This is a genomic window from Adlercreutzia sp. CNCM I-6216, from assembly GCF_977113345.1.
The window spans coordinates 1-57,671 of sequence record NZ_CDSBIE010000006.1 but is presented as its reverse complement, the minus strand read 5'-3'; the positions used below and the strand labels follow the sequence as shown (position 1 = coordinate 57,671).

The following is a 57,671-nucleotide window of genomic DNA, read 5'->3' as shown; positions in this document are numbered from 1 at the left end:
GGGGCGCGTCGACCGCGTCGATGCCGACGCAGAGCGGGGACGCTTCGTGGTGATCGACTACAAGGGATCGTCCAAGGACTACGCATCCGGCCTGAAGGAGGGCGACGAGCCGTCCGTGCCGCATCACGTGCAGGGGCTCATCTACGCCCAGGCGCTTTTGCGCACCGACCTCGGCCTCGCCTGCGCCGGGGCGCTGTACTTGGGCTACCGGGCGCAGAGCCCCAAGGAGCTGTTGGCGGGGGCCTACGACGGTGCGGCCTTCGACCCTGCGGGCCTGTCTTCCAGAAGCTCGGCGGTGGCCATGAACTTCTCCGCCTATCTGGATGCCATCGAGGCCTTGGTGGCCGATCGATTGGCGGCGCTTTCCGAGGGGGCCATCCCCGTGAGCCCGTCCGCGCCGAAAGCTTGTGAATTCTGTCCCGCCTACGATTGCCCCGGGAGGCTCGCGTGAATCTCGATACCTGCAAAGAGGGCCAGCGCCTTACCATCACCACCTTCGACCGCCCCCTCATGGTCGCCGCCGGCGCCGGCTCGGGAAAGACCTTCACCCTGACGAGGCGCATCGCCTACGGGCTGCTCGCCGGCGAGGAGGCGCCCGGCGGTCTGCAATCCATCGACGAGGTGCTCGCCATTACCTTCACCGTGAAGGCCGCCGCGGAGCTGCGCGACCGCATCCGCGCTCTTCTGCGCGAGGAGGGGCTTGCGGAGGAATCGCTGAAGGTGGATGATGCCTGGGTGTGCACCATCGGCTCTATGGCCGCGCGCATCCTGCGCGAGAACGCCTTCGAGGTAGGCATCGATCCGAAGTTCGAGGTGATCGACGAGGCGGAGGCGAGCTACCTTCGGGCCGAAGCCACCGAGCAGGTGCTCGCCCATCTCGAAACGGGGGCCGATCCGCTTCTTCGCGCGGTCATCGACGAGTTCGGGCTGAGGGGGCAGGGGCCCTTCGACAAGAGGCTCTTGGAGTATTCCCAGGAGGTGGTGGCCCGGGTGCGGGCGATGCCCGAGGGGTTCGAGGGCCTGCGCCTGTCCGTGCCGACCGCCACGCCTGCGCGCCTTGTGCGACAGGCTCTGGAGGCTGCCATGGAAATTCAGGAGGTGGTGAAGGTCTGGGGAAGGACGAATGCCACCGACGAGACGTTCGCCTCCGATCTAGAGACCGGCATCGACCGGGCCGAGCAGTGGCTCGCTGCCGATACGGGCGAAGGATTCTTGGATGCGCGGTTCGAGGCGGGGCCTTTTCTCGAGGCGCTTCTGGCGTTTCCCCCTTCTTCGGACAAGTACCGCGCCAAAAAGCCGGACGCCGATGCGTTCGCTGCCTGGCGAGGTGCCTACGCGAGCGTGTTCTCCGAGGCGCAAGCGGCCTTGGGGGCGCGGGTGAGCGTTGCCGCCGTGTCGCTCGCGCGTCTTCTGGAGGACGCCTACGCCCGAGCGAAGGGGAACGACCGACTCGATCAGGGCGATTTGCTGCGCCGGTGCTTGGACGCGTTTTCCGCCCACCCGGAACTGTCCGAGCGCTACCGCGAGCGGTTCAAGGTCATCATGGTCGACGAGTTCCAGGATACCGACAAGCTGCAGGTCGCCGTTATCGCCGCCCTGGCGCAGCCGGGCTTCGCCAACGTGTGCACGGTGGGCGACGCGCAGCAGAGCATCTACCGGTTCCGCGGCGCCGATGTGAACGTGTTCTTCGAGTACCGCGACCGGCTGCGATCCCTCTCGCCCGAGGCGGAGTTCCCCCAGTTGCCCCACAACTTCCGCAGCCACGGCGACGTCTTGTCGTTGGTGGATGCCGTCTTCGGCCAGCCCCAGGTCTTCGGCGACGAGTTCTTGCATCTGGAGGCCGCCGGCGCGGTGAACACGGCCGCCGATCCGGTGTTCGAGGGGGACGGCCCGGCACGTATCGCCGTGAGCGTCTTCCAGAACGACGGCAGTCGCGCCACCGTGTCTTCCGAGGAGCTGTCGGCCCGGTGCGCCCGCGAGGTGGCCGAGCGCTTCGCGCAGCTGAGGGAGGCCGGCGCGCGCCCCGGGGAGATGGCCCTGCTGCTGGGAACGATGACCCGCGCCTCCGTCTACCAGGAGGCGCTGCGCGATGCGGGCTTCGAGAGCATCGTGACGGGCGGATCGGGGTTCGGCCAGAGCGCAGAGGCCCAACTTGTGGCTACGCTGCTGCGCGTGGCAGTGAACCGCGACGACTCCGAGGCACTTTACCAGGCGCTCGCCTCCGATCTGTTCGCGCTTTCCGACGATGCTCTTCTCGCGCTCGCCACAACGGACGCCTGGGCGTCGGAAAGCGACGGCGAAGGCGAAGGTGACGATGGCCGTGCTCGCCCCCGTCAGCCTATCTCTCGCGGCTTCTTCGGACGAGAGGAAGATGATGAGTTTCCCCTCGGGGAAAACGATCGCGCCGCTTTGGCGCTGGCGCGCCGCTGCCTGCGCGATTTCGTGCGCCGCGCGGTTCGCGAAGAGCCGGCGTTGGCGCTGCGGCGCCTTTTCGTGGACAGCGGACTGGCGGATCGGCTTCAGCTTGAGGGGGCCGACGGCATGGCGCGCGCGGGCAACTTCAACAAAGCGTGCGTGGTCGTTGGGGAGCTCGCGCGGGAGAGCTGCGGTATCGCCGATGTGGCCCGCCAATTCGCCGACTACCTTTCCCTGGCTAAGGAGGCGCCGGGTGCGCTGGCGTGCCTCGATGCCGATTTCGTGCGCATCATGACGGTTCATACCTCCAAGGGGCTGGAGTTTCCCCATGTGGCCGTGGCCGAACTGAAGGACGGCTATCCCGGGGGACGCGCACCCTCTTTCTTCGTCGAGAACATCGGCGAGGGGACCTACGTGGCTGCAACGTGGATGCCCCATGGCCCCTGGGACAAGACCGCCTCCAAATTGAAAGGATGGGCGCGGGCTCAGGAGGCAGAGGATCTTGACGTTTCCCTGGACGGCCCCGCCGAGGCCGAGCGCGCCTTCGGAGCTCTTTCCGCAGCTCAGTTCGGCGCGGCGCTGGCCGCATATTCCGCCGCCCAGGAGCGCGAGGAGGCGCGCCGCCTCATGTACGTGGCCCTCACGCGCGCGAGCCGATCTCTTCTTCTGGCTATGAGGGTGAGCGCGAAGGTAGAGGACGGTTACGAGAGCACCTGGGTGACCGGCGACGTCTTCGACGCCCTTGGCTGGGCCATGGACGACGGCGCGAGCGTCGCAATGATGGATTTCGGCGGCCGCGCGCCTGCCCGGGTGGCGAGCGAGCGGGTTCTCGCCGAGGTCGGGGAAGAGACGGGCGAGGATCCTCTTGCGGCCTCGGCGCCCACAGGGGAGGAGCGGCTCGACGAGGAGCTTGGCGCGGCTGTGCCCCTTAGCGAGGATGCCCCTGCCGTCTTCGCGGTTGCCCGGCGAGCGCATGGCGAAGACCCGGCGCTCGCGCGGCACAATTTCGCGCGGGAGGGGCTGTACTCCTACACGTCGCTTTCGGGCGCGCATCCCCATAGCGACGAGCCGGCCGTTGAGGCTGACGAGGGCGTCGTTCTGTTGCATGAGGGCCGCAGCGCACTCGGTTCGGAGACTTCGAATGAGAGTAATGAGAGCGAATCTTCGTTCGCTGACGATGCTTCAGGGTCGCGTGAATCTGACGGTGCCCCTGCATGCGTCCTTGGGGCGCAGGAATCTGCCACGGCCCTGGGCACGGCGTTCCATCGTCTGGCGCAGCAGGCCATCGAGCGGAGCGAGCGGGGATCGCTCTTCGCCCCCAGCGAGGAAGCCATCCGGGCGCAGATTCAGAAGGAGGGCCTGTCGGAGGAGCAGCAGGCGCGCTTGCGTGCGGCGCTCGTTCGCTGGCTCGGCAGCGACGAGGCCGCCCGTTTTGCCGCTTTCGAGAACCGACGCGCCGAAGTGCCCTTCACCGTGGCGATAGGGAACTTCTTCCTTGAAGGCGAGATCGACGGCCTCGCCGACAACGGGGACGGAGCCGCCTTCCTCATCGACTACAAGACCGGCGGCCGCGCCGACGAGACGCCCGAGCAGCTCGATGAGAGGCACCGCCTTCAGGCGAGCTGCTACGCCTACGCGCTCATGCGCGCCGGCTACGAGTCGGTGGACGCCCACTTCCTGCGCATCGAGCACGCGGCTGCCGACAACTCGCGCGATCCGCAAATCGTTCCGTACCATTTCGAGAAAACCGACCTGTCCGCCCTGGAAGCGCTTATAATCGACAAGCAGAAGGAGGCGACGTTATGAGCCGTGAGCATACTGGAACCAACCGAGAGCGCAGCGAGTACTACGGGGCGCTGCAGGATATCGTGGATGCCCTGTTCGCGCAGTACGGCGACCTGGACCCTACCGTCGCCGAGGCCATCGGTGCCAAAGTGCGCCGGCTGGACGTGGTGGTGGCGGCCGAGGCGGCCGACTTGCCAGACGAGCTTCTGCGCATCGTCACGCTGCTCCCGCCCGGTGACTACACGCGCCAGCGCCTGTGCACCCAGCTGAACAGCGCCATCGCCGGCCACGCCTGGGGCCAGGTATACGGCACAGTGGAATAATAAGTCTAATGAGGCGTCTTCGCGGGGGTGAAGTGTTGCGTCGCGAGGGCTTGTATGCGAAGTCTCGTCGCAAGAGCCGATAGCTTTAATGCATCGAAAAGCATATATGATCAGCACTGATATAAAACTTCAATTGTCACGATAGAACAATCAAGCTTCCATTTCGGATCAATGCAGTGTCATGATGCTCGTGCCGAAGGATTAATCTTCGGTCAAGAAACGAGTATTGGAGAGACTATGCAAAACGTAGGATTTGAAATGGATGGAGCCTTTTCGCGGCGAAATTTTCTCAAAGGGGCGGCAGCGGGATTGGCTGTAGGGTCAGCAGCGGTTATTGCTGGCTGTGCTCCCCGAACGCTCTCGAGTGGCGAAGATGAACCGTTGGCTAATACCGCATCGTCAAATGATCTTTCGTCGCTCGGCGAGATGAAGCCCATTGATTCTTTTGACTTTGTGGATACGATCGACACCGAGGTGCTGGTGGTTGGTGCTGGAAACGCGGGCGCTAGTGCTTTTCTTGCGGCAGTCGAAAGTGGGGTGGATACACTTCTGATCGAGCAGGGAACTGACGAGACGCGAAACATGGCAAAGAATAACCTGATGGGTTTTCGAACCCGTGCATGTGAACGTGATGGCGTGAATGTTGACCAAGGTGCGGTGATCAAAGAGCTCGCCCGTTATGCCTCTGGGCGATGCGATCAAGAGCTCATGAAAGTTTGGGCCGATAACAGCGCAGAAGCTATTAATCGAATTGAAGAAGTGCTGGAAAAGAGAAACTGCAAATTCGTTATTGAGAAGGAAGAGACTGAGGGCCTGTTCATCAAGGAGTACTTGACAAGCCATATGGCCGTCAGTAACGACGAGAGCATGAATAAAATCGACCATACTGGTTTCACTATCGAGGATGCCGTAGAACTGGGCGGAACGTATCGCACCGAGACTAAGCTGGTGCAATTGATAAAGGAGGAAGACCGCATAGCGGGCGTGGTTGCCGAAACCCCCGATGGCTATGTGCGCATTAACGCTTCTAATGGAGTTATTTTGTGCACAGGCGGATATTCGACCAATATCGAGATGATGAAAATCAAGAATCCTCTTGCGCTTTCGACGACGGCGCGAATTGATCCCGTCAACACTAACGGTGCAGGAATCTTGTCCGCCTTGTGGGTTGGTGCGGCGATGGACGAGGTTCCTACAGTGATGGTATTCGATCGTGGGGCTCTTCTTCCTGATGAGTTGCCTGGAACCGAGCCTTTCGATCGCTCATGGTGGTGGCCGGGCAGTCAGCCGTTCTTGCGCGTGAATCACAACGGGGAACGATTTGCCCCTGAATCGAATCCTTATGATTTTGTCGTTCATGCCGCCAGTTTGCAGCCAAAGAAGTGCTGGATTCAGGTTTGGGATTCTAGCTTCTGGGACAACGTAGCTAAGTTTCAGACAGTGGGATGCTCGCGTCTCATCCAGAAAGAGGGCGCGAAGGCTCCGGTGATCTGGCCGCGTTCGGTTATTGAGGAAGATTGGGCAAACCTTGAAAAGGCCGGATACATTATAAAGGCTGAAACCCTTGAAGAGATCGCCGAGGCGTTCGATTTGCCTGTGGATACCTTCTTGGCCACGGTTGAACGCTATAACGAGCTTGCGGAAAAGGGGGTAGATGAGGACTTCTATTGCGAGTCGTTCCGTATGTCAACTTTGAAGAATCCGCCTTACTATGCGATCAACTTGGCTTCACGCCTGCTTTGCACGCTCGATGGATTGCGCATCAATGAAAAGATGGAGGTTTTGGATACGGAGTCCAGACCAATCCCAGGACTCTATGCGGCCGGCAATGATTCTGGAGGTTTTTTCGCCAACAATTATCCTGAATTGGTAGTAGCAGTTGCCGCAGGACGTACGGTCACATTCGGACGACTTGCAGGCAAGAACGCTGCATCGAATCATTCATAATTGCAATGCGGGTTTTAACTTGAGGAAAATGCACTGAGTCCTCCCCTGGGCGCTCGAGCTTGAGTTCGAGCGCCTGTTTCTTAGCCGTTGTCGACCGCCGATCTTTTGTCAAAATCTCGGTTAACCGAGGAGGTAGTCAAGAAAAGCCCGCAGGGGAGGAAACTGATTGTCTTGTTTCCACGCGACGCCATATTCCACAGTCGTTGGAGGGGAAAGTGGAATAACAGCGATGCCCGGAATTGGCTCTGTCATATCGCCCATGGCGAATAGGGTAAGTGCTTCCCCGCTTCGCACGGAGGTGAAACCCCGCGAGAAATCTTCGTTGACTACGAACTCGACGGGGATGTTCCGTTTCGCAATCATCCTGCGGAGTTCAACTATTTCTCGAGAATATGAGATTTGTACAGGAATGAATACGGTTCGATTCCGAAAATCATCAAGCGTGATTATTTCTTGCGCAGCAAGAGGATCGCTCTTACGCATGTTGACGCATAGGCGATTCATGTTGAGGAGGGCAAATTCAATCCCTTCCTCGACCCCCAGTTCTCCACGAAAAAGAAATTGAATGTCGATTTCTCCTCGTCGTAAAGCCTGTAGACTTGGTATGGAGTCGAGTGACCGTACACTGGTTTTGATTTCGGGCGTCATCTCGTTGAAGTGGGCGACGATGGCGCACGGGTAAGAGCAGAAAGCCGCATGAACTCCGATGTTAAGAGTCTGAGCCGAGTGAGAATCTAACTGTTGGACATCGCGTACAAGCTGGATGGTTTTCTCATAAAGGCCGGTTATAGAGCTATAGAACATCAGGCCAGCGGGGGTCAACTCCACCGAATGAGCGTCTCGAGCAAATAGCTGCACACCGAGTTCGTTTTCCAATATCTTTATCTGGTAAGAGACGGTAGGTTGACTCACAAATAGCGTTTCAGCTGCTTTAGCAAAGCTCTTGTTTTCTGCAGTTGCCATGAGGGCCCGTATTTGCGTCAATGTGATATTGATTTGGGTGTTTTTGCCTCTCATATTTGCTCCCGTGGATGTCAATTTTGCAATCGGCAAGAATCTTCCCATTCAGGCATTTCTCTTAACCTGCGGGTGGTCGTCTGCTGCTCTAAAAGAAGCGCGACGTACTTCATCGCAAAAGTACGTCGCAAATTGCAGGGGGACGTTCAGGATTTTAATTTTTCTTTTTGCCAATCTGCAACTTATTAGAAGCGCAGCGACAGGCAGGACAGGCCGCCGTCGACCTTGCGGTACTCGGAGGTGTCCACCACGAGCGTCTTGTAGCCGAGGTCCTGCACCGCTTTCAGCACGGTGGGGTAGCCCTCGGGCACGATGACCGTGCCGTTGACCCAGATGCAGTTGGCCCCGTAGGCCTCGTCCTCGGGCACGATTACCTTGTTGTACTGGGCGAAATCCGGCTTCTCGATAAACTCACCGGAAACGAGCATATTGCCGTCCTCCAGGTAGTTCACGCCGGTCTTCAGGTGCAGCACTTCCTCCAGCGGGACCTCGGAGCCCTCGAGCCCCCAGCCCTCGAGGATCTCGATAAACTGGCGGATGCCCTCCTCGTTGGTGCGAGCGGAACGACCCACGTAGAAGTGGTCGCCCACCATCATGACGTCGCCGCCGTCCAGCGTGCCCGGCGCGACGATGTGCTTTACGTGCTCATCGTCGAAGAACTGGCGGATGGTCGGCTCGATCTCGTCCTTCTCGCCGTTGCGGGAATCGGCGCCGGGGTTGGTGATGATGGCGCCGCAGCGCGTGATAACCGCGGGGTCCTCCACGAAGCACGAGTCTGGGTATTCCTCCAGCGCCGGCAGCTCGGTCACTTCCACGCCGCATTGCTTCAGGGCGGCGATGTAGTCGTCGTGCTCCTCCACGGCGCGCTCGTAGATGGGCTGGCCCAGCTCCGGGGCGCTCGTGATGCCGTTGCACAGAGACTTGCCCGGCTTGCGGACGATGACGTTGGTGAACTTGGTCATAGAGACTCCTTGTCCTCGCTTGCGCGTTTTCGCGTGAGAACAGTGTAGCGCTGACGAGGCGTCAATGGCGCACTATCTTTGAGGAAGTCTTCCATAAAACAGGACGCGCCGGGTCGGGCCCTGGCGCGTCCTGTGCTTCGTCTGTTGCAGCCGCCTAGCCCTCTTCGCGCTCCAAGATGAGGTCGCCGAGGAAGCGAATGATGTCGTCGGACTCGAACATCGGCACGCCGTCCACGATAAGGCACGGCACCTGGCCCTTGCCAGCGATGCGGATGAGGTCGTCTTTCACGCCCGGCTCCAGGGTGTCGCGCATGGGCATGGCGATATCCTCCTGCTCCATGAAGGCGAGTACCTTGTGGCAAAAGGGGCAGGTGGGCTTGTAGTAGAGAACCATGTTGTCGAAGTACATGAGGCTTCCTTTCCTCAGGACAAAAACTTCTCGTGTTTTGGTCACAAAATCGAGTTTTGAATTCGAGAATATGTTAAATGCTCTCCGACGCGCCCGAATTGGCGCTTGAAACTGGTTAATCGACTGTTGGAATTAACGAAAAACGAGCAATTCCAAGATAGGGAAAGAGCAAAACTCGATTTTGTGACCATTTTCGGCAAAATCTTTGCAAGGTCGTGAGGTCTTCGCCTCCGAACCGCTCGGCTCTTATGTTGAGGGCGCGACTCGCATATGGGGTTACAATGGCCGGGTAACTGACGGCTGCCCGGGGCGTATCGCCTGTGGGACGCGTGGGCGCACCACCGCAGACGCTTCGGGCGCGTGATGAAGGAGAATCGCCTCATGGCTAGGGTCTACAACTTTTCCGCCGGTCCTGCTGTGCTTCCCGAGGAGGTGCTGCGCCAGGCGGCCGCCGAGATGCTTGACTACGACGGCACCGGCATGTCCGTCATGGAGATGAGCCATCGCTCCAAGCCCTTCGCGAACATCATCGAGACGGCTGAGGCCGACCTGCGCGAGCTTCTGCAGATTCCCGACAACTACCAGGTGCTTTTCCTGCAGGGCGGCGCCACCCAGCAGTTCGCGGCCGTCCCGATGAACCTCATGCAGAACAAGAAGGCCGACTACATCGTGTCCGGCTCCTGGTCGAAGAAGGCCTGGAAAGAGGCGAAGCTCTACGGCGAGGCGCGCTGCGTGGCCTCTTCCGAGGACGAGAACTTCTCCTACGTGCCCGACGTGGCCGGCCTCGAGTTCGACCCTGAGGCCGACTACGTGTACATCTGCCAGAACGAGACCATCTACGGCACCACGTACCACACGCTGCCCGAGACCGGTGACATTCCGCTGGTCACTGATGTGAGCTCGATGTTCCTCTCCGAGCCCATGGACGTGTCGAAGTTCGGTCTCATCTACGGCGGCGTGCAGAAGAACATAGGCCCCGCCGGCGTGACCATCGTCATCGTGCGCGACGATCTGGTGCGCGAGGAAGTGCTGCCCTTCACGCCCACCATCATGCGCTACACCACCCAGGCGAAGGCGAAGTCGCTGTCGAACACCCCGCCGGCCTACGGCATCTACATCTGCGGCCTTGTGTTCAAGTGGCTGAAGGAGATGGGCGGCCTGTCCGCTATGGCCGAGCGCAACAAGGAGAAGGCCGCCATCCTCTACGATTACCTCGATCAGAGCAAGCTGTTCCGCGGCACCGCCCGCAAGGAGGATCGCTCGCTCATGAACGTGCCCTTCGTCACGGGCTCCGATGAGCTGGATGCGCTGTTCGTGGCCGAGGCGAAGTCCCATGGCATCGAGTCCATCAAGGGCCACCGCTCCGTGGGCGGCATGCGCGCGAGCATCTACAACGCCATGCCGAAGGCCGGTGTCGAGGCGCTCGTCGCCTTCATGGCCGAGTTCGAGAAGAACAACGGCTAGCGAGCAGGCAAAAAGGGGAGGCGGCGGCCTCCCTGCGACAAGACAGAGGCCCGGCGAGGGCGACGAATGCGGAAGGTGGCGCTCATGACGAAAAAGATCCTGGTCACGGAAGACTTGGTGCAGGAAGGCATCGATTCGCTCACCGAGCACGGCTACGAGGTGGACAAGCTCATCGATCCCACGCCCGAAGAGCTCGCCTCCGCCATCGCGCCCTACGACGCGCTCATCGTGCATCCGAACACGGTGGTCGACGCGGCTCTGCTGGACGCCGCCGAGAACCTGAAGATCATCGGGCGCGCGGGTGTGACCGTGGACAACATCGACATCGAGGCCGCCTCCGAGCGCGGCGTCATCGTGTGCAACGCGCCGAACTCGAACGTCATCTCGGCCGCCGAGCATACTATGGCGCTCCTGCTCGCCGCCGCTCGCCACATTCCCGAGGCGAGCGCCTCCATGCACGCGGGCCAGTGGCGCCGTCCCGACTTCATGGGCAGCGAGCTGTTTGGCAAGACGCTCGCCATCTTCGGCCTGGGCCGGGTGGGGGGTCTTGTGGCGGAGCGGGCCGCGGCCTTCGGCATGAACCTCATCGGGCACGACCCCTACTGCTCGCCGGAGCGCGCCCTGCATCTGGGCGTCACCCTCTACGACGACATGGCGCCGGTGCTCGCCCAGGCCGACTTCATCACGGTGCACCTGCCCCGCACGGTGGGTACCCTGGGCATGTTCGGCGCCGACGAGTTCGCTGCCATGAAGGACGGTGTCGTGCTCGTGAACGCTGCCCGCGGCGGCATCTTCAACATGGACGCCCTGGCCGATTTCGTGGCCGCCGGCAAGATCGCCGCGGTGGCCGTGGACTCCTTCGAGGCCGAGCCCTGCACCGACTCGCCCTTGCACGAGTTCGAAAACGCCATTCTGACGCCCCATCTGTCGCCTATGACCCACGAGGCCCAGCGGCGCGCCTCCACCCAGATCGCCGAGTACGTGGAAGCGGGCCTGGAGGGCGGTATGGTGGCCACGGCGGTGAACCTGTCGCCCTTGCCCCCGGAGGTCTTCGATGCCATCGGTCCCTACGTGCACGCCTGCAAGATGATGGGATCGATGGCCAGCCAGATCCTCGGGCATACGCCGAAGAGCCTGAAGGTGGAGCTGGCCGGCGGCTTGGCGGATGCCGACCCGGCGCCGCTGCTCGCGGCGGTGCTCGACGGCGGCCTGTCCTACCGGCGCCTCGGGGCCTTCTCGGCGGCCAACGCCGAGTCGGTGGCCTCCCAGCATGGCATTTCCGTTACCACCGCCTCGGCGCGCGATGCCGGCGAGTACGCCTCCTCGGTGCGCATCGTGGCCGATGAGGTGGAGGTGGCGGCGACCCTGTTCGGCACCGAGCACACGCCCCGCATCATCTCGCTCATGGGCTACAAGATCGACATCGCGCCGGCGACCACGTCGCTTGTGTTCGAGTACGTGGACGCCCCCGGCCGCATCGGCGTCATCGGCACCATTCTGGGCGATGCCGCGGCCAACATCACCACCATGCAGATCGGCACCAGGCCGGAGGAGTCCTGCGCGCTCGTGTACATGAATGTCGAGGGGGACGTGTCCGAAGCGGTGCTCGACCGCCTGCGCGGGGCCATCGATCTGCGCAACCTGTGGAAGATCACCCTGTAGCGGCCATCGACGGCTCCGATGTCGGGCTATAGAAAGATTTAACCGTGTCCAGCGGCGCCTTTTAACGGGGGTGCCGCTGGTTTTTGTTATGATGCTTTCGGTCAACTATGTCCGCGTCTCAGGCGCGAACTGTCGGAAGAAGAAAAGAAGAAAGAAGGATGGCATGACACGCAAGATCGACATCTTCGATACCACGCTGCGCGACGGCGAGCAATCGCCGGGCGCTTCCATGAACACGGAGGAGAAGCTCGTCATCGCCCGCCAGCTTCTTCGTCTGAACGTCGATGTCATCGAGGCCGGCTTTCCCATCTCCAGTCCCGGCGACTTCGAGTCGGTGCGCCGCATCTCCGAGCTGGCCGGCGACGCGGCCGTGGTGTGCGCGCTGACCCGCGCCGTGGACAAGGACATCGACTCGGCGGCCGATGCGCTGAAGTTCGCGAAGCGTCCCCGCATCCACACCGGCATCGGCGTGTCCCCCTCGCACATGCGCGACAAGCTGCGCATCACCGAGGACGAGTGCATCGAACGAGCGGTGCATGCCGTCAGCTACGCCAAGAAGTACGTGGAAGACGTGCAGTTCTACGCCGAGGACGCGGGCCGGTCGGATTTCGCGTTCCTCGCACGGGTCATCGAGGCGGTCATCAAGGCGGGGGCCACGGTGGTGAACATCCCGGACACCACGGGCTACTCGCTGCCGGAGGACTTCGGCGCGCGCATCAAGTACCTCATGGACAACGTGGCCGGCATCGACGATGTCACCGTGTCGGTGCACTGCCACAACGACTTGGGCATGGCCACGGCGCTGTCGCTGGCCGGCGTGCGCAACGGGGCCACGCAGATCGAGTGCACCATCAACGGCCTCGGCGAGCGCGCGGGCAACACGGCCATGGAGGAAGTGGTCATGGCCATGCGCATGCACGGCGAGGAGCTCGATGCGCACACCGACATCAACACCCGCGAGTTCATCAAGGCGAGCCGCTTGGTCAGCTCCATCACCGGCATGAACGTGCAGGCCAACAAGGCCATCGTGGGCGCCAACGCCTTCGCCCATTCCTCGGGCATCCACCAGGACGGCGTGCTGAAGAAGCGCGACACCTACGAGATCATCGATCCGGCCGAGGTGGGCGTGGGCCAGAGCCAGATCGTGCTGACGGCCCGCAGCGGACATGCGGCCTTGAAGCACCGCCTGGAGGAACTCGGCTACGAGTACGAGGGCGAGGAGCTCGACCGCCTCTACAACGCCTTCCTCGATGTGGCCGACAAGAAGAAGGAAGTCTACGACGAGGATCTGGAAGCGCTCGTGAACGAGCGCGATCGCGAGGAGTGCGCCATCTACACGCTGGAGGGCGTGCAGGTCAGCTGCGGCTTCCCCTTGAAGCCCACGGCCACGGTGACCCTGCGCGGGCCCGAGGGCGACGTGCGGACGGTGTGCGATTGGGGCGCCGGCCCGATCGATGCGGTGTACAAGGCCATCGATCAGATCGTGCAGGTCGACAACGACCTGTCCGAGTTCGCCGTGAACGCCGTGACCCGCGGCATCGACGCGCTCGGCGAGGTGACCGTGCGCGTGAAGGCCGCCGGTGGCGAGGTGTACGTGGGCCGCGGGGCCGATGGCGACATCATCGTCAGCTCGGCGAAGGCCTACTTGAATGCGCTCAACCGACTGCTCGCCGAGAAGCGCTAAAGGAGGCCTCTTCTCTAAGGGCGTTGCCGAAGAGCGTGCCTGGCGTTACGTTCACCGAAGCCGATGGGACATCTCATCGGCTTCTTTATTTCCCTTTTCCGTCCTCAAGTAAAATAGTGCGATATCGAATTTCAAGGAGGCACGTTATGGCTGAGGACAACAAGCTCGGGCGCAAGATCACCACGCTGCGCGAGGCGCATCATCTGACCTGCCAGGATCTGGCCGATCGTTGCGGTTGCGACGTGACGGTCATCGAGAAGCTGGAGGCCGGCGAGGTGCCGCCGTCCCTGGCGCCGCTGATCAAGCTCACCCGCGCCCTCGGCGTGCGCCTGGGCACCCTCATGGATGACGACGAGACCTACGGGCCCGCCTACATCAGCACCGATCAGATGGAGGAAGTGGAGCGCGTGAAATCGCTCCAGACCGCCAAGGACGCCGGCGACCTGTCCTACTTCAGCCTGGCGGCGGGCCGTCCCTCCCGTCATATGGACCCGTTCATCATCACCGTGAGCCCCACCGGCGAGGCCACGCACAAGCTGGATTCCCATGAAGGGGAGGAGTGGCTCTACGGCATGGAGGGTGAGATCGAGATCGAGTACGGCAATGAGACCTACGTGCTCGGCCCCGGCGAGTCCATCTACTACGATTCCATCGTGCCCCACCAGGTGCGCGCCCATAATGGGCAAAACGCTAAATTCTTGGCCTGTGTTTACACGCCGTTCTAAGCGGGGGAGGGATCTATGACCGAAGAGAACAAGACCACTGACGCTCCCGTTCCCGGGTCTCCCGATTATCCGCTGCACTCGGAGCTGACCATCGGCGCCTATCTGAAGCAGCAGGTGGCGATCGATCCCGATCACGAGTTCGTCGTGTACCCGGACCGCGACCTGCGCTGGACCTACAAGGACTTCGACGAGCGCACCGATGCCTTGGCCAAGGGCCTCTTGGCCATCGGCATGAAGCCGGGCGACCACTTGGGCGTGTGGGCGCGCAACATCCCCGATTGGCTCACCTTCATGTACGCCTCGGCGAAGATCGGCGTGGTCATGGTCACGGTGAACCCGGTGTACAAGTCCCACGAGCTCGACTACGTGCTGAAGCAGTCGGACATGAAGGCGCTTTGCGTGATCGACGCCTACCGCGATGTGGACTACCTGCAGATCATCCGCGATCTGGTGCCCGAGTCGCTGAACGTGCAGCGCGGCTTCCTCCATTCCGAGGCGTACCCCTTCCTGGAGAACCTCATCTACATGGGACCCGAGAAGCACCGCGGCTTCTACAGCGTACCCGAGCTTCTGCTGCTCGGCCAGCACAAGCCCGACAGCTCCCTGGAATGGGCCCAGGGCCAGTTCGACAACAACGACGTGGTCATGATGCAGTACACGAGCGGCACCACGGGCTTCCCCAAGGGCGTCATGCTCACCCATCGCAACATCCTGAACAACGGCTTCTACATCGGCGAGGGCCAAAAGCTCGGTGCCGAAGACCGTGTGTGCCTGCCGGTGCCGTTCTTCCACTGCTTCGGCTGCGTGCTGGGGGTCATGGCCTGCCTCACCCACCGCTGCACCATGCTCATCGTTGAGGAGTTCAATGCCGAGCTGGTGCTTCAGGCCCTCGACAAGGAGAAGGCGACGGCGGTCTACGGCGTGCCCACCATGTTCATCGCCGAGCTGAACCATCCGGACTTCGACTCCTTCGACTTGTCGCACCTGCGCACGGGCATCATGGCCGGCAGCCCCTGCCCGCCGGAGACCATGCGCGAGGTCATGGAGCGCATGAACATGCGCGACGTGACCATCTGCTACGGCCTCACCGAGACGAGCCCGGTGTTCACCCAGACCTCGGTGGACGATGACATTCCCCACAAGTGCGAGACCGTGGGCCGGGCCCATCCGCCGGTGGAAGTGCGCGTGCTCGATGTGAACGACGGCCACATCTGCGAGCCGGGGGAGCACGGGGAGCTGTGCTGCAAGGGCTACAACGTCATGAAGGGCTACTACAAGATGCCCGAGGAGACGGCCAAGGCCATCGATAAGAACGGCTTTCTGCACTCCGGCGACATGGGCACCGTGGACGAGGACGGGTATTTCCGCGTCACGGGCCGCATCAAGGACATGATCATCCGCGGCGGCGAGAACATCTACCCGCTCGAGGTGGAGAACTTCCTGCTCACCATGCCCGGCGTGCTGGACGCCCAGGTGGTGGGCATCCCCGACGCGAAGCTCGGCGAGATCGTCGGCGCGTTCATCCGGGTGCGCCCCGGCTTCGAGGATATGACCGAGGACGACGTGCGCGCCTACGCCATCCCGCGCATCGCCCGCTACAAGGTGCCCAAGCGCGTCTTCTTCGTGGGCGATTTCCCCATGACCCCCTCCATGAAGGTGCAGAAGTTCAAGCTCCGCGAGATGGCCGAAGAGCTGGTAAAATCCGGGCAGTAAGGAAGTTCCCGAACGGTTCGGAGGGCTCCGTTTCTCTATGCGAGCTCGCACCGATTCGGGGATGATTTCGTAGGGGGCGACCTCGGTCGCCCCTCCTCGAGCGAGGTTGCTCCACCAGCAGAGGGCTGACCGAGGTCAGCCCCTACGAGACGGCTTCCGCTACGAGAACCTTCCCATGGGGTTCATGCGCTGGTGCTCGATGTAGAACACTCTCACTTCGTCGGCATCGTAGTCGATCACGTAATAGATGGTGAAGGGGGTGTCGGGAATGGCGATCCACCGGCACGGAACCGAGAGGCGCGCCGCATCGTAGACGGGGTCGTACTCGCGGCCCATTTCCGGGAAGAGCGCGAGCATGTCCCTTTGGCGATCGATGGCGAGCGCCACCCGCTCACTGAAAACGTTCTCCAGGATGAACGTGCGCACAGAGTCCGTGAAGAGAACGCGCATGCCTTCGGCGGCCATCACTCCCAGCCCCTGAGTGCCCGCAGCTCGTCCATGACGTCCTGGGCGTCGTGAAGCTTGCCCTCCTGCATTTCCTGGATGCCTTTGAGCATGCCGCGGTAGGTGCGCATTTCCTGCTCGTAAATCTCGTTGCGGAAGGCCATGGCGGCATCGAAGGCGGCCGAGTCCATCACCACGACGCAAGCCGAGCCGTTGCGCGTGAGGTACAAGGGCTCGCCCGAGTGGCTGAGATCCTCGATGAGGGCGTTCTGGTTCCGGTTGAATTCGGACAGTGGCTTGATCTGCGGCATAGTAACCTCCTAAGAATTTGCTGTAAATATACAGTGAATAAGCAGAATTGGCAATGCCTCATCTTGTGTGCTATGGATTTGTCACGAAAGGTTATCGCATTATCCCGTAGGGGGCGACCTTGGTCGCCCCTCCTCAAGTGGGGTCGACTCGCCAGGGGAGGGCTGACCAAGGTCAGCCCCTACGGAGGGATCGGTTCCTGCCTATCGAGTCGTGCTCTAGAAATCTGAGCGCTGCATGTTCAGGTAGTTCAGAAGCTCACTGCGCTTGTGGATCTGCATCTTGTCGTAGATGTGGCGGATGTGGGTGTTTACGGTGTAAGGGGAGATGACGAGCTTTTCCGCCATGGAGTTGGTCGTGTGTCCGCGCGCGATGAGCAGCAGGATCTCCGCTTCGCGGGCCGACAGGCCGAACTCGGCTGCCGCTTCGGCGCAGATCTCCTCCACCTCGTTTCGCGTGGGCGGCGCAGCGGTGAGGGCCACGATGCTGAACTCCATGCGCACGAGCGGCACGAGCACGACGGCGAGCAGGCACATGAAGGCCAGGCAGGTCGGCGGTGTGAGGGCCTGGGTCACTGGCACTGCCATACTCTCGTACCACAGCGCCAGCGAGTTGCCCGCGGCGAGCCCCAGGCGCACGAAGCCGCCGGCCATGGCGAAAGTGAGCGCCGGGGTCGCGTAGCCTTTGGTGGTGAGGATGCCGAAGTACATGATGAGCAGCACTTCGAAGAGCGATTGCATGCCGATGCCGACGATGAAGGCGGGGAAGTAAGCGAACGTCGAGGAGAGGAACAGCGAGAAGCCCACCATGATGGCGATGAGCAGGGCCGGGTAGATCTTGAAGATGTTGAGGCGGTTGCGCGACAGCGTGTAGATGCCGGCGATGACGAGAATGAACAGAGCCCCGCCCAAAATGCCGAATGTGAAGGAGTCCTCGCCGGTGGGCAGCACTTCCCATGGGATGATGCAGCTGAGGAAATAGCAGGCGGCGCAGGCGAGCAGCGTGACGAAGCCAACGCCGAGCATGTTCTTGAAGCCGCTGCTTGTAGCGCTGCGCGGCAGGAGTACGGGAAAGGCGCGCTTTTCGTCCTTGCGGGCGAAGGCCAGAAGGGCTCCCGATGCCAGGGGGAGCAGGGCCGCCGCCGGCGCCGTTATCATCGGAGGCAGGAGCGAGGCGACGAACACGCACAGGAACAGCGTGATGCCGAAGACCGTGCCGATGTGGTTGATAGTGAAGTTCGCCTTCACGCAGGCGTAGCGCTCTCCCCAGAGTATCCAGAGCGTGGCCTCGGAGACGCTGAGGATGATGATCGCGACGAGGTAGAGGCCTGCGGGCGCGAGATGGAAGGGAAAAAATCCCAGGGCCACCGTGCCCGAAGAAGCCGCAATCATCGCCGCCGGCAAGACGATCGGGTGGTCGCTTAAGTGACGCTTTCGGCCGAGAAGCCCCGCCAGAATGAAGAGGAACACCGCCGTTAGCAGGAGGCTCGCTACCCAGCTGAGCGTCACGCTCTTGTCGAGCAGCTGGGTGTGGAAGAAGAAGTTCGGCACAAACCAAAGTACGTAGTGCCAGGCGAGCAGCAGGGCAAAGCCCACGTATTTCAACAAGGGCCTATCGAAGAGGGCGGAGGGGGCGAGTCCTTCTCTAGCGTCTGACGACTCGAATTCGGCGCGGCTTGCTTCCATAGGTGCTCTCCCCTTTGTCATCCCGCAGGTTGCGGTGTCGTTCGACCCTCTAGCTGATGTAGCGTCGATCATGGCGCTACGGTATCAAATCCGAGCGCTAAGTGTAAAGATCGTCAATGAAAAATGGGATCGCAAGTTTTTGAGTACTTCGCTTTTCGCAGGGGTTTTGCGATGCCTTTCAGGCTCTTTCGACGGGAATCGTCACCTCGCAAGAAAATGCGTAACCTCCCTTTCCTCTTTCGCGTGCGATGGCGTGCCGCCCCTCGAGCGGCAGAATGCATTCCAGATCGATCGATTGCGCGGAATTGTCTCGCGCAGGGCAAGCGGTCCGGCGGGAAGGCCGGGCCGAATCGGAGAGAAAGGAAGCTTTGCCATGTCGTTGCTTGCAAAGGGCAAAGGGGAAGTGACGTACAAGGATCTCACGTCGCTTCACAAGTGGGCACTCGTCGTGCTCATCTCCATGGGCTCGTCCATCATCTACGCGCCCATGTACCTTAAGAATGTGTTCTACGATCCGCTGATGCAGGCGCTCGGCTGCACGAACGCCGATCTGGGGCTTATGGTGTCGGCCTACGGCATCGCGGCCATGATCTGCTATCTGCCCTCCGGTATCGTGGCCGACAAGTTCCGCATGCGCACGCTGGCCACCGTGGGCTTCCTCGCCACGGCGGTGCTCGTGGGCATCTACGCCATGCTGCCGTCGGTGGAGATCTGCCTCGTGCTGTTCGTAGCCATGGGCATCACCTCCATCCTCGTGTGGTGGGGCACCCGCTTCAAGGTGATCCGCCTGTGCTGCGAGGAGGACGAGTACGCCTCGAAGATCGGCATCAGCTACTCCATCTACGGCGTGACCGGACTGGTCATCGGCCTCATCAACGCCGGCATCATCGCCGCCATCGCCAATGTCGCCCAGGGCGTGCAGGTCATGCTCATCTTCCTGGCCGTGGTCATCGCCGTGCTCGGTGTGGCCTCCATCTTCCTCATCCCCGACTTCAAGGGCGAGATCGACAAGAACGCCAAGCTGTTCAGCCTGAAGGAGGCCGTCGAGGCCATCAAGCACCCCGGCGTCATCTGGGCCTGCGTCGCCTACTTCTGCGTCTACGCCGTGTACCAGGGCGCTACCTATACCACGCCCTACCTCACCCAGTGCTTCAACGCCGACGGCAATCTCGTGAACGTCGTGGGCCTCATCCGCACCTACGGCATCGGCCTCATCGCCGGCCCTGTGGTCGGTTGGCTGGCCACGAAGCTGAAGAGCCCCTCCAAGGTCATCCTGGGCGCCTTCATCCTGTCCATCGCGGTGCTGCTCGGCTTCATCGTCTTCCCGCATGATCCGGGCGCGGCCATGGTCGCCGCCATCCTGGTCGTCGTGTTCGGGTTCACCACCTACGGCGCCTTCTCCATCGGAAGCTCTCCGCTCTCGGAGATCAAGATCCCCATGCGCATCTTCGGCACGGCCGCCGGCGTGCTGTCCGTGGTCGGCTTCATGCCCGACGTGTTCATCCACACCTGGTACGGCGGCCTCATCGACGCCCAGGGCATCGATGCCTACACGAGCATCTTCGGTTTCGAGATCATGTTCGGCGTCATCGGCTGCATCTGCCTCGTCATGTTGCTCCGCACCATCAAGAAGCACTTCGGCGCCGAGTCCGTCGATAAGACCGAGGAGGCCGAGGCGACCGAGATCGCCGGCGGCGAGGCCACCATCTAGCGACGCGAGGAAATCGGAAAGACCGCAGGATTCGGGAAAGGACAAGGAGATCCTATTATGCCGAACAAGATTGACGTGCTCGCCCGCATCAGCCCGCAGATGGCCGCCGTCCTCGCGAAGGAGGACGAGCTGGCCGGGGACGCCAACGACACAAGCGCCGGCTTCGCTCAGATGCGCGAGAACTACGTGGCCGGCCGCGCCTGGTGGAACGAGGGAGCCCCTGAGATGGATCGTGTGGTCGACGATGCGGTGGAAGGCTCCTTCGGCGCCATCGGCGTGCGGCGCTACTACCCCTGCGAAATCGCCGAGGGCGCGACGGCGCCGGCCATCGTCTACGTCCACGGCGGCGGGTTCGTCCTCGGCAACTTGGACACCCACGACCGCATCTGCCGCATCTTGGCGAAGCGCGCCGGCGTGCCGGTGGTGGCCGTGGATTACCGGCTGTCCCCGGAGGCGAAGTACCCCTCCGCCGTGCGCGAGGCGGCGGCGGTGGCCGCGCACCTGCACGAGGCGGGGAAGGCCTGGGGCATCGACGGCGACCGCCTGGCCTTTGCCGGCGACTCCGGCGGCGCGCACCTGGGCCTGGCCGCCACGCTGTATCTGCGCGAGGAGATGGGCGGCGCCGACTTCGTGAAGTGCCTGCTTCTGTTCTACGGGTGGTTCGGCCTGACCGACTCTTCCTCCATGCGGCTCCTGGGCGGTCCGTGGGACGGCCTCACCGAGGAGGACTGGCAGTTCTACCTGAACCTGTACGCCGAGGATCCCGCGGCCCTTGCGGCGGAGCCCTACGCGAACCTGTTTTTGAACGACCTGACCCATGATGTGCCTGCTTGCTACATCGCCGCCGCCGAGTTTGACCCGCTGCGCGACGACTCGGCCACCCTGGCCGCCATCTGCGAGCAGTACGGCACCCCCTTCCGCTTCGAGCTGTTCGAGGGCGTTATCCACGCCTTCTTGCACTACACCAAGATGCTCGATGCGGCCAACGACGTGCTGGAACACGGCGCCACCTTTTACCGCGAGACCTTGGGCCTCGCCTAGTTATTGGCAATCCGGGGGCGCGCAGGGCGCGTTCCCTTTGCAAAGCACCCTTTGAAAGGAGACAGAAGAATGGACTTCAAACTCACCGACGAGCAGGAGCTTATCGTCGACAGCTACCGCGAGTACATGGAGAGCGAGAACTGGGAGACCTACTTCCACGAGTGCGACGAGAAGCACGTCTACCCCCTGCGCTGGGTGGCGGGCCTGTGCGAGCTGGGCTTCGACCAGATCATGCTGCCCGAGTCCCACGGCGGCCTGGGCCTGGAGCAGCCCTGCGTGACGCTGATGGCCGTTTACGAGGTGCTCGGCCGCTACGGTGCGCCCACCTACGTGCTCTACCAGCTGCCCAGCTTCGAGACCATTATCCGCGAGGGAACCCAAGAGCAGATCGACGCCGTCATGAGCACGCTCGGCTCCGGCGAGCAGATCTGGAACTCCGCCTGCACCGAGCCGGGCGCAGGCTCGGATGTGGGGGCGCTGGCCACCACGTACAAGCGCGAGAACGGCAAAATCTACCTGAACGGCACCAAGACCTTCATCACCTCGTCCGCCGGCGTGAAGTACCTGGTCATCATGGCCAAGAACGCCGATGACGAGTCGCAGTTCACCGAATTCTTCGTCGATATGTCCAAGCCGGGCGTGAAGCTCTCCCCGCTGCCGAAGCTGGGGCTTCGCATGGACAGCTGCTGCGAGGTGTACCTGGACAACGTGGAGCTGGAGGAGTCCGACATCTTCGGCAAGGAGGGCAACGGATTTATGCGCGGCGTGTCCGACTTCAACTTCGAGCGTTGGCTCGTGGGCGCCTGCGACTACGGCACCGCCATCTGCTCCTTCGAGGACGCCATGAAGCACGCCAACACCCGCATCGCCTTCGGCAAGCCCATCAGCCGATTCCAGCTGAACTCGCTGAAGATCACCGAGATGTGCATCAAGCTGACCAACATGCGTAACATGCTGTACGAGGCCGCCTGGATGGCCGACAACAACGGCGGCGACTTCGACCCGGCCATGGCCGCCATGTGCAAGTACTACTGCGCCAACGCCTCCTTCGAGGTGACCGACGACGCCATGCAGGTGATGGGCGGCATCGCCGTGGCCTCCGAGCACCGCATCAACCGCATCTGGCGCGATCTGCGCGTCGACCGCGTCTCTGGTGGCACCGACGAGATGATGATTTTGGCCACCTCCAAGGGCGCCTGCAAGGCTTACAAGGCCTAACTTCCTTGGGCGAACCAGCGAGGTATTGAGAGAAACGCGATTTAAGGAGAGAAACAATGGCTATCCCTACCGAGAAACCCTCTTACGGTCCGCTTGATGGCGTGAAGGTGGTCTATGCCGCTGTTGAGCTGGCTTGTCCCAAGGCCGCCGACCTCATGGCCGACTGGGGCGCGGATGTCACCTGGCTCGAGAACACCGGCGCTGGCGACACCATTCGCGACACGGCCTATATCAAGCAGGCCGAGCGCCGCAACCAGCGTTCCGTGGCTCTGAACTACTTCTCTGAGGAGGGTCGCGAGATATTCCTCAACATGATCCGCGACGCTGACATCTTCATGGAGGCGTCGAAGGGAGGCACGTGGGCTCGCAAGGGGCTGACCGACGAAGTGCTGTGGGCCGTGAACCCGAAGCTCGTCATCGTGCACGTGTCCGGCTTCGGCCAGACGGGCGATCCCAAGATGGTCAAGCGCGCGGCCTACGATCTGACGGTTATGGCCTATGCCGGGATCATCATGCAGAACGGTACCGAGGAGCAGCCGATGCTGCCGGGGCCCTATGCCGGCGACTACTTCAACACGCTCATGATCGCAAGCTCGGCTCTGGCCGCCCTGTATAAGGCTGAGAAGTCGGGGAAGGGCGAGTCCATCGATTTGGCTATGTACGAGACGCTTTTGGCTATCGGCCAGTACTACCTGGTGGACTACTTGAACGAGGGCATCAAGTGGCCTCGCCCCGGTGCGCGCAACCAGAATCTCTGCGGCATTGGCGAGTTCGCCTGCAAGGACGGCTTTTTGGGCGTGTGCCTTTATGGCGTCGACCAGAACAAGTATTTCCTCGAGACCATCGGCTTGGGGCATCTGTGGGGCACGCCGGAGATTCCCGAGGACACGAGCGGGCTGTGGCTGTCGAATCCCCACGCCGAGGAGATCCAGCGCGCCTTCGAGGAGTATTGCCTGGCCCATTCCAAGTACGAGATTGAAGAGGACTTTGCCGCCCATCGCATTGCCGCCCAGGTCATCAACGACATGGAGGATTTGGTCGAGGAGGAGCATTTGCGCCTGCGCGACACCTGGGCCGATTGGGAGACGGCCGACGGGGAGACCTTCCATGGACTTGGCGTCTTCCCGAAGTTCCAGAACAACCCCGGTCGCATTTGGCGCCCCATGCCCGCTCAGGGCGGCGACACGGTAGACGTGCTGACCAAGCTCGGCTACAGCGATGAGCAGATCGCCCGATTCGCGGCTGATGGCATTGTGAAGTGCGCTGAGTAGCCGTGCCGTCCGCGCGAGCGCATCGCGCCAACTATGCGCAGGGAAGGCCCGCTGGGGAAGGGCGGGCCTTCCTCCCACTGACAAGTTCGAGGGAAGGAACGAACGCCATGGCGACCGTCGTAGGCAATGAGAATCTCCGCGATTTGTGGAACGAGCTGTCCGCAAGCCGCGGCGATCATCTTTTTCTGACCTGCGAGGATCGGGCCGGCCACCGCTGCTCGTTCACCTACGGCGAATTCGACCGCTTGGTGAACCGCACGGCGAACTTCCTGCGGTTGGCCGGGGTGAAAAAAGGCGACAACGTGGCCATCCAGCTGTACAACTCGCCAGAGTACGTGTCGGCCACCTTCGCCTTGGCGAAGATCGGGGCAGTGGCGGTGCCCATCAACATGCAGCTCGTCTTCGGCGAGTGCGCCTTCCAGTTCGACCGCTGCGCCATCCGCACCGTCATCTGCGAGCCGGATTGCCAGGGCTACTATTTCGCCGACGCCATGCCCCCGTGCCCGAACAACACCTGTGGAAAGAGGCGCGTCTATCCTATGGAGCGCGTGTTCGTCTGCCACAGCGGTGGGGAGGGGCTCGTCGCCGGTGCCGTGGACTTCGACGCCGGGGTAGATGCGTGCGCTGACGTGCTGGACGAGCGGTGCGATCTGGACGGCCAGGACACGGCCATGATCATCTTCACCTCCGGCACCACCTCGTGCCCCAAGGGTGTGGAGATCACCCATGCGAACATGCTCTTCGCCGGCCACTACGGCGATTGGCAGTGCGCCTTGGGGCCTGAGGACCGCATGCTTACCACCATGCCCGCCTTCCACTCGAACTTCCAGCTGGCGGCCCTCATGCCCGTGCTCGCGGCGGGCGCCAGCCTCGTCGTGCTGGAGAAGTACAGCGCGCGCAACTTCTGGCGCCAGGTGCGCGAGCATGGAGCCACGGCCATCCAGCTCGTGGCGATGATGGCCCGCACCCTCATGATGCAGCCGTGCGACGCCGCCGAGCGAGAGCACTGCGTCCGGTCGGTGCAGTACTACCTACCCATCACCGATGAGGAGAAGGAGGCCTTCGAGCGCCGCTTCTCCGTGCGTTTGCAGAACTGCTACGGCGCGACGGAGTCCATCTGCTGGGCGCTCACCGACTTGCCCTATGGCCCGCGCCGTTGGCCGAGCGTGGGGCGGCCGGGCCTTGGCTACGAGGCGGAGATCCTGGACGAGACGGGACGGGCGGTGCCGCCGGGGACGGTAGGGGAGATCGCCGTGAGGGGTATTCCCGGCATCAGTCTCATGAAGGGCTACTACGACGATCCCGAGGCCACGGCGAGAACCGTGAATGGGGAGGGCTGGTACCTCAGCGGCGACAAAGGCTACCGCGATGAGGAAGGCTGGTTCTATTTCGTCGATCGAAAATGCAACATGATCAAGCGAGGCGGTGAGAACGTGTCGGCCACCGAGGTGGAAGACGCGCTCTTGATGCACCCGGCCGTAGCCGAATGCGCCGTCATCGGCGTGGACGACCCGGTGCGCGACCAGGCGGTGAAGGCCTTTGTCGTGCTGGTGCAGGGACAGGCGGCCACCGTCGAGGAGATCACGCGCTTCGCCGCTTGCCGCTTAGCCGATTTCAAAGTGCCGACCTTGATGGAGATCGTGGACGAGCTGCCCCATACGAGCGTCGGAAAAGTGGAGAAGAAGCTGCTCTGCTCCCTTGATTAGATATGAAGCCCATTAACGAGGAGGATACAGCATGGCCATCTCAACGGAAATCGTCGGCAGGACGTTCGGCCCGTTCGTTCGGGACTACACCTTCAAGGACTTGGAGATCTGCGCGCTCGGCTGCGGCGCCGACTGGGACGGAAAGACCGATCTGGAGTACGTGAACGAGCACGATGCCGAGAACCCGCGGCTCAAGGTGCTGCCCATCTTCGGCGTGCCGCTGACGGTGAACGAGGAGGTGACGACCACGCTGGACTACGGCTTCGACTACAGCGGATCGCTGCACTACGGCATCGATGCTCACTTCCATGCGCCCTTTAAGATGAACGATCATGTGGAGACCTATGTCGTGCAGGAGGCCATCTGGGATCGCGGGGAGGGCCGCGGGTCGCTCTCCAAACAGGTGGGGAAGTCCTATTCCGCCGACGGCGTGCATCTGTGCACCGTGGAGACCTACGACTGCTGCATCTACGACGGCGGCTTTGGCGGCGAGAGGCCCCCGAAGGACGTCGTCGAGTATCCCGACCGCGAGCCGGATCTCGCCTACGAGGAGGTGTGCGGCTATCAGTGGCCCCTCATCTACCGGCTCATGGGCGACTGGCACCAGCAGCACATCGATTGGGCCTACACCGAGCAGACCGGGCTGGCGCGCCCCATCAACCACGGTGTCTGCACGGCCGGCATCGCCATGCGCCACCTCATCGCGCTGCTCATCCCCGGGCAGCCCGAGCGCCTGCGCCGCTTCAAGTGCCGCTTCACTTCTCCGGTGCTGCCGGGCACGCGCCTTTGCACCCAGGTGTGGAAGATGGGCGAGGGCGAGGCCCGCTTCCGCGTGGTGGACGCGGACGATGGGGCGGCCCGGCCGTTTCTGAACTTCTGCCTCGCCGAGTGGGAATAGGGGGGCGCGCCATGGCGAGCGATGTGAAGGCGATGACTCAGGTGGCGAGCCCGCCGGCAACCGCTGCGGCGAAGGAGATCAGCGGAGATATGGCCCGCAAGGTGCGTCAAACGGCGAAAAGGACCATGGACGATGTGGCCATGACGCCGTTTCTGCGCAAGATCACGTTCTTCTCGTCGGGCGGCTCCTTCCTCGACGGCTACGTGCTGTCGCTCATCGGCGTGGCGCTCACCCAGATCGTGCCGGCTTTCGGGCTGACCGATGTCTGGAGCGCGGCCATAGGCGCGTCGGTGCTCGTCGGCATCTTCGTGGGAACCATCACGGGGGGCTACCTTACCGACGCCATCGGTCGCAAGAAGATGTTCATCATCGATTTGGTGGCGATCGGGCTGTTCTCGCTTCTGAGCGTATTCGTTGCCGAGGCCTGGCAGCTCGTGGCCGCCCGGTTCTTCATCGGCGTGTTCGTCGGCGCCGACTATCCCATCGCCACGTCGCTCATCGCCGAGTTCACGCCCAAGGAGCATCGGTCGATCTCCATGGGAATGGTGTCGGCGGCGTGGTATCTGGGCGCCACCGTGGCCGCCGTGGTGGGCTACGGGCTCTACGGCGTGGAGGACGGCTGGAAATGGATGCTCGGCAGCGCCGTGGTGCCCTGCGTGGTTCTCCTCGTAGGACGGCACGATATTCCCGAGTCCCCCTTGTGGCTGGCGAGCAAGGGGCGCCATGCCGAGGCGCGGGCCGTGATGGATCGCGTGTTCGGCCCCGATGTGGAGCTTGCGCCCGTAAAGCCGACGGACAAGACGCCGCTGGCGACGCTTTTGCATGGCGAGTACCTCAAGCGCATGATCTTCCTCGGGGTGTTCATCCTGTGCCAGGTGGTGCCCATGTACGCCATCTACACCTTCGGTCCCGAGATCATGACCGCCTTCGGGTTGGGGGAGGGCCATGAGGCCATTCTGGGCGAGAGCGCTGTGAGCCTGTTCTTCCTGGTGGGAAGCATTCCGGCCATGTTCTGGCTGAATTCCATGGGGCGGCGCCCCTTGCTGCTCATGAGCTTCGCGCTCATGGCGGCGGGTCTGCTCGTGCTGGGGCTGTGGCCCACGGCGCCGGTGACGGTGATCATTCTCGCATTCGGGCTTTACGCGTTTTTCAGTGGCGGCCCGGGCATCCTGCAGTGGCTGTACCCCAACGAGCTCTTTCCCACCGAGGTGCGCGCGACGGCCGTCGGCATCGCCATCGGCTTCTCGCGCATCGGCACCATCGCGGCCACCTACGGGACGCCTCTCGCCTTAGATGCCTGGGGCGTGGGACCGGTGATGCTCGTGGCGGCGGGGCTCGTGCTGCTCGGGCTCGTTCTGTCGTACTTCTTGGCGCCCGAGACCCGGGGCAAGTCCCTCGCCGAGACGAGCGGCATCGACGATAGATAGAGCGTTGGTTCTCAGGGTTCCAGCTATCGGCAGAAGATCTTAAATTTCGAGAATGGAAGAGCCCCTCTGAGTGATGGGCTCTTCCTGCTTATGCGGGGCTTCGGCAGCAGGGGGGGAGACCCCCTTGGTGCATGGCGATCTTGCCGCACGGATTCGAGAGAGGGCTTGGGATGCGTAGTCTGGGAAGCAAGGAGCGCCAGCCTCTAAGCGGCAGAAGAGCCCGCCTCGGTGGCGGGCTCTTCATGTGCTGAACGCCTATGGGGCAGTTCGCCTAGCGACCGGTCCAGTGGGGAGCGCGCTTTTCGACGAAGGCGGCCGGGCCCTCGATGCCGTCCTCGGTCTTCTCCAGGAAGCGGTAGGCCGCATCGGAGAAGCGCATGGCGTCCTCCTCGGACATCTGGTCGGCGGCATGCACGATGAACTTCGTCCACTTCAGGGCCAGAGGCGCGTTCTTCAGGCACTCCTCGGCCAGCTCGATGGCGCGGTCGAGCACCTCTTCGGCGGGCACCACGTAGTTGATGAGGCCGAGCGCCTTAGCCTCGGGGGCCTTGATCTTCTTGCCGGTGAGCAGAAGCTCCATGCAGTCCTTGCGGTTGATGTCGCGGGCGAGGCGCACGATGCCGCCGGTGGAGGCGATGATGCCGAGTCCCACCTCGGTGCAGCCGAACTTCGCGTTCTCGGCGGCTACCACCATGTCGCAGGAAAGCGCGATCTCCATGCCGCCGCCGGCCGCCGAGCCGTTGCAGGCGCAGATGACCGGCTTGGAGCACAAGCGCGCAGTGAGGCCGCCGAAGCCGTGCTCGGTGACCGTCTGGCATTCGCCGCCCTCGGAGAGCTCGGAGAGATCCTCGCCGGCGCAGAACACCTTGCCAGTGCCGGTCACGACGATGGCGCGCACCGCCTTGTCGGTCTCGGCGTGGTTCATGATGTTCTCCATGGCCGCGGAGGTCACCCCGTTCAGGGCGTTGGCCACCTCGGGGCGGTTGATGCGGATGATGAGCAAGCCGTCATCGCGCAGCTCGGATACGACGGTGTCGGTGCCAAAGTAGTCAGCCATTGGTTCCTCCTAGATTCTTGAGAACTGATTGCCAGATGATGCGTCCCTCGCATCGAAATCTATGGTAGGCGGGGCGGCTTTCGAGGGCATCGCAAGGGGCGCGGTATATGGGGAATACCCAGCTTAAGGGGCATCACTACATTTTGAGTAACGATGCTTTCACGGGGTTTTGGCGATGACGGCCAAAGCGAGCCGCGGCACTATGGCACCAACGGAGCGCTATCGGCTGCAGCGAGGCGCTCCGCTTGAAACGAACCGATACGTGAGAGAAGTTCTTGAAGAGAAAGGTGCAGAAGTGAAGATCGCAGTGGCATTCAAGGTGGTTCCCGACGATCAGGACATCCAGGTGGCCTCCGATGGCACCCTGGACTTCTCCAAGGCGAAGGGGACGGTGTCGACCTACGACTTGAACGCGCTTGAGGCGGCGGCCCAGCTGGCTGCTGCCAACCCCGGCTCCACGGTGACCGCCGTGACGGTGGGGGCGGCCTCCATCGACGACTCCAAGCTGAAGAAGAACGTGCTCGCCCGCGGGGTCGACGATCTGGTCATGGTCGCCGACGACGCGCTGGCCGCTCTCGATACCGCCGGCACGGCCGAGGAGCTGGCCGCGATCGTGGGCGAGGGGGGCTTCGATCTCATCCTGTGCGGCGACGGCTCTGCCGATGAATACGCCCAGCAGGTCGATGTGCAGCTGGCCGCCCGTCTTGGAGTTCCTTCCGTGAACGCGGTGACGGCCATCAAGGCCGAGGGCGACTCGATGGTCGTCGAGCGCACGCTCGAGGACGTGGTGGAGGAAGTGGAGGTTCCGCTGCCGGCCGTCATCGCCGTGACGCCCGATGTCGCCACGCCGCGCATCCCCGGCATGAAGGACATTCTGGCGGCTGGCAAGAAGCCCATGGATGTGAAGGGCGCTCCCGTAGCTCCCGTGAGCGCCGTCGAGGTCGTCTCCTGTGCGGCTCCCGAGGCCGCCGAGCGCGCCTGCAATGTGGCTGACGCTTCGGCCGACGGCGCCATCGAGGCGTTTGCCGCGGCGCTCAAGGCGGCCCTGTAGGCGTCCCTCCCCACGTTTCGAATTCCACGACCCGATAAGGAGACATGAACATGAAAGCACTGGTTATTGCCGAGCATCCCGAGGCCGCCCGCGAGCTGGCAGCCGGCGCCCGCACTCTTGCCGACGAGGTGGCGCTCGTAGCCTTCGGCGAGGCTCCGGAGAACGTCGCCGATGCCGCCTATATCGTTGAGGTGCCCGAGGGCGCCGTGGCCGACGATGCCTACCTCACCATTCAGTCCGTCTACGAGAAAGAGCAGCCCGCTGTGGTGCTCGCCGAGCCGACCCGCCATGTGAAGTCGGTGCTGGGACGTTTGGCCGCTGCTGCGGGGGCCGCCGCCATCACCGATGTGACGGCTTTCGAGGACGGGGGCGCTCTGAGCCTCTACTTCGGCGGCGTGGGCGAGCGCGTGCGCAAGGCCACGGGAGATGTGGCCTTCTACACGGTGGCCCCTGGCACCTTCGCCGACGCCGAGCCTGCGGGCAGCGCCGTGGCCGAGACCGTGGCCTGGATCGCGCCGGCCCGTTCGCTGCGCCTGGTGTCCTCCCGCGAGCGCGAGAAGGGCGGCGCCGATCTGTTCAAGGCCGAGGCCGTCGTGGCCTGCGGCCGCGGGTTCGCCGAGGAGTCCGAGCTCGACTTGGCCCGCGCGCTGGCCGACAAGATCGACGGCGGTCTGGCCTGCTCCCGTCCCTTGACCGAGGGCGTCGACTGGATGCCCCAGAGCACCTACGTGGGCGTCTCCGGCCTCACGCTCACGCCGAAGGTGTATGTGGCCTGCGGTATTTCCGGCCAGATGCAGCACATGGTGGGCTGCAACCGCTCCGGAGCTGTGTTCGCCATCAACAAGGACAAGAACGCCCCCGTCTTCAAGCAGTGCGACTACGGTCTGGTGGGCGACATCAAAGATGTGCTGCCGGCCCTGACGGCGGCCCTGTAGGCCTTCTCGATTGAGGGCGGGAGGCGCCGACGCGGCCATGGTCGCCGGCCTCCCGCCCTTGGGATCGAGCGTGAATCTGAAAGGAGAGAAGCGTGTCTGACGCAGATTTCGACATCATTGTTGTCGGCAGCGGGTGCGCGGGCGCGGTGGCGGCCTACGTGGCGGCCTCGGCCGGCAAGAGCGTGCTCGTGGTGGAGCGCGGCAACTACGCCGGCGCCAAGAACATGACCGGCGGGCGCATCTACAGCCACTCGCTGAAGGAGGTGTTCCCGGACTTCGAGTCCGAGGCGCCCCTGGAGCGCAAGATCACCCACGAGCGGATCGCCATGCTGAACAGCGACTCCGAGATGACCATCGACTTCACGAGCCCCGTGCTCGCCGAGGAGGGCAAGGACTCCTACTCAGTGCTGCGAGGCCCCTTCGACCAGTGGTTGGCCGAGAAGGCCGAGGGCGCCGGCGCCGAGTACATCTGCGGCATCGCCGTGGAGGAGCTTTTGAAGGACGAGTCCGGCAAAGTCGTCGGCATCCGCGCCGGCGAGGACGAGATCACATCTCAGGTCGTCATCGTGGCCGAGGGCACAAACACGCTTCTGTCCGAGCGCTGCCTCGGGAACGCGCGGCCCGCGCCCTGCCAGATGGCCGTCGGCATCAAGGAGGTGTTCGAGCTGCCCGCGGGCGTGATCGAGGACCGGTTCCTTCTGCCCGAGGGCGAGGGCGCCGCGATGCTGTTCGTCGGCGACTGCACCCACGGCAAGGTGGGCGGCGGCTTTTTGTACACCAACAGGGACTCCATCTCGCTGGGACTCGTGGCCACCATCTCCACGGCGGCCGGCGGCGGAAACGACACGCCGGTCTACCAGATGCTTGAGGACTTCAAGGGCCATCCGGCGGTGGCGCCCATCATCCGGGGAGCCAAGATGGTCGAGCACTCCGGGCACATGGTGCCCGAGGGCGGCTACGACATGGTACCCCAGTACGTGTTCGACGGGGCGCTTCTGGCCGGCGAGGCAGCCGGCCTCTGCATGAACATGGGCTATCAGGTGCGCGGCATGGACTTCGCCGTGGCGAGCGGGCGCATGGCCGCCGAGGCGGCCGTCGAGGCCATCGACGCGGGAGATGCGAGCGCGGCGGGGCTTTCCGGATATGCGCGCCGCATGGAGGACTCCTTCGTCATCAAGGACCTTAAGACCTTCCGCAAGTGGCCCCACGTCATGGAGGAGTGGGACGCGATGTTCAACGACTACCCGACCATGGCGGCGGAGGTGTTCAACGCCATGTTCAGCGTGGACGGGCGCCCGCAGGAGCCCCTGCGCCGCCGCATCATGCCCATTATCAAGAAGCGCGGGCTTTTCAAGACCGCCAACGAGGTGAGGAAGGCGGTGAGCGCGCTGTGAGCCAGATCGCACCGATTACCGTGAACGTTGACGAGCTGATCGCCGTGAACAAGTACGAGGTGGACGAGGAGAGCGCCCACATCGAGCTTGTGGAGGATCCGGACATCGAGGAGTTCAAGAAGCTCGTGCGGGTATGCCCCGCGGCCCTCTACAAGATCGACGAGGACGGCGCGACGAGCTTCGACTACGCCGGCTGCCTGGAGTGCGGCACCTGCCGCATCGCTTGCGAGGGCACCATCGTGAGGAAGTGGGAGAACCCCCAGCCCACCATGGGCGTGGAGTACCGCTTCGGGTAGGCTGCACCTGTCTGCGGAAAAGCCGTGCATAAAAAGGCCCTGCGATTTGCGTCGCAGGGCCTTACTCGTGAGGGGGTGGCTGCCGATCGGTGCCTACAGGTCGGTACCGGCGATCCAGTCGAGGGCGGGGTATTCCACGACGCCGTCGTGGCGCTCCAGCTCGCGGGCGATAGTGATGCGCTGGATGGTGGGGGAGCCCTCCTCCAGCCACAGCGCTCGGCAGTCGCGGTAGAGGCGCTCGGTGGGGCCGTAAGGGCTGTCCTCGAAATAGCCGTCGCCGCCGAAGATCTCCAGCATCTCGTCGGAGACCTTCTTCACCGCCTCGATGGAGAACAGCTTGCACATGGCCGCCTTCTCGGCGATGTAGGGGTTGTGCGGGTCGCGGTCGTAGTCCTCGGCGAAGTCGATGATCATGCAGCGCAGGGCGTGGGTCGCCGTGGCCATATCGGCCAGCTTCATCTTGATGGCCTGGCGCGTGTTGATGGTCTTGCCGAAGGTCACGCGGTCGCGGGCTCGGGCCAGCGACATCTCCAGCATGCGCTGGCACATGCCGAGGTTCGAGTCGGCGATGTGCACGCGGGAGATGGCCAGCGAGTGCATGGCCACTTCCATGCCCTGGCCTTCCTTGCCGAGCAGGTACTTCGGCTCGAGCTTCACATCGGTCATCTTGAAGCCGGCGTGCCCCGCGCCGCGACAGCCCATCATGTGCGGCATCTCCACGAGCTCGAAGCCCTCGGCATCCATGGGCACGAAGAAGGCGGAGAGGCGCTCGTCGCCCTCCTTGTCCGGGTCGGTCACGGCGATGACGTAGGCGAACTGGGCTACGTCGGTGTGGGAGATGAGCCATTTCTCGCCGTTTAAGATATAGTTGCCCTCGGCGTCCTTGGTGGCCGTGGTGTGCACGTCGGCGCCGGTGCCGCCGGTCTGCTCGGTGAGCGCGAAGCAGGTGAAGATGGTCTTGTCGGCGAACTTGTCCATGTAGGCGGCCTTCAGCTCGTCGCAACCGTAGTCGTCCAGGATGCGCCAGTTCAGGTCGGCGGCGTAGTGCAGGTGCATGCGCATGCCGCCCGGGCCCCGGGAGAACTCCTCCTGCACCTGCAGGATCTCCTTCTCGGTGAAGCCCCATCCGCCGTACTCCTCGGGCAGCGCGTAGCGGTACAGGTTGTTCTCGCGGGCCAGGTCGATGAACTCCTGCGGGAACTTGTTGGTGACCTCCACCTCGCGCTGCATCTCCTCGAAGGGGCCTTCCGCCAGCTCGCGGCAGGTCTTCAGGAAATCACGGAACTCCTCGTCGGTCAGCTTGCCCATAAAGCCTCCTCGTAATCGTGTGCCCGCGCCGTCGCGCGCGGGCGCGTATACCCTGATGAACAGTTTGACAGCCCATCTTGAGGTTCGTCCAATAGAAACCGCCCGAAAATTTCCAATGGAAAATAGGCAAAAGCTATGGAAGGGGCCTACTTCTACAAATTGCGCCGCATCTGGGCTTCCTTGATCTCGTTTTCAAGGGAGCTGTGGATGATGTTGGCGAAAGGTCCCGCCTGGCCGCCGATGGACTCGACGCCGCGGGCGTCGCAGCGGCGGATGTAGTAGTAGAGGAAGGCACAGGTGTAGAACTCGGCCAGAAAGTCGATGTTGTCCTTCGGCAGGTAGCGGTTGGACAAAATGATGTCGATGTCCCGCTTCATGGCCTCAAGGTACAGCGCGTACAGGTAGTTGCGCAGCGAGTAGGGGCCGTTGTCCACGAGCGCCTGGCGGTAGAAGTTGCGGCGCCCCTCCAGCACCTCAGCGAAGCACTGGAAGAACTCTGCGTGGTCGAGCGAGCGCACGCCGGACTTCTGGGTAATATAGTAGGGGAATCGCGAGGTGGGATCCTCCGGGTTATCGTCGTAGAGGAGCACCGACTCGGAGAAGTGCTGCTTTAGGCACTGGCCCATGTCGTAGCGGAAGATCCAGATGATGAGGCGGTCCTTGTTCTCGAAGTGGTAGTAGAAGGTCTTGCGGTTCTTCCCCGTGCGCTCGACGATATCGCTGATGGACACCTTGCGCAGGGGCATCTCGTCGCACAGCTCCACGAAGGCGTCGGAGATGAGCAACATGGTGGAAAGCGCGTTCATGGGTTCCTCCTTCGATTCTCTTCCGTTGCGCTCATTATAGGATCTTTCGAAGAAATATGGGACAGATAAATCAAAATGTGCAATGGAAATGCCGATGACTCGGTTAGTTGCGCCTATTTAACGGGGTCAAAACGGCCACTTATGCGGCAAATGCCTATGGATGATGAAGATTTGCCTATGAAGTACTACACAGATAGATAAATCTGTCCATCGTAAAGCAAAACAATCTCCGTAGAATAAGAGTCACGAGGAGACTTCAGCTCGGTCGGCATCTCAAAAGGCGGACAAAGCAAGTCAAATTGGGTAGAGATTTCCAAATACAAGGATCATGAGAAGGCAACATGGTCAAAAGCTTGAAATCATACCTAATACCTTTGAAACCTGTGGGGAAGTAATTGAAAGGAGTTTAGCCGTGGCGAAGTACCAGAAACTGGTGGAGCCGTTTAAGATCGGCAATGTCGAGCTGCGCAACCGTTTCGTGATGCTGCCGATGACCATCGAGAAGGTGGACAACTACCACGTGACCGATGACTTGGTGGACTTTTACGAGCAGCGCGCAAAGGGCCATGCCGGCCTGATCGAGATCGGGTCGTGCTATGTGTGCGACTGCTTCGGCACCGAGCCGAAGTACCACACGACCACCGGCGCCTGCGGATGCTGGGACGATGAGTTCATCCCCGGCTTCCAGCGCATCGCCGAGGTGTGCCACAAGCACGGATCCAAGGTGGCCGCCCAGCTGCAGCTGTGCTACGAGTGGCGCGCCTCTGGCGATGATCCGCTTTTGTCCTACGCTCCTTCCAAGGACGTGCCCTCCGGCCCGTTCGTGGGCATGCCCGAGCGCGAGTACACCAAAGAGGAGATCGCCGAGGTCGTCAAGCAGTACGGCCAGGCCGCCCGCCGCTGCAAGGATGCCGGCATCGACATCATCGAGATCCACGCGGGCATCGGCTACATGGTGATGCGCTTCCTTTCCAAGTACTCCAACCACCGCACCGACGAGTACGGCGGATCGGCCGAGAACCGCGCCCGCTTCCTCTGCGAGATCATCGACGAGATTCACAAGACCTGCGGCGACGACATGCCGATTCTCGTGCGCATCTCCGCCGACGACCTCATGCCCGACGGCAACCGCATCGCCGACACCCTCGAGCTCATCCCGATCATCGAGGCCCACGGCGTTGACGCCTGGTCCGTGCAGGCCGGCTTCCACGAGGCGCCCCGCCCCGTGGCCAACCAGATCGTGCCCGAGGGCGAGTTCATCGACCTCGCGAAGCAGGTGAAGACCGTGACCAGCAAGCCTGTCTTCCCCGGCACCCGCATCAACACGCTCGATATGTGCGAGAAGGTCGTCACCGAGGGCTACGGCGACGCGGTCGGCATGGCGCGCCAGTTCATCGCCGATCCCGACACCGCCCGCAAGGTGGAGGAGGGCCGTCCGGAGCAGGTGCGTCCCTGCATCGTGTGCTCCCGCTGCCTGGACAACATCTTCATCGGCAAGCCCTGCCAGTGCTCGGTGAACGCGAACGTGTGGGAGGGCGTGGAAGTGGGCCTGCCCCAGGACAAGCCCGCCACCGAGAAGCAGCACGTCGCCGTCGTGGGCGCGGGCCCGGGCGGCCTGGAGGCGGCCCGCGTGGCGGCCGAGCGCGGGCACAAGGTGACCGTGCTTGAGAAGTCCGACAAGCTCGCCGGCCTGCTGACCATGGCCCAGGTGCTCAATGCCAACATTGAGCCTTTGGTCTCCTACTGGAACGAGGAGATGAAGCTTCATCCCAACATCGAGATCAAGCTGAACACCAAGGTCGACGTGGACACCCTGCGCGCCCTGAACCCCGACCAGGTCATCGTCTCGCCCGGCGGCGGCATCATCCCCATCGACGTGCCCGGCATCGATGGCAAGAACGTCGTGAAGTCCGAGGACATCAAGGCCATGTGCAACGGCATCGTCCCCGAGGGCAAGGGCATGATCTGGAAGGCGGCCGTGGCGGCCATCAAGGCCCAGGGCGGCACCGTCGGGTTCATGCGCATGGGCCTGAACATGAAGAGCGGCCCGACCGCCATCGTGGGCAAGCGCGTGGTGGTCGTGGGCGGCGGCTTCGCCGGCCTGGAAGTGGCCGAGGCCATGTGCGACGGCCGCGAGATCTGGGTGATCGATCCGGCCAAGAAGCTCGGCAACGGCATCGGCATCATCGACAAGAACCCCACCATCAACCTGCTCAAGAAGAAGGGCGTGCACCTGATGCCCTTGACCGAGCTCATCGAGGTGACCAAGAAGGGCGCCAAGGTGAAGAACGTCGAGACCGGCGAGGAGCAGCTCATCGAGTGCGACACCGTGCTGACCTCCCTCGGCGTGGAGCAGAACACCGACCTGTACGACGAGATCGTGAAGGTGTGGCCGCACGCGAAGCTCATCGGCGACGCCACCACCCCCGACGGTAAGGTGTACCGCACCCTCGAGGCCGTCAAGGGCGGCTACCAGGCCTCCATGGCCATCTAAACGGGCTTATCCCCGGTTGCGGGCGCTGGGTTGAAACGGCGCGGCGCCCGCTCTCTCAATTTGGTTCAAACGCGCAGGCGTTTTGAATAAAGGCAACGTTCCTTAAAGGAGGAAGAAATGGATTTCAGCTATTCCCAGCAGCAGCTCGAGATCAAGCGCGGCATCCGCGAGTGGGGCAAGAAGCACCTGACCGAGGAGGCCATCGCCGCCGGCTATAAGAACCGCGGCATCGCCCCCGAGATCGCCAAGGCGTGGGTCGACGACGGTTGGGGAATGTACGGCCTGCCCGAGGAGTACGGTGGAAAGCCCGTCGACCATCAGACCATGGCCATGATCATCGAAGAGCTGAACCACTGCGGCGGCAACATCCCCATGGCTCCCAACCTGCTCATCATGTTCGACATGGTCGAGTTCGGCACCCCCGAGCAGATCCAGTACGCCGTGGACTACTACAAGGAGAACGGCTACCCGCCGTACTGCCTGGCCATCTCTGAGCCCGAGGCCGGCTCCGCCAACCAGTACATGACGACGACGGCCACCAAGAAGGACGGCAAGATCCACATCAACGGCACCAAGACCTGGGTGACCTCCGGCGAGAACTCCGACGGCTTCATCGTGGTGTGCAAGAACGAGGATCCCTCTCCCGAGAACAAGCAGATGTCCATGTACCTCGTGCCGGCTAACGCCAAGGGCGTGACCATCGAGCCCTTGAACAAGATCGGCATGCAGATCATGCCCTTCTCCAAGGTCATCTTCGACGACGTCGTGGTTGACGAGTCCGCGCTGCTCGGCATCGAGGGCAAGGGCTTCCTGCAGCTCATGAAGAACTTCGAGTGGGAGCGCTGCGTGCTTCTGGCGGAGCTGCTCGGCGAGGCCCAGGCCGCCATGGACGACGCCTGCGCCTGGACCAACGAGCGCCAGCAGTTCGGCAAGGGCATCAAGACCTTCCAGCTCGTGCAGGAGCACATCGTCGAGATGCAGATCGAGCTCACCAACACCCGTAACTTCCTGTACCGCACCTGCTGGAAGATGGACAACGGCATTCCGGTGAACAACGACGCCGCCATGCTGAAGCGCTACGGCGCCCCGGCGCTCACCGACTGCTGCTCCCGCGCCCTGCAGCTCATGGGCGGCCTCGGCTTCACCGACGAGACCCGCGTCTCCCGCCTCATGCTCGACTGCCGCGGCTTCCAGATCGGTGGCGGCACCGTTGAAATCATGGTGCACATCTCCGGCCGCGGCATCCTCAAGGAGTACGCCAAGGCTGCCGAGGATCCGGATTACCTCTGGACCATCTAAATCGCGACGGCGATACAGCTTTGATGGAAGGGGCCTGCGCAAGCGGGTCCCTTTTCTTGTGCTTGGAATCGACCTGGGGGAAGCGCTCCGGAAGGTGCTGCTCGCCGCCCGCTGCGCGCTTTTTCCTCCTGCGAACGCGGCAAAAGAAATAGCGAAGATGACGCACATCAGTCGGTACCGTCCCGGCATCGTTGCTGCTGAAGTGGAAGCTATTTCTTAACGGCCGCGTTCTCCGGAGGGCGCGCAGAGGTCGGCGAGCAGCACCTTCCGGAGCGCGCAGGGGGCGGTGAGCGACGTCTCCTGGAGGCGCGCAGAGGTCGTCGATCAGCACCTTCCGGAGCGCGCGCAGAGGGCGGCGAGCAGCATCCCGAGTGCTTTGAACCAGTGAAATGAGATGCAGAAAAAGGGCACCTGTCGGTGCCCTTTAAGGTTCGTGAGGTCGATTACTGCTGGTCAGCGGAAGGGGTGGGCTTTGCCTTCTTGCGGGTGCGGCGGCCGTGGCAGGTCATGCCGATCTTGCGGATGGTGCAGGTGCGCACATTGTGGCAGTAGGCGCAGCCGCGGCGCTTCTTCTGGGTCTCGTTGTACAGGCCGATGACGCCCCAGGTGCTCCAGCGATCCGACGGCGTGCCGTCCTCGGCGGCGGTGAGCCCCAGGCGCTTCTCGGTCTGGGTGAAGAAGGCGAGCGTCGTGTTCATGGTGAGGGGGAAGTCCTCGACGCCGGTCTCCAAGGTGCTGCCGCGGTGCAGGCCGCGCTCGTGGGCGTCGTCGGCGACGGCCTCGGCGAGCTTGTCCGCGGCCAAGGAGGCCATGGCTTCCAGGCAGGCGTCGAAGAGCAGAGCGTCCATGTCGCTTTTCACGAGGCGCTCGCGAAGGCAGGCGATCTCCTCGTCGGTGCCGATGGTGGAGACCGCCATGGCCGTGTGCTCCGCCTCGCTCATGCGCTCGTAGGCGGCGCTGCCGTAGAGCACCGCGAGCGTGCCCACGAGCTTGATGGCCGGTTCGGTGTACTTCGGCGGCAGGGTGCAGATGGCGGGGTTGAACAGCTTGTAGACCCCGCGCGGATGCAGCTCGGCGCTCATGGCGTCGGCCATGGCGCAGATGGAGTCGGCGAGCATGGGATCGTCGGAGAGCTCGGTGTCGAGGAAGGCCTCGACGACGGCGGGATCGATCCGCTCGACGGAGCAGTCGATTTCATGGATGACGTGTACTTGCATGGCCGCCTCTATTCTTCCAATGATTCAAGTGGTATCTCTTCTCTGGGACTATTCTATCAATAAATCCGATGAATTGGGATGCTATTAGACAAGTATTGGTAAGATTGATCGTATTTTAGACGAATTAATGGGACAGATTTTCGAATATGTCTATATAATGCCACAGCGGTCTTTTCTACAATGGCTCTCGAGCGGTGCGCCGGCCCTTTTTCGAATCCTGGGAGAAGAGGCGCTGCGCATCGTGTAAACTTCCAAGGAGCATCTGGCGCGCCCGCGCGTCGGAGCCGCTACCATCCGATGTCCACGCGCGTCGGAGCCAAGTCGTTCGAGCCGCCTTGCGCGGCCGCCGTTAAGAGAAAGGGAGCCGCCGTGAAACGTGCGCTTACCCCCGGCACCTTCGACCCCATCACCGCCGGACATCTCGACGTTATCAGCCGTGCCGCCCAGCTTGTCGACGAGGTCATCGTTGCCGTGGCTGTCTCTGCGAAGAAAAAGCCGCTCTTCTCCCTCGAGGAGCGAGTGGCCCTTGTGAAGGAGGTCACGCGCGATTTGCCCAACGTGCGCGTCGAGCCTTTCGACGAGCTGCTCGTCGACTTCGCCCGCCGCATGGGCGCCCAGGCCGTGGTGAAGGGATTGCGCGCCATCACCGACTTCGAGTACGAGTTCCAGATGACGGCGCTCAACTACCAGCTGGACAAGGAGCTGGAGACGCTTTTCATCATGTCGACGCCGCAGCATATGTACCTGTCGTCTTCCATCGTGCGCGAGATCGCCTCTCTCGGCGGGGATGTGTCCCAGTTCGTGCCGCCCTGCGTGAACGAGGCCCTCGTCAAGCGCTACGCCGAGCTGCACGCGGCCCAGTAGATCCGGTCGCTCGGCCGAGCCGCGCTCTGGCGGCCATTGGTTGCGGGCTGTAACCGCGCCCTGAGGGACAGAACGTCCCTTATAAGGGCATAAGAACTTCCAATAACTCCCAGAAAGCCCTGATCTGTCCCATTGCGGGCGATCGGGGCTTTGTCCATTTTGGGACAGATTGAAAGATGCGTCCGTATAGTGCGGACAAAAGCGGGGGAGTAGTGGTGTTGCGCCCTGGAAACCTTCCGTAAAATTACCCTTAAGAGACCGTATACGGGTGAAAGGGATGAGATGAACATCGTCGTTTGCGTGAAGCAGGTGGTGGACACCGAGGCCGTCATAGCGCTTGACGGGGCCGGAGAGGTGGAGCTAACGGGCCAGACCATGGTCATCGATCCCTACAGCGAGTTCGCCGTGGAGCGCGCCGTGCAGCTGAAAGAAGAGCTGGGCGGCACCGTTACCTTGCTGACGCTTGGCTCTCGGGACTGCCTGGCCGCCGTGCGCCACGGGCTGGCCATGGGCGCCGATGCGGCCGTGCTCATCGAGGACGACCAGTGGACGGCCCGCGACGCCGCCCAGGCCGCGGCCCTGCTCGCCGAGGCGGCCTCCACGATGGGCGCCGACCTCGTCATGGGCGGCTGGAAGTCCGGCGACACGGCGGCGGCCCAGGTCATGGGGCGCATGGCGGCCATCATGAGGCTCCCTTTGGCGAACATGGCCACGGGTCTTTCCGTGGAAGGCGGCACTATCGTCGCGGAATGCGAGGTGGACGACGGCGTGGAGACCGCGCGGCTTCCTCTGCCCGCCGTCGTGGCCGCCCAGCAGGGACTAGCCGAGCCGCGCTACCCCTCGGTGCGCGACGTCATGCAGGCGCGGCGCCGTGGCGCCGAGGTGCGTACCGTGGCCGACTTCGCCGCGGCGTCCAAACCGACAACGGTGACCGTCGTCTCCCGGGAGCTGAAGCCGGGCCGCTGCGGCGGCCGCATCGTCGCGGGCGAGGCGCCTGTGGCCGTGGCCGAGACGGTGCGCCTTCTGGCCGAGGAGGCGAAGGTTCTCTAGCTCGCCACTCATTCGCTTCCAACGTTCGCGCAGGATTTGAGAGAAAGGTTTTCTCATGGCTGATATGTGGGTAGGGGTCAACGGCGCCGATGAGGCGCTGCGCCAGGTAAATGCCGAGATGCTGGGGGGCGCCCGTGCGCTGGCCGACCAGGCGGCCGCTCAAGTGGTCGCCATCGTGTGGGGCGCGTCCGCCGCAGGCCACGCCAAGGCGCTCGCCTCGTGGGGTGCCGACCGCGTGGTGATTGTGGAAAGCGAGGCCGCACCGGCCCCCGAGGCCGTGGCCCGCACGCTGGCCCAGCTGGCCGCCGAGAGCGCCCCGGCCGTGGTATTGCTCGCCGACGGCGCCGAATCTCGCGTAGCGGCCCCTCTTCTGGCCGAGGCCCTGGATGCGCCGCTGTTCTCGGACGTGGTGGATATCGAGGCCGGCGACGAGGTCTTCTTCACGCGCCTGCCCTACACCGCCAAGGTGATCGAGCGCGCAACCGCAGCCGCCCCCACCGTGGTGGCCACGGTGCGCCCGAAGGCGCTTCCGGTGCCCGAGGCCGACGCCTCCCGCACCGCCGAGGTCGTCGCGGCCCCGGTTGACGCAGCCGACCTCGCCCGCATCGTGCAGTCCGTGGCCCGTGCCGCCTCCGAGCGTGTCGATCTGGCCGAGGCGGACATCGTCGTGGCCGGCGGCCGCGGCTGCAAGGGGCCTGAGGGCTTCGCGGTCATCGAGTCTCTGGCCGATGCCCTGGGGGCCGCCGTGGGCGCCTCGCGCCCGGCCGTGGACGAGGGCTGGGTCGACATCCAGTACCAGGTGGGCCAGACGGGCAAGACCGTGGCGCCCTCGCTGTACATCGCCTGCGGCATTTCCGGCTCCATCCAGCACATGGCCGGCATGGGTGCCTCGAAGTGCGTCGTGGCCATCAACAAGGATCCCGAGGCGGAGATCTTCGCCGGCGCCGACTACGGCATCGTCGCGGATCTCTTCGAGGCGGTGCCGCTGCTGGAGGCCGCCGTCCGCGAGCGCAAATAGGGGAGGTGCGTCATGGGCGAGGTGCCGGCACGCGAGGTTCTGTGGAACATCACGGGCCACTGGCTGATCTACCCCTGCTTCATCGTGGCGCTGGCCGTAGCCGTCGTCTTCTTCGTGCGGCGCTGGCGCCTGTGGAAGATCGGCGAGCCCGAGAATCGCTCCGATAGGCGCGGCGAGCGTCTGCGCGGCGCGGTGCGCGACGCCCTTCTGCAGGTGAAGGTGGCCGAGCGGCGCGGGCCCGGGCTCGTGCACGTGGCCATGTACGTCGCCATGATCATCCTGCTTATCGCCACCGCCACCGTGGCCGCCCAGGCCGATTTGGGGCTCCCTCTCGTCCAAGGCGACTTCTACCTGTACTTCCTCTCGCTCACCGTCGACATCGCCGGCGCCGCCTTTTGCATCGCCATGGTGGCTTGCATCGTGCGTCGCATCGCGAACCGCGCGCTTGACACCAAGCCCGGCGACATCGTCGTTTTGGGCCTGCTGCTGTCCATCGGCGTCACGGGATTCGTGCTGGAGGGCCTGCGCATCGCCGGCACGGGCGATCCCTGGAGCGCCTGGTCGCCGGTGGGGAGCCTCTTCGCAGGGCTCTTCGCCAGCTGGAACCAGGGTCAGATCGAGCTTGCCCACCGCGTGCTGTGGTGGTTCCACATGGCGCTCGCCTTCGCGCTCATCGCCTACTGGACCTATTCCAAGCTCGTTCACGTGCTGCTCGTGCCGGCCGGCGTCTACTGGCGCGATCTGAAACCCAAAGGCGAGCTGCCCTTCATCGACATGGAGGACGAGGGCCTGCTCTCCTTCGGTTGCGGCCGCTTGGAGGAGCTCACGTGGAAGGATCTGTTCGACACCCAGGCCTGCGTGCGCTGCAACCGCTGCCAGGACCTCTGCCCGGCCTTTGCCACGGGTAAGCCCCTAAGCCCCAAGTCTTTCATCCAGGATTTGGGCGCCGAGCTAGAGCAGCGGGGGCCCATAATCTACCGCTTGCAGAAGGAGGCGGCCCTGGAGAAGAACGGCGCGGCCGCCGACGAGGGCGGGAAGGGGGCGAAGGCGGTTCCCGAGCTGCCGGCGTCCGAGGCGCTCCTTGAGAACGCCGATCTCGCCGACGCCGAGCGCGCCATCGTCGATCGCCCGCTCGTGGGCGCGGTCATCGCGCCCGAGACCCTGTGGGCCTGCACCACCTGCGGCGCCTGCATGGAGGCGTGCCCGGCCTTCGTGGAGCACGTGCCGAAGGTGGTGAAGATGCGCACCTACCAGGTGTCCATGGAAAGCGCGTTCCCGCCGGAGGCCCAGGCCACCTTCCGCAACATGGAGAACAACGGCAACCCGTGGGGGCTGGGCTGGCAGACCCGCGCCAAGTGGGCCGAGGGGCTGGATGTGCCCACCATCGCCGAGGCCCCCGATGCCGAGTACCTCTACTGGCCCGGCTGCTCCGGGGCCTTCGACGCACGCAATCGCAAGGTGTCCGCGGCCTTGGTGTCGCTGCTCGCGGAGGCGGGTGTGAGCTTCGCCATCTTGGGCAACGAGGAGAAGTGCTGCGGGGACGCGGCGCGGAGAATGGGCAACGAGTTCGTCTACTTCATGCTGGCCAGCGAGAACATCGCCACGCTTCAGGCCTACGGGGTCAAGAAGATCATCGTGCAGTGCCCCCATTGCTACCAGGCCCTGGCCCGGGACTACCCGCAGCTGGGCGGGCATTTCGAGGTGATCCACCACAGCGAGCTTCTGGCACGGCTCGTGCGCGAGGGACGCCTGCCCCGCGCGAGAGAGGCGCTCGGGCGCGTGTGCTTCCACGACTCGTGCTATCTGGGCCGCTATCAGGATATCTACGAGGCGCCCCGCGAGGTGGTCCGCACCGCCGGCGGCAGCGTGGTGGAGATGGAGCGCAACCGCCGTGCGAGCTTCTGCTGCGGGGCCGGTGGCGGCCGCATGTGGCTCGAGGAGAGCGCGGGGACGCGCATCAACGAGGCGCGCATCTCCCAGGCGCTTGATACCGACCCCGATCTTTTGGCGACTTCGTGCCCGTTCTGTCTGACCATGCTCGCCGATGGTATGGTATCGGCAGATTCCGATGTGCCCGTGAGGGACATCGCCGAGCTGTTGGCAGGAGCGGAAAAATGAGCGAGAGCGCGGACAAGACGAGGCATGCGGCCGAGGTGGCGGCGAAGGCGGTGGGCGCGACGGCTGCGGGCGCGGCGGAGGGACGGCGTGTCCAGAGCATCCGCGAGCCGCTTTCCCCCGGCGCCTACGTGGAGTACTCGGTGGACGATCAGCCTGGTGTGGTGGAACGCGCCCGGGCTTTCCTCGCAGGAGCGCCCGGCGAGCCGGTGGCCCCGCGCATGGCCGCCACGGTTATGCTGGTGAGCGAGGGCAAGCCCCATTATCGTCGTTTCGAGAGCCCGCTGGCGGGGGGAGCGCCCATCGAGGAGACCGTGGATGCGGCTCCGGTGGATGTCTTCATGCTGCGCCGCGCCTCCACCATGGCCTTCACGCCGGACGCCGTGGTGTTTCCCGGCGGCGGCATGGACGTGCGGGATGTGGAATGTGCCGTGCCCTGGGCCGGGCCTTCTCCGGAGCAGTGGGCCTGTCTCATGAGCTGTCCCGTGTCCGTGGCAAAAGGCGTCATTACGGCGGCGGCCCGGGAGGTCTTCGAGGAGAGCGGCGTGCTTCTGGCCTCTGCTCCCGACGGAGGCGCGCCCGTCGACGAGCGCGAAGACCATTGGGCTGCCGAACGTGAAGCCGTGGCCACGCGGCGCGTCTCCTTCGGGGAATTCCTTCGCGAGCGGGGGCTCGTGCTGCGTAGTGATCTGATGCGCCTGCGCAGCCATTGGGTCACTCCCGAAAGCGAGGCACGGCGTTACGATACCTATTTCTTCCTGGCGCGGCTGCCCGAGGGGCAGCACGCCGATGGCCGCACGAGCGAGGCCGTGGAGGCGGCCTGGATCGCCCCGGGCGAGGCGCTCATGCGTTTCGATGCAGGGCTGCTCAAGCTCGTGCCCCCGACTATCTCCAATCTCACCTCCATCGTGGCAGCGACCTCGGTGGACGAGGCGTGGAACACTCCCTTCGACGGGCACGTGCGGCCGCATCCGGTGGCGCGACCGTGCGGCGAGGTGGTGCTCGGCTGCGAGGTGAGCGAGACATGAGCGCGCGCTTCGCACCTCCGGACAACGAGGCCATGGTGGGGGCTTTCGCCCAATGCGTGCGACACCCCAACGCCACGCCGCTCACCTACCACGGCACCAACAGCTGGATTCTCGCCGCTCCGGACGACGGAGCCTGCCTGGTGGTGGATCCGGGTCCCGACGACGCCGCCTGCATCGGGCGCATCGCCGAGGCCTGCGCTCGGCGCGGCCTCACCGTGGCCGCCGTGGCGGTGACCCACGACCACTTCGACCACGCCGAGTGCGCCGAGGAGGCCAGTCGGGTTTTCGGTGCGCCGGTGCTGGGTATGGCGGCGGGCACGCTGGGCTGTGGCCCTCTGGAGCTTCCCGGAGTGTCCCTGTCCATCGAGGTAGTGCCCTTGCCGGGGCATTCCAGCGACTCGGTGGGCTTCTATGTGGAAGAGGGCGCGCTCGTGGTGACGGGGGATGTGGTGTTCGCCCAGAGCCCCACGATGGTCTGCTGGCCCGACGGGCGCATGGGCGACTATCTGGCGAGCTTGGACGTGCTTGGGCGCCTGGTGGCCGAGCGCGGCGTGGAGCGCCTGCTGACGGGCCACGGGCCGGTGATCGAGAACCCCTCCGAGCGCATCGAGCAGGCGCGCCGTCATCGCCTCCAACGGCTGCAGCAGGTGGTGTCCGCGGTTCGCAGCGGCATCCCCGCCGATGCCGAGGCCCTGGTGGAGGCCGTGTACAACGACGTGCGGCCCGAGCTGCACGACGGTGCCGTTCGCTCGGTGAACGCCCAGCTGCGCTATGCCTTCGACGAGGGCATCCTGCAGGAGAACCGCTAGCGCCGGCGGCCTCGTTCCGCCCGGCACGCGATAGAGCCGCATGCAAGTGCCCCGCGGGGCTGAAAGAGAGAGGAAACCTATGGCCATCACCTACACCGAGGAGCAGCGCGAGCTCGTGCAGCTTGTGCGCGACGTCGCCCGCAACGAGGTCATGCCGCACGTGGCCGCGGCCGACAAGGCAGGGGAGTGCCCCCGCGAGCTGTACCAGTGGGGCTTCGATTTGGGACTGCACATGGTGGAGATACCCGAGCAGTTCGGCGGCATGGGCTTAAGCTACGAGACCTGCGCCATGATGTTCGAGGAGCTGGCCTGGGTGGATGCCGCCTATGCCGACACCTTCGTCACGAACTTCGTCGCCTTCCGCAACATCCTTCTGAACGGCACCGAGGAGCAGGCGCGCCATTTCGTGGAGAAGACCGAGAACAACGGGTTCGCCGCCTTCTGCCTCACCGAGGCCAACGCCGGGTCGGACGTGGCGGCCATGCGCACCACGGCGGTGCTCGACGGCGACGAGTACGTTCTGAACGGCACCAAGACCTTCATCACCAACGGCTCCATCTCCGACATCTACGTGGTGTTCGCCAAGACCGACCCGGAGGCCGGCGCCCACGGCATCACGGGCTTCCTCATCGACGGCGACACCCCGGGTCTTGCTGCCGGCGCCAAGGAGCACAAGATGGGCTTCCGCCTGTCGGACACCACCGAGGTCGTTCTCGAGAACGTGCGCGTGCCCCAAAGCGCTGTCATCGGGGAAGTGGGCCAGGGCATGTCCATCGCTCTGAACGCCCTGAACCTCTCCCGGGCCTTTATCTCCACGCTGGCCGTGGGCATCATGCAGCGAGCGCTCGACGAGGCCGTGGCCTACGCGAAGCAGCGTAAGCAGTTCGGGCGGCGCCTCATCGACTTCGAGATGGTGCAGCAGATGCTCGCCGATATGGCCATCAAGACCGAGGCGGCGCGCGTTCTCGTGAACAACTGCATGCGCCAGATGGACGCCGGCGAGATGGTGCGCAAGGACGGCGCCATCGTGAAGACCTTCGTCACCGACGCCATGCAGGAGGTGGTGAGCAACGCCGTGCAGGTGCTCGGCGGCTACGGCTATTCCGAGGAGTACCCGGTGGAGAAGCTCATGCGCGACGCCAAGATCTTCCAGATCTTCGAGGGATCGAATCAGATCCAGCGCATGACCATCGCCAAGGAACTCGACCGGGAGTACCAATAAGTTAAAAGAAGTCTCTATCAAAAAGCCCGAGCGCGATCAGCGGCGCTCGGGCTTTTTGCTGCTCGTCCGGCTGCCGCTGGGAGGTATACCTCCATGCTCAAACAGTCCTCGCTCGGCGAAAGTGCCCACTGGGCACTTTCGTTCGCTGCGGAACTGCGCGTGGAGGCACACCTCCCATCGGCAGCCTACTCGAACAAAAAGAAAGGCTTACTCCGCCTCCATGCGCTCCTTCAAGATTTGCGCGAGGATGAAGCACTTCACCTTGCCGGTGGCGGTGACGGGGATCTCGTCGATGATCTCGATGCGCTCGGGCCACAGGCGCTTGGCCACGTGGCGCTCCCTCAGGTAGGCGATGAGCCCGTCTTGGGTAGGAGGCGCGGCGGGGTCGCTCGGCACGACGAAGGTGCAGATGCGCTCGCCGAGGCGCGTATCCGGCATGCCGATGGTGGCCGAGTTGGCCAACCCCGGCGCGCCGATGAGGTCGTCGTCGATCTCCCGGGCCGAGATGTTCTCGCCGCCGCGGATGATGACCTCCTTCTTGCGTCCGTTGATGCGGATGCGCCCTTCCTCGTCCATGTAGCACAGGTCGCCGCTGTAAAACCAGCCCTCATCGGAAAGCGCGCGGTCGGTGCGGTCGCGCTCGTTCAGGTAGCCGACGAACATGTGGGGCCCGCGGGAGATCTCCTCGCCCTGGGCGCCCCGGGGCACCTCGTTGCCTGCCTCGTCGATGACCTTGACCTCGATGCCCGCGAAGGGGACGCCCGACCAGGCGCCGTTCCACTCGGCGCACTTCTCCGGGGGCACGAACACGTGCGGGCAGCTTTCCGTGGAGCCGTAGATCTCGCAGAGCAGCACCCCGTAGCGGGCCGCGCGCTCGATGAGGGCCGGGGGCAGGGGCGCCCCGCCGCAGCAGAACAGCCGCAGGGTGTCGAAGGCCAGGCCGTCCTCGGCGTCCAGCGCGTTCAGCATGTCGTAGATGAACGGCGTGGCCGACATGGACCAGGTGACGCCCTCGGCGTTCATGAGCTCGATGGCCTCGCGCGGTCGGAAGTCCTGCTGCAGCACCGCCCGCCCGCCGAGCAGAAGCGGCGAGATGAGCCCGTGGAAGAAGCCGGTGGCGTGGTTCAAGGGCGAGGGCATGAACATGACGTCGCCCTGGGTGCGCCCCAACTCTCTCGTGAAGACGCGCTCGGAGAACAGGATGTTGTTGTGGGTGAGCATGGACTGCTTCGGCTTGCCCGTGGTGCCCGAGGTGGGCAGGATGCAGGCCACGGAATCGGCGGACACCGGAACGGGCTCGCGCAAGGGCTCGAAGCGCTCGTAGATGTCGTCGAAGGTGGGCAGCTCCGAGTGGCTCGGCGCCTGCTTGTCCAGCACGGCGATGGCGGCCAGGCTCGGTATGGCGTCGCGAACAGAGAGGATCTGCGCCTCGTAGTCGGTGTTGTGGGAGAAGGTGGGGGAGAGGTAGGCTCGGGAGCCGACGAGGTTCATGGCGTATTCCAGATCCACGTCGTTGTAGTTGCGCGGCACCGGGTGCACCACGCCGCCGACTTTCAGCACGGCCACATAGGCGATGGTAAACTCGGCCCAGGTGGGGAACTGCAGGGTGACAACGTCGCCGGCTTTTACGCCCTCGGCGACAAGCCATGCGGCCACACGCCCGGCTTTGTCGTCAACCTCCCCGTAGGTGAGGCGGCTTCCCGTGTCGTCGCAGACGTATTCGCGGTCGGGGTGAGCGGCACTCGTTCGCTCCCAGATGTCGGCGATGGTGTCGTGCGTCCAATACCCCTTGTCGTACCAACGCTTCTTAAGCGCCTCGTTGATCTTCAGGTCGTCGATCATGTCAGCCCCTTCTGCTTTTCTGACCGGCCGCTATCGCTCCCCAGGCGGCCACGAACCTTGTAGTTACTATCATACAAACGACCGTGTCGAAATGGTCATAGTAAGAAAGAGGGCATTCATAGGAATGCCCTATTGATATCGTGCCAGCTTGACGTGCCGGCTGCTTTAGGCCATGCGAGCCGCGAGCTCGTCGGTGAGCACGTTGCGGCGCACCTTGCCCATGAGGGTCTTCGGGATCTCGTCGATGATCTCGATGCGCTCGGGCCACAGGCGCTTGGGCACGCCCTCGCCTTCCAGGTAGGCCGTGACCGACTCCAGGGTCGGCACTGTATCTCCCAAAGGCGCCACGAAGGTGCAGATGCGCTCGCCCAGGCGGTCGTCGGGCATGCCGATGGTGGCCGACTCGCCCACGCCGGGGCAGCCCACCAGGTTGTCGTCGATCTCGCGGGCCGACAGGTTCTCGCCGCCGCGGATGATGATCTCCTTGCGCCGGCCGTTGATGCGAATGCGGCCGTCCTCGTCCATGTAGCCCAGGTCGCCCGAGAACCACCAGCCGTCGTCGGTGAGCGCGCGGTCGGTGCGCTCCGGCTCGTTCAGGTAGCCGACGAACTGGTGCGGGCCACGGGAGATGTGCTCGCCCTGGACGCCCGGGGCCACATCGTTTCCCTGCTCATCGATGTAGCGCACCTCGATGCCGGGGAAGGGGATGCCGGACCAGTCGCCGTTCCATTCCACGCATTTGCTCGGGGGCACGAACACGTGCGGGCAGCTCTCCGTGGAGCCGAAGATCTCGCAGAGCAGGATGTCGTGGTTGTGGGCGCGGTCGATGAGCGCCCCGGGCACCGGCGCGCCGCCGCAGGAGTGCAGCACGTAGGTGGGCAGCGACTCGTCCGGATGGGCGTCCAGGTACTTCACGATGTCGTAGATGAACGGCGTGGAGCACATGGACCAGGTGGCGCCCTCGGCGTTGATGAGGTCGATGGCGTCCTTCACGGCGAAGTCCTGCATGAGCACGGATCGGCCGCCCAGAAGCATCGGCGCCACGAGACCGTGGAAGAAGCCCACGGCGTGGTTCAAGGGCGCCGGCATCCACATGACGTCATCGGCGGTGCGCTCGAGACCCTCCACGAAGACGCGCTCGGAGAACAGGATATTGTTGTGGGTGAGCATGACCTCCTTGGGCTTGCCCGTGGTGCCGGAGGTGGAGAGCAGGCACGCCACCTGGTCGGATTCGACGGGCACCTTCTCGGCGAGGGGCTCGGTAGTGGCAACGATCTCGGCCACGGTGGGCAGGTCGGTCTGCTTGGGGGCCTTCTTGTCCACCAGCGCGATGACCTTCAGGGTGGGGATGTCGCCGGCGATGTCGAGGATCTGCTGCTCGTAATCGACGCCGTGGAAGGAGGTGGGCCCGATGTAGGCGCGGCTCTCCACGAGGTTCATGGCGTAGGTGAGGTCGGCCCCGTTGAAGTTGCGGGCGAGCGACTGGATGACGGCGCCGGCCTTGAAGCAGGCCACGTAGGCGATGGTGAACTCGGCCCAGTTCGGGAACTGCAGGGTGACCACGTCGCCGGGCTTTATGCCCTGGGACACGAGCCACGCGGCCAGACGGCTTGCCGCGTCGTCCACTTCCCCGTAGGTCATGCGGCAGCCCTGGTCGTCGGCGACGTATTCCTTGTCGGCGTTCGCCCGCGCCTGGCGCTCCCAGACGTCGCGGATGGTGTCGTGCGTCCAATACCCCTTTTCGTAGTACTCTTTCTTCTTCTCCTCGTTGATCTTGAGATCGGTGATCATAGGCCTTCCTTTCTAAAGAACCTAAAACCCTTTTGCCACGGAAGCGCCCGGCCGCTCGTGCGCGGCTCCCCGGTGCTCGAGCGCCTCCGCTGATACCCAGAAGAAATTCGTGCTTTTAGCATACAAAGGTATTTATCGGACAGGAAGCCAAAATTGAGAAAAGATAATTGGAATAATTAATGAGTCAATAGGGCCAAGCGATGCGTGGAAATCTATAGACCCACAAAATCAATTAATTGGGTAGTAAAAGAAACAATATTTCAAAATTGTCCGTGGAAAACCGCTGTGTCATCCTTAAAAATCAGAAGCAAGTCAGGCGGAACAAAATTCCAATGGGCTAAAAAGTAAAACTTGAGTAAACAAGCGCGAAAGGGGTTCATCCATGAGTGTCTACCAGGAGGCCTACCATCTGCCCGAGTTCACCTACGACTACGAGAAGCTGAAGATCGAGCAGCGCGGTCCGGTCTACATCTGCTCCTTCAATGATGCGGACAACCTGAACGCCATGTCCTACGCCCAGATGGCCGAGTTCAACGACTTCCTCATCAAGGTGCGCATGGACAAGGACTGCCGCGTCATCGTGCTGACCGGCGAGGGCCGCTCCTTCTGCGCCGGCTTCAACCTGAACGACCTCGCCCTCGATCCGCCCGAGGACATGGGCCGCATCCAGCGCGACTTCTACATCATGCAGCGCATGTGCTCCGACCAGATTATCAACATGCGCCGCTGCGAGCAGCCCATCATCGGCGCCCTGAAGGGCTTCGCCGTGGGCGGCGGCCTGTCCATCTCCTGCGCCTGCGACATGCGCGTGCTCGGCGAATCCTACAAGATGAACGCCGGCTACCTGTCCATCGGCTACACCGGCACCGACATGGGCGGCTCCTTCTTCCTCCCGAAGATCGTCGGCTACGCCCGCGCCTGCGAGATCCTCATGAACCCGGCCCGCTTCGATGCTCAGAAGCTCTACGAGTGGGGCTTCGCCAACCGCGTGGTGGCCGACGACGACGTGCTTGAGACCGCCGTGGCCATGGCCGAGGAGATGTGCCGCGAGACCGCCCCGTTCGGTCTGCGCCTCACCAAGGAGGCCCTGCAGTGCTCGCTGGACGGCACCAGCTTCGAGAACTGCATCAAGATGGAGAACCGCAACCAGGTGCTGGCCTCCAACACCAACGACGGCATCATGGGCACGCTGAAGATGAACCCGAAGAATCGTGCCGACGTGAAGGAGAACCCGGAGAAGTACGCCTTCCACAACATGTAAGAGAGGATCGGCAAAACCGAACCTGCTATCTGGAGCCCCGCAGCCCACAAGGCCGGGGCTCCCTTTTCTCTTTCTAGGTAGAAAATCGCCGCGGGGGAGCCGCGCGGTGCCTTGATTCGCTCAGACAGTCCTCGCTTGGTGAAACAGGACATTTAGTCCTGTTTCAGTCGCTGCGGAACTCGCTCGGTCAAGGCACCCCGCGTCTCCTCTCGAATCGAACGTTGTTGAGACGAGGAGGACGCTATGAAAGTGCTGGGAATCAATGGGAGCCATCGGGCCGGGAAGGGGACGGCGGCGCTTCTGCAGGCGGCCCTCGACGGGGCGGCCGAGCAGGCATCGGCGCTGGAGGTGCCGGTAAGCTGCGAGCTGGTGGAGCTCTCGAAGCTCGATATCGGGTTCTGCGTCGGCTGCAACCGCTGCCTCGCCCAGACGAGCTGCACGCTCGAAGACGACATGAACGATCTCTACGAGAAGCTACGGGACGCCGACGTGGTTCTGCTCGCCTCGCCGGACTACTTCGGCACGGTGAGCGCCCGGATGAAGAACTTCATGGACCGCACGCGCCCCTTCCATATGGTGGAGAACGTGCTGACCGGCAAGGTGGGCGGCGCCATGTCCACGGCCGGGCTCAACAACTGCGGGGGAGAGGGAACGCTCGCTGCTCTGGACAGCTGGTTCGCCACTCAGGGAATGCTCTCCGTGCACCCGCGCACCGCGGGCGCGCCCTTGTCCGGCGGCGTGGTGGCCACGGGCTTCGCGGGGCTCGACGAGACCGGGCAGCCCCGCTGGCGCTCGGTGAAGGCCGACGAGATCGGGTTCGCCCTGGCCCGGCAGCTGGGGCGCGAGGCCGCGTGCCTGGCCGTGCGGCTGGCATAGCATTCCTTCACTCGGCGAGAGCTGACAAAACGGTGGTCAAATTGACGGAATGACGACAGGGTTTCAAACTTCTTACATCGCTCGCGCATAGAGATTGCAGCACCTTGTTGACTTGCTGTTGCTCCCGCACGGCGCGCTAAAGTCTACTTGTCCGGTAATCGTTCGAGCCACTTGGACGATCCAGCAACTCGGAAGGATGGTTCTTCAAGCGACTCCCGGTTCCTTTTCGGTAGTGCGTTAGAAGGAGGCTTATCATGACGCGCGCGTCTGACTTTGTTCCGCTCAATGGCATCTCTCGTCGAACCTTCTGCAAAGGGGCGGCCGTGCTCGGCATTTGGGGAGGACTCGCCAGCTTCGGCCTGGCCGGCTGCGCCCCCCGCACCCGCGCCGAGCGGCTCGCGAGCTCCGCTCCCTGGAAGGCGGGCACCTACACGGCAGAGGTGACGGGCCGCAACGCCCCCTACGCCATGACGGTCACGTTCACCGACGACGCCATCGGCTGCACCAATATCAAGCCCTGCGCCCAGGGCGAGGGCATGGCGCTTGCCCTGGGCGCAGGCGCCGAGCGCGACGTGCTGTGCAAGAACATCTTCGCCCAGCCCGACGGCACCTACTGGATCGTCGTGAACACCCTGCGCTACCCCGATCCCGACGAGCCGGACGCCAACGGCGCCACCATCAACAACATGCTGGCTCTGGGCCACATCGTCGCTGGCGATACCGTGGAGGCCCTGGCCGGCGAGATGGGCGTGGACGCCGCGAACCTGCAGGCTTCCATCGACGCCTACAACGCCGTGGTGGAAGGCGGCACCGACGAGTTCGGCTTCGTGGCCGACAACACCGCCGATGCGGCCATGACCGAGGGCCCCTGGTACGCCTGCCGCAAGGTGCCCACCGTGCACCACACCATGGGCGGCATCCGCGTGAATGTGGAATCCGAGGCCTGCAACGCCGACGGCGAGCCGATTCCCGGCTTGTACGCCGCAGGCGAGTGCACTGGCGGCATCCACGGCGAGAACCGCCTGGGCGGCAACGCCATCGCCGACTGCATGACCTTCGGCCGCAACGCCGGCACCAACGCCGCAAAGTACGCCCTGGCCTAGTCGCGCTATAACAGCCTCCTTCCCCCGAGCGGGAATAGAAAGAAGGAGCCCCTCGCGATGAGGGGCTCCTTCTCGAGATAGGAAGCGTGTTTGGCGGGGGAGGGCCTACCAGTTGCAGGGGGCCTCGCCCTTCTCCTGGCGCTCGGACTTGAAGATCACATCCGGCACCTCCTCGCCGTGGTAGCACTTCACGGCGCCCTTCTCCTCCAGCTCGGCGATCTGCTCGGGCGTGTAGCCGTAGTGCTCCAGGTACTCGGCGGTGTGGTAGCCGATGGGCTTGGAGAGGATGATCGGCGGGTCGCCGTAGCCGCCGAAGCGGATGGGCGTGGTGGGCAGCGCATGCTCGCCGAAGGCGTTGTACTTCACCTTGCGGATGGCGTCGTTGGCGTAGGCCTCGTCGTCCTTCAGGATGTCGGTGAAGCGGAAGACCTTCTGACTCGGCACGTCCCACTCGGCCAGGATCTTCAGCCACTCCTCCAGATCCTTCTTCGAGAAGCCCTCGTCCAGGATGGTGATGAGCTCCGGCTGCAGGTGGTTCGCCTTCACGTTCTCGATGGTCGCGTAGCGCGGATCGTCCACCAAGTCGTCGCGGCCGATGATTTTCATCATGTCGTTGTAATAGCGGTTGTGCTGCGGCTGGCAGATGTAGAGCCACTTATCGTCGGCGGTCTTGTAGGTGTTGTTGAAGGGGTTGGGCACGTCGGTGCGGGACTTCGGGTAGTCGGCGCCGAACTGCTGGGCGCAAAGGCCGATGGAGCCGCCCCAGATGGCGGAGTGGTACAGGTTCACGACCACCTTGTCGCCTTGGCCGGTGCGCAGCTTGTTCACGAGCGCGCCGAGCAAGCCGGCGGCCATCATGATGGCGGTGTTGTAGTCACCGAAGGCCTGCGGGGGGATGGCGGGGGAGGTGTCCTTCTCGGGGAAGGTACCGGCCACGCCGCCGCGGGCGGCCCAGCACACGGCATCGTAGCCGGGGGCATGGGCGAACTCGCCGAACTCGCCGTAGCCGCGCATCTGGCCCCAGATCAGCCCCGGGAACTCCTCGTGCAGGGTCTCGTAGTCGAGTCCGAGCTTCTTCAGGGCGGCGGTGCGCATGTTGTTCATGAAGATGTCGGCCTCGCCGATCATCTTCTTCGCGATGGCCAGGCCCTCGGGATCCTTCAGGTTGAGCGACACCCAGTTCTTGTTGGTGTTGTTCAAATCGATGGTGGGATCTTCCGTATCGGTCAGCTCGCAGCCGAAGCCGGGGCCCTGGGTGCGCTGGGTATCGCCGGCGAAGGACTCGATCTTGATGACCTCGGCGCCCATCTCGGACAGGACGCGGACGGTGGCCGGGGCGGCCACGTAGGTGCACATCTCGACGACCTTGATGCCGGCGAGCGGGCCGTAACCGTTGAGCTTCTCGGTGACTGTCATCGGAGCATCTCTCCTTTCATGCAAGTGGTTGGTCGGGCGGTTCGTTTGTTTGCATCCCTATCATCGCAGGGGAAAGAACCCCTATCTACGGACAAAATGAAATATGTGTGTAAAACAGACTCGAAATTGAGTAGAAAATACCACTAGATGGGAAAGTTATCCCTATGCAAACAGGACAACAAAGATATTCTGTTTCAACAAATCAAAGGAGTGGTGTGCTAGGGTCATCGTGTAGAATGCACACTATAGTAAAGAGAAGGGAGCCATAAGATGGACTTCACGCTGACCGACGGGCAGAAGAAGCTCGTCAGCGCCTTTCGCACGTTCGGGGCCGACACCTTCACGCCGGAGCGCGTGGCCAAGTGGTGCCGCGACCAGGGCCTGCCCGATACGGTGATGAAGGAGTTCGTCGATCTGTACTACGAGACCGCCGAGCCGGACATCGCGCCCGATCTGGCCCACAGCCTGCTCTCGCAGGTGCTCATCGTGGAGGAGCTCTCCCGCTGCGCCGGCACGACGCTGCCGTTCCAGAACGACTTGTTCAACCTGCAGATCATGAGCGGGTTCGCCGGGGCCGCCGAGGCCGCCTCCATCGCCGAGGACTATCGCGCCGACGGCCGCCTCATGTTCGCCCTGGCCATCTCCGAGCCCGACGGCGGATCCGACACCATGGCCATGAAGACCTCGTGCCAGACCGTGGACGGCCGACTGCTTCTGAACGGGCGCAAGTCCTATGTGAACAACGGCGAGTACGCCCCCTATATATTGGTGGCCGCCATCGACAAGGACGCGGGGGATACGGGTCGCTACCCGTCGCTGTCCTTCTGGCTCGTGCCCCGCAGCGTGCCCGGCATCAACGCCGTGCCCATCAGCAAGATCGGTCAGTCCATGCTGCCCTTCGCGCTCATCTCCTTCGACGATGTGGAGCTGTCGCCGGAGTGGCGCCTCGATGCGAGTGAGGGAGGGTTCCAGCAGCTGTTTCATCTGCTGGAATACGGACGTGTGCTTTTGTGCGCCTCCAGTTTGGGCATGGCCCAGGCGGCCATGGACGACGCGGTGGCCCACGCGCGCTCGCGCAAGGCCTTCGGCGTGCAGGTGGGGCGCTTCCAGCAGATAGAGACCCTTCTCACCGATATGGAAGTGCGCCTGCGCAACATGCGCTCCATGGTGTACCGGGCGGCGTGGTCCATCGACGCCGCCGACGAGACCGAGCGGCTCGACGTGGCCCTCATGAAGCGCTACGTGCCCGAGGCCTCGGTGCAGGTGGCCTCGGACGCCATGCAGATTCTGGGGGGCCTCGGCTACACCGAGGGCTCGCGCGTGAGCCGCATCTGGGAGGACTGCCGCGGCAATCAGATCGCCGAGGGAACGGACCAGGTGATGGTGTACATCGCCGCGCCCTTGATAATGGAGCACTATAGGTCTTTCTAGAAGCGGCTGTGAGCATTCTTATTAAGTGAACGATCACAAGAAACTGGGGGAAATATTCTCCCAGTTTCTTCTATTCAGGCTCGTGAGCCTGCACGGCGCGCGAAGCGCGGCGGGCAAAAAACCACCCGCTATGCGGGTGCGCGTCGAAGGCTCCGCCCTTGCGTCAAAACGC

General features: G+C 63.5%; 46 protein-coding genes (1 of these 46 running past the window's edge). 33 read left to right on the top strand and 13 right to left on the bottom strand.

From position 1 onward, the window contains the following. The 4 genes from ACYVRU_RS07040 to ACYVRU_RS07025 form a co-directional block, all read left to right on the top strand. A protein-coding gene (locus tag ACYVRU_RS07040) for a PD-(D/E)XK nuclease family protein (RefSeq protein ID WP_461185910.1) crosses the window boundary here: on the top strand, positions 1-451 show its 3' portion. 2,252 nt of this gene lie to the left of the window's left edge; the window shows 451 of its 2,703 coding nt (coding positions 2,253-2,703); its start codon lies off the left edge, out of view; the stop codon is at positions 449-451. Then, a complete protein-coding gene (locus tag ACYVRU_RS07035; protein WP_461185909.1) occupies positions 448-4,221 on the top strand; it encodes a UvrD-helicase domain-containing protein in 3,774 nt (1,257 codons plus the stop codon). The genes ACYVRU_RS07040 and ACYVRU_RS07035 overlap by 4 nt, the downstream gene beginning before the upstream one ends. Beyond that, entirely contained in the window at positions 4,218-4,523 is a 306-nt protein-coding gene (locus tag ACYVRU_RS07030) for a hypothetical protein (RefSeq protein WP_461185908.1), read from the top strand. Before ACYVRU_RS07035 ends, ACYVRU_RS07030 begins: the two co-directional genes overlap by 4 nt. A 237-nt stretch (positions 4,524-4,760) precedes the next feature. Beyond that, positions 4,761-6,470: an FAD-dependent oxidoreductase gene (locus ACYVRU_RS07025; RefSeq protein ID WP_302807972.1), complete on the top strand. Its 1,710-nt coding sequence runs from the start codon at positions 4,761-4,763 to the stop codon at positions 6,468-6,470. 120 nt (positions 6,471-6,590) lie between these two features. On the opposite strand, the gene ACYVRU_RS07020 is transcribed toward ACYVRU_RS07025, so the two are convergent. The 3 genes from ACYVRU_RS07020 to ACYVRU_RS07010 form a co-directional block, all read right to left on the bottom strand. After that, the gene (locus ACYVRU_RS07020; protein ID WP_114539778.1) at positions 6,591-7,535 is read right to left on the bottom strand and encodes a LysR family transcriptional regulator; all 945 of its coding nucleotides are present in this window, start codon (positions 7,533-7,535) and stop codon (positions 6,591-6,593) included. 137 nt (positions 7,536-7,672) lie between these two features. Next, positions 7,673-8,449 carry a dimethylarginine dimethylaminohydrolase family protein gene (locus ACYVRU_RS07015; RefSeq protein WP_114549244.1) on the bottom strand — a complete coding sequence of 259 codons (777 nt, stop codon included), beginning with the start codon at positions 8,447-8,449 and terminating at the stop codon, positions 7,673-7,675. Between the two features lie 154 nt (positions 8,450-8,603). Further along, the gene (locus tag ACYVRU_RS07010; RefSeq protein WP_117284794.1) at positions 8,604-8,858 is read right to left on the bottom strand and encodes a glutaredoxin family protein; all 255 of its coding nucleotides are present in this window, start codon (positions 8,856-8,858) and stop codon (positions 8,604-8,606) included. Between the two features lie 381 nt (positions 8,859-9,239). On the opposite strand from ACYVRU_RS07010, the gene serC reads away from it, so the two are divergent. The 5 genes from serC to ACYVRU_RS06985 all read left to right on the top strand — a co-directional run bounded on the left by serC (position 9,240) and on the right by ACYVRU_RS06985 (position 16,106). After that, a complete protein-coding gene (gene serC / locus ACYVRU_RS07005) occupies positions 9,240-10,322 on the top strand; it encodes a 3-phosphoserine/phosphohydroxythreonine transaminase (RefSeq protein ID WP_157011482.1) in 1,083 nt (360 codons plus the stop codon). A gap of 84 nt (positions 10,323-10,406) precedes the next feature. Further along, positions 10,407-11,984, top strand: coding sequence for a phosphoglycerate dehydrogenase (gene serA, locus ACYVRU_RS07000; RefSeq protein WP_157011484.1), 1,578 nt, complete (start codon positions 10,407-10,409; stop codon positions 11,982-11,984). A gap of 163 nt (positions 11,985-12,147) precedes the next feature. Beyond that, positions 12,148-13,668: a 2-isopropylmalate synthase gene (locus ACYVRU_RS06995; protein ID WP_114539165.1), complete on the top strand. Its 1,521-nt coding sequence runs from the start codon at positions 12,148-12,150 to the stop codon at positions 13,666-13,668. 146 nt (positions 13,669-13,814) lie between these two features. Further along, positions 13,815-14,393, top strand: coding sequence for a helix-turn-helix domain-containing protein (locus tag ACYVRU_RS06990; RefSeq protein ID WP_022739788.1), 579 nt, complete (start codon positions 13,815-13,817; stop codon positions 14,391-14,393). 15 nt (positions 14,394-14,408) lie between these two features. Continuing rightward, positions 14,409-16,106, top strand: coding sequence for an AMP-binding protein (locus ACYVRU_RS06985; protein ID WP_157011486.1), 1,698 nt, complete (start codon positions 14,409-14,411; stop codon positions 16,104-16,106). A gap of 159 nt (positions 16,107-16,265) precedes the next feature. Here the strand turns inward: ACYVRU_RS06985 and ACYVRU_RS06980 are convergent, their stop codons facing one another. The 3 genes from ACYVRU_RS06980 to ACYVRU_RS06970 all read right to left on the bottom strand — a co-directional run bounded on the left by ACYVRU_RS06980 (position 16,266) and on the right by ACYVRU_RS06970 (position 18,544). Continuing rightward, complete coding sequence (locus ACYVRU_RS06980) at positions 16,266-16,571, bottom strand: type II toxin-antitoxin system RelE/ParE family toxin (protein ID WP_232325489.1); 306 nt, start codon at positions 16,569-16,571, stop codon at positions 16,266-16,268. Continuing rightward, a complete protein-coding gene (locus ACYVRU_RS06975; RefSeq protein WP_114539162.1) occupies positions 16,571-16,861 on the bottom strand; it encodes a type II toxin-antitoxin system Phd/YefM family antitoxin in 291 nt (96 codons plus the stop codon). Before ACYVRU_RS06975 ends, ACYVRU_RS06980 begins: the two co-directional genes overlap by 1 nt. 216 nt (positions 16,862-17,077) lie before the next feature. Then, positions 17,078-18,544: a response regulator transcription factor gene (locus ACYVRU_RS06970; RefSeq protein WP_461185907.1), complete on the bottom strand. Its 1,467-nt coding sequence runs from the start codon at positions 18,542-18,544 to the stop codon at positions 17,078-17,080. Positions 18,545-18,917: 373 nt separating this feature from the next. Here ACYVRU_RS06970 and ACYVRU_RS06965 point away from each other — a divergent pair, with 373 nt between their 5' ends. From ACYVRU_RS06965 to ACYVRU_RS06935, 7 genes are all read left to right on the top strand, one after another. Then, positions 18,918-20,255, top strand: coding sequence for an MFS transporter (locus ACYVRU_RS06965; RefSeq protein ID WP_157011492.1), 1,338 nt, complete (start codon positions 18,918-18,920; stop codon positions 20,253-20,255). 57 nt (positions 20,256-20,312) lie between these two features. Continuing rightward, positions 20,313-21,296, top strand: coding sequence for an acetyl esterase (gene aes, locus ACYVRU_RS06960; RefSeq protein WP_157011494.1), 984 nt, complete (start codon positions 20,313-20,315; stop codon positions 21,294-21,296). Positions 21,297-21,365: 69 nt separating this feature from the next. Beyond that, on the top strand, positions 21,366-22,514 hold the full coding sequence (caiA, locus tag ACYVRU_RS06955) for a crotonobetainyl-CoA dehydrogenase (RefSeq protein ID WP_157011496.1): 1,149 nt from the start codon (positions 21,366-21,368) through the stop codon (positions 22,512-22,514). 56 nt (positions 22,515-22,570) lie between these two features. Beyond that, complete coding sequence (caiB, locus tag ACYVRU_RS06950; protein ID WP_157011497.1) at positions 22,571-23,785, top strand: L-carnitine CoA-transferase; 1,215 nt, start codon at positions 22,571-22,573, stop codon at positions 23,783-23,785. 107 nt (positions 23,786-23,892) lie between these two features. Then, on the top strand, positions 23,893-25,491 hold the full coding sequence (gene caiC / locus ACYVRU_RS06945; protein WP_157011499.1) for a crotonobetaine/carnitine-CoA ligase: 1,599 nt from the start codon (positions 23,893-23,895) through the stop codon (positions 25,489-25,491). Between the two features lie 31 nt (positions 25,492-25,522). Further along, positions 25,523-26,389 carry a MaoC/PaaZ C-terminal domain-containing protein gene (locus ACYVRU_RS06940; protein WP_157011501.1) on the top strand — a complete coding sequence of 289 codons (867 nt, stop codon included), beginning with the start codon at positions 25,523-25,525 and terminating at the stop codon, positions 26,387-26,389. Positions 26,390-26,400: 11 nt separating this feature from the next. Then, a complete protein-coding gene (locus ACYVRU_RS06935) occupies positions 26,401-27,816 on the top strand; it encodes an MFS transporter (protein WP_157011503.1) in 1,416 nt (471 codons plus the stop codon). A gap of 271 nt (positions 27,817-28,087) precedes the next feature. Here the strand turns inward: ACYVRU_RS06935 and ACYVRU_RS06930 are convergent, their stop codons facing one another. Then, positions 28,088-28,873 carry an enoyl-CoA hydratase/isomerase family protein gene (locus tag ACYVRU_RS06930; RefSeq protein ID WP_157011505.1) on the bottom strand — a complete coding sequence of 262 codons (786 nt, stop codon included), beginning with the start codon at positions 28,871-28,873 and terminating at the stop codon, positions 28,088-28,090. A 295-nt stretch (positions 28,874-29,168) separates the two neighbouring features. Between ACYVRU_RS06930 and fixA the strand changes: the two genes are divergently transcribed. The 4 genes from fixA to ACYVRU_RS06910 all read left to right on the top strand — a co-directional run bounded on the left by fixA (position 29,169) and on the right by ACYVRU_RS06910 (position 32,549). After that, positions 29,169-29,924 carry a putative electron transfer flavoprotein FixA gene (fixA, locus tag ACYVRU_RS06925; protein ID WP_161127185.1) on the top strand — a complete coding sequence of 252 codons (756 nt, stop codon included), beginning with the start codon at positions 29,169-29,171 and terminating at the stop codon, positions 29,922-29,924. Between the two features lie 50 nt (positions 29,925-29,974). Next, entirely contained in the window at positions 29,975-30,859 is an 885-nt protein-coding gene (locus ACYVRU_RS06920) for an electron transfer flavoprotein subunit alpha/FixB family protein (protein WP_157011509.1), read from the top strand. A 92-nt stretch (positions 30,860-30,951) separates the two neighbouring features. Then, positions 30,952-32,253: an FAD-dependent oxidoreductase gene (locus tag ACYVRU_RS06915; RefSeq protein WP_161127186.1), complete on the top strand. Its 1,302-nt coding sequence runs from the start codon at positions 30,952-30,954 to the stop codon at positions 32,251-32,253. Further along, the gene (locus ACYVRU_RS06910) at positions 32,250-32,549 is read left to right on the top strand and encodes a ferredoxin family protein (RefSeq protein ID WP_161127187.1); all 300 of its coding nucleotides are present in this window, start codon (positions 32,250-32,252) and stop codon (positions 32,547-32,549) included. Before ACYVRU_RS06915 ends, ACYVRU_RS06910 begins: the two co-directional genes overlap by 4 nt. Before the next feature lie 93 nt (positions 32,550-32,642). On the opposite strand, the gene ACYVRU_RS06905 is transcribed toward ACYVRU_RS06910, so the two are convergent. Together ACYVRU_RS06905 and ACYVRU_RS06900 are read right to left on the bottom strand one after the other, a co-directional pair. Further along, a complete protein-coding gene (locus ACYVRU_RS06905; protein ID WP_302807976.1) occupies positions 32,643-33,857 on the bottom strand; it encodes an acyl-CoA dehydrogenase family protein in 1,215 nt (404 codons plus the stop codon). Between the two features lie 152 nt (positions 33,858-34,009). Then, positions 34,010-34,663: a TetR/AcrR family transcriptional regulator C-terminal domain-containing protein gene (locus ACYVRU_RS06900; RefSeq protein ID WP_114539148.1), complete on the bottom strand. Its 654-nt coding sequence runs from the start codon at positions 34,661-34,663 to the stop codon at positions 34,010-34,012. A 412-nt stretch (positions 34,664-35,075) separates the two neighbouring features. Here ACYVRU_RS06900 and ACYVRU_RS06895 point away from each other — a divergent pair, with 412 nt between their 5' ends. Both ACYVRU_RS06895 and ACYVRU_RS06890 read left to right on the top strand, forming a co-directional pair. Then, positions 35,076-37,157, top strand: coding sequence for an oxidoreductase (locus tag ACYVRU_RS06895; protein WP_302148243.1), 2,082 nt, complete (start codon positions 35,076-35,078; stop codon positions 37,155-37,157). A 117-nt stretch (positions 37,158-37,274) separates the two neighbouring features. After that, positions 37,275-38,456: an acyl-CoA dehydrogenase family protein gene (locus tag ACYVRU_RS06890; protein ID WP_114539146.1), complete on the top strand. Its 1,182-nt coding sequence runs from the start codon at positions 37,275-37,277 to the stop codon at positions 38,454-38,456. A 443-nt stretch (positions 38,457-38,899) separates the two neighbouring features. Here the strand turns inward: ACYVRU_RS06890 and ACYVRU_RS06885 are convergent, their stop codons facing one another. Continuing rightward, positions 38,900-39,673 carry a phage tail protein gene (locus tag ACYVRU_RS06885; protein WP_157011513.1) on the bottom strand — a complete coding sequence of 258 codons (774 nt, stop codon included), beginning with the start codon at positions 39,671-39,673 and terminating at the stop codon, positions 38,900-38,902. 369 nt (positions 39,674-40,042) lie between these two features. On the opposite strand from ACYVRU_RS06885, the gene coaD reads away from it, so the two are divergent. The 7 genes from coaD to ACYVRU_RS06850 all read left to right on the top strand — a co-directional run bounded on the left by coaD (position 40,043) and on the right by ACYVRU_RS06850 (position 47,779). Further along, entirely contained in the window at positions 40,043-40,537 is a 495-nt protein-coding gene (gene coaD / locus ACYVRU_RS06880; protein WP_022739795.1) for a pantetheine-phosphate adenylyltransferase, read from the top strand. Between the two features lie 282 nt (positions 40,538-40,819). Next, positions 40,820-41,587 (top strand): electron transfer flavoprotein subunit beta/FixA family protein, encoded by a 768-nt coding sequence (locus ACYVRU_RS06875; protein WP_461185906.1) that lies wholly within the window; start codon positions 40,820-40,822, stop codon positions 41,585-41,587. Between the two features lie 55 nt (positions 41,588-41,642). Then, the gene (locus tag ACYVRU_RS06870) at positions 41,643-42,605 is read left to right on the top strand and encodes an electron transfer flavoprotein subunit alpha/FixB family protein (RefSeq protein ID WP_461185905.1); all 963 of its coding nucleotides are present in this window, start codon (positions 41,643-41,645) and stop codon (positions 42,603-42,605) included. 12 nt (positions 42,606-42,617) lie between these two features. Next, on the top strand, positions 42,618-44,723 hold the full coding sequence (locus ACYVRU_RS06865; protein WP_461185904.1) for a heterodisulfide reductase-related iron-sulfur binding cluster: 2,106 nt from the start codon (positions 42,618-42,620) through the stop codon (positions 44,721-44,723). Next, positions 44,720-45,748: an NUDIX hydrolase gene (locus ACYVRU_RS06860; protein ID WP_461185903.1), complete on the top strand. Its 1,029-nt coding sequence runs from the start codon at positions 44,720-44,722 to the stop codon at positions 45,746-45,748. Before ACYVRU_RS06865 ends, ACYVRU_RS06860 begins: the two co-directional genes overlap by 4 nt. Beyond that, positions 45,745-46,557: an MBL fold metallo-hydrolase gene (locus ACYVRU_RS06855; RefSeq protein WP_114539140.1), complete on the top strand. Its 813-nt coding sequence runs from the start codon at positions 45,745-45,747 to the stop codon at positions 46,555-46,557. Before ACYVRU_RS06860 ends, ACYVRU_RS06855 begins: the two co-directional genes overlap by 4 nt. Before the next feature lie 79 nt (positions 46,558-46,636). Then, positions 46,637-47,779: an acyl-CoA dehydrogenase family protein gene (locus ACYVRU_RS06850; RefSeq protein ID WP_173113126.1), complete on the top strand. Its 1,143-nt coding sequence runs from the start codon at positions 46,637-46,639 to the stop codon at positions 47,777-47,779. A gap of 207 nt (positions 47,780-47,986) precedes the next feature. Here ACYVRU_RS06850 and fadK (ACYVRU_RS06845) read toward each other — a convergent pair whose 3' ends face one another. Both fadK (ACYVRU_RS06845) and fadK (ACYVRU_RS06840) read right to left on the bottom strand, forming a co-directional pair. After that, a complete protein-coding gene (fadK, locus tag ACYVRU_RS06845; RefSeq protein ID WP_461185902.1) occupies positions 47,987-49,621 on the bottom strand; it encodes a medium-chain fatty-acid--CoA ligase in 1,635 nt (544 codons plus the stop codon). 165 nt (positions 49,622-49,786) lie between these two features. After that, on the bottom strand, positions 49,787-51,412 hold the full coding sequence (fadK, locus tag ACYVRU_RS06840) for a medium-chain fatty-acid--CoA ligase (protein ID WP_022739803.1): 1,626 nt from the start codon (positions 51,410-51,412) through the stop codon (positions 49,787-49,789). 382 nt (positions 51,413-51,794) lie between these two features. Between fadK (ACYVRU_RS06840) and ACYVRU_RS06835 the strand changes: the two genes are divergently transcribed. From ACYVRU_RS06835 to ACYVRU_RS06825, 3 genes are all read left to right on the top strand, one after another. Further along, positions 51,795-52,673 carry an enoyl-CoA hydratase/isomerase family protein gene (locus ACYVRU_RS06835; RefSeq protein WP_022739804.1) on the top strand — a complete coding sequence of 293 codons (879 nt, stop codon included), beginning with the start codon at positions 51,795-51,797 and terminating at the stop codon, positions 52,671-52,673. 243 nt (positions 52,674-52,916) lie between these two features. After that, positions 52,917-53,549: a flavodoxin family protein gene (locus ACYVRU_RS06830; protein ID WP_114539135.1), complete on the top strand. Its 633-nt coding sequence runs from the start codon at positions 52,917-52,919 to the stop codon at positions 53,547-53,549. A 254-nt stretch (positions 53,550-53,803) separates the two neighbouring features. Beyond that, complete coding sequence (locus tag ACYVRU_RS06825; protein WP_114539134.1) at positions 53,804-54,652, top strand: FAD-binding protein; 849 nt, start codon at positions 53,804-53,806, stop codon at positions 54,650-54,652. Between the two features lie 105 nt (positions 54,653-54,757). On the opposite strand, the gene ACYVRU_RS06820 is transcribed toward ACYVRU_RS06825, so the two are convergent. Beyond that, positions 54,758-56,068 (bottom strand): CaiB/BaiF CoA transferase family protein, encoded by a 1,311-nt coding sequence (locus ACYVRU_RS06820; RefSeq protein WP_278982260.1) that lies wholly within the window; start codon positions 56,066-56,068, stop codon positions 54,758-54,760. Between the two features lie 270 nt (positions 56,069-56,338). Here ACYVRU_RS06820 and ACYVRU_RS06815 point away from each other — a divergent pair, with 270 nt between their 5' ends. Next, the gene (locus ACYVRU_RS06815; protein WP_022739817.1) at positions 56,339-57,499 is read left to right on the top strand and encodes an acyl-CoA dehydrogenase family protein; all 1,161 of its coding nucleotides are present in this window, start codon (positions 56,339-56,341) and stop codon (positions 57,497-57,499) included. The last annotated feature ends 172 nt before the right edge of the window (positions 57,500-57,671 follow it).

What these genes read in the sequence shown, in the direction of transcription:
- ACYVRU_RS06850 (WP_173113126.1), top strand. Translation starts at nt 46,637, where the DNA reads ATGGCCATCACCTACACCGAGGAGCAGCGCGAGCTCGTGCAGCTTGTG.
- fadK (WP_461185902.1), bottom strand. Translation starts at nt 49,621, where the DNA reads ATGATCGACGACCTGAAGATCAACGAGGCGCTTAAGAAGCGTTGGTAC.
- ACYVRU_RS06890 (WP_114539146.1), top strand. Translation starts at nt 37,275, where the DNA reads ATGGATTTCAGCTATTCCCAGCAGCAGCTCGAGATCAAGCGCGGCATC.
- ACYVRU_RS07010 (WP_117284794.1), bottom strand. Translation starts at nt 8,858, where the DNA reads ATGTACTTCGACAACATGGTTCTCTACTACAAGCCCACCTGCCCCTTT.
- ACYVRU_RS06900 (WP_114539148.1), bottom strand. Translation starts at nt 34,663, where the DNA reads ATGAACGCGCTTTCCACCATGTTGCTCATCTCCGACGCCTTCGTGGAG.
- ACYVRU_RS07030 (WP_461185908.1), top strand. Translation starts at nt 4,218, where the DNA reads ATGAGCCGTGAGCATACTGGAACCAACCGAGAGCGCAGCGAGTACTAC.
- ACYVRU_RS06985 (WP_157011486.1), top strand. Translation starts at nt 14,409, where the DNA reads ATGACCGAAGAGAACAAGACCACTGACGCTCCCGTTCCCGGGTCTCCC.
- ACYVRU_RS07015 (WP_114549244.1), bottom strand. Translation starts at nt 8,449, where the DNA reads ATGACCAAGTTCACCAACGTCATCGTCCGCAAGCCGGGCAAGTCTCTG.
- ACYVRU_RS06975 (WP_114539162.1), bottom strand. Translation starts at nt 16,861, where the DNA reads ATGCCGCAGATCAAGCCACTGTCCGAATTCAACCGGAACCAGAACGCC.
- ACYVRU_RS06875 (WP_461185906.1), top strand. Translation starts at nt 40,820, where the DNA reads ATGAACATCGTCGTTTGCGTGAAGCAGGTGGTGGACACCGAGGCCGTC.
- serC (WP_157011482.1), top strand. Translation starts at nt 9,240, where the DNA reads ATGGCTAGGGTCTACAACTTTTCCGCCGGTCCTGCTGTGCTTCCCGAG.
- ACYVRU_RS07025 (WP_302807972.1), top strand. Translation starts at nt 4,761, where the DNA reads ATGCAAAACGTAGGATTTGAAATGGATGGAGCCTTTTCGCGGCGAAAT.
- ACYVRU_RS06995 (WP_114539165.1), top strand. Translation starts at nt 12,148, where the DNA reads ATGACACGCAAGATCGACATCTTCGATACCACGCTGCGCGACGGCGAG.
- ACYVRU_RS06920 (WP_157011509.1), top strand. Translation starts at nt 29,975, where the DNA reads ATGAAAGCACTGGTTATTGCCGAGCATCCCGAGGCCGCCCGCGAGCTG.
- ACYVRU_RS06835 (WP_022739804.1), top strand. Translation starts at nt 51,795, where the DNA reads ATGAGTGTCTACCAGGAGGCCTACCATCTGCCCGAGTTCACCTACGAC.
- ACYVRU_RS06940 (WP_157011501.1), top strand. Translation starts at nt 25,523, where the DNA reads ATGGCCATCTCAACGGAAATCGTCGGCAGGACGTTCGGCCCGTTCGTT.
- ACYVRU_RS06965 (WP_157011492.1), top strand. Translation starts at nt 18,918, where the DNA reads ATGTCGTTGCTTGCAAAGGGCAAAGGGGAAGTGACGTACAAGGATCTC.
- caiB (WP_157011497.1), top strand. Translation starts at nt 22,571, where the DNA reads ATGGCTATCCCTACCGAGAAACCCTCTTACGGTCCGCTTGATGGCGTG.
- ACYVRU_RS06820 (WP_278982260.1), bottom strand. Translation starts at nt 56,068, where the DNA reads ATGACAGTCACCGAGAAGCTCAACGGTTACGGCCCGCTCGCCGGCATC.
- ACYVRU_RS06935 (WP_157011503.1), top strand. Translation starts at nt 26,401, where the DNA reads ATGGCGAGCGATGTGAAGGCGATGACTCAGGTGGCGAGCCCGCCGGCA.
- ACYVRU_RS06990 (WP_022739788.1), top strand. Translation starts at nt 13,815, where the DNA reads ATGGCTGAGGACAACAAGCTCGGGCGCAAGATCACCACGCTGCGCGAG.
- ACYVRU_RS06930 (WP_157011505.1), bottom strand. Translation starts at nt 28,873, where the DNA reads ATGGCTGACTACTTTGGCACCGACACCGTCGTATCCGAGCTGCGCGAT.
- ACYVRU_RS06905 (WP_302807976.1), bottom strand. Translation starts at nt 33,857, where the DNA reads ATGGGCAAGCTGACCGACGAGGAGTTCCGTGATTTCCTGAAGACCTGC.
- ACYVRU_RS06970 (WP_461185907.1), bottom strand. Translation starts at nt 18,544, where the DNA reads ATGGAAGCAAGCCGCGCCGAATTCGAGTCGTCAGACGCTAGAGAAGGA.
- ACYVRU_RS06855 (WP_114539140.1), top strand. Translation starts at nt 45,745, where the DNA reads ATGAGCGCGCGCTTCGCACCTCCGGACAACGAGGCCATGGTGGGGGCT.
- caiA (WP_157011496.1), top strand. Translation starts at nt 21,366, where the DNA reads ATGGACTTCAAACTCACCGACGAGCAGGAGCTTATCGTCGACAGCTAC.
- ACYVRU_RS06865 (WP_461185904.1), top strand. Translation starts at nt 42,618, where the DNA reads ATGGGCGAGGTGCCGGCACGCGAGGTTCTGTGGAACATCACGGGCCAC.
- ACYVRU_RS06825 (WP_114539134.1), top strand. Translation starts at nt 53,804, where the DNA reads ATGACGCGCGCGTCTGACTTTGTTCCGCTCAATGGCATCTCTCGTCGA.
- ACYVRU_RS06860 (WP_461185903.1), top strand. Translation starts at nt 44,720, where the DNA reads ATGAGCGAGAGCGCGGACAAGACGAGGCATGCGGCCGAGGTGGCGGCG.
- aes (WP_157011494.1), top strand. Translation starts at nt 20,313, where the DNA reads ATGCCGAACAAGATTGACGTGCTCGCCCGCATCAGCCCGCAGATGGCC.
- serA (WP_157011484.1), top strand. Translation starts at nt 10,407, where the DNA reads ATGACGAAAAAGATCCTGGTCACGGAAGACTTGGTGCAGGAAGGCATC.
- ACYVRU_RS06815 (WP_022739817.1), top strand. Translation starts at nt 56,339, where the DNA reads ATGGACTTCACGCTGACCGACGGGCAGAAGAAGCTCGTCAGCGCCTTT.
- ACYVRU_RS06830 (WP_114539135.1), top strand. Translation starts at nt 52,917, where the DNA reads ATGAAAGTGCTGGGAATCAATGGGAGCCATCGGGCCGGGAAGGGGACG.
- caiC (WP_157011499.1), top strand. Translation starts at nt 23,893, where the DNA reads ATGGCGACCGTCGTAGGCAATGAGAATCTCCGCGATTTGTGGAACGAG.
- ACYVRU_RS06885 (WP_157011513.1), bottom strand. Translation starts at nt 39,673, where the DNA reads ATGCAAGTACACGTCATCCATGAAATCGACTGCTCCGTCGAGCGGATC.
- ACYVRU_RS07020 (WP_114539778.1), bottom strand. Translation starts at nt 7,535, where the DNA reads ATGGGAAGATTCTTGCCGATTGCAAAATTGACATCCACGGGAGCAAAT.
- ACYVRU_RS06870 (WP_461185905.1), top strand. Translation starts at nt 41,643, where the DNA reads ATGGCTGATATGTGGGTAGGGGTCAACGGCGCCGATGAGGCGCTGCGC.
- ACYVRU_RS06980 (WP_232325489.1), bottom strand. Translation starts at nt 16,571, where the DNA reads ATGGCCGCCGAAGGCATGCGCGTTCTCTTCACGGACTCTGTGCGCACG.
- fadK (WP_022739803.1), bottom strand. Translation starts at nt 51,412, where the DNA reads ATGATCACCGATCTCAAGATCAACGAGGAGAAGAAGAAAGAGTACTAC.